This is a genomic window from Nocardia cerradoensis NBRC 101014 (assembly GCF_000308535.1).
GTDB classification, from domain to species: Bacteria; Actinomycetota; Actinomycetes; order Mycobacteriales; family Mycobacteriaceae; genus Nocardia; species Nocardia cerradoensis.
The window spans coordinates 1-53,023 of sequence record NZ_BAFW01000174.1; the positions used below are offsets into that span (position 1 = coordinate 1).

Here is a 53,023-nt window from a genome sequence, read left to right on the forward strand (position 1 = left end):
GTCGTCCATGGCCAATGCCCTTCACACGCAAGGAGTTCGGGCCGGGGACCGGGTCGCCGCGCTGATGGACAACCGCGTGGAGCTCATCGACCTCCTGCTGGGTTGCGCTTGGCTGGGAGCAGCGACGGTCCCGCTGAACGTGGCACTGCGGGGTGACGGTTTGCACCACGCGCTCCGCGAGTCCGAGGCCCGGTGGGTGCTCGTCGCACCCCGCTATGCCGGACACGTCGAAGCGACCGGATACCGCGGCATGTCCTGGATCGTCGGCTCCCCGTCGGCTCCCCACAGCGATCCTGCGACGACAGCGCCACCTCGCGAACCCGCGTCGGTCGGCGATCTCGATCTCGCTGCGGTGCTGTTCACCTCGGGCACCACCGGGCTGCCGAAGGGCGTTCGCTGTCCGCATGCCCAATTCCTCTGGTGGGGTGAGGGCGTCGGGCGCTCGCTCGGTCTGCGAGCCGGCGACGTCCTGTACAACTGTCTGCCACTGTTCCACACCAACGCCCTCGGCACCCTGTTCCAGGCGCTGGTGTGGCGTGGCACTTTCGTTCTCGGCGAACGGTTTTCGGCGAACGACTATTGGGCACAAGTGGAGCGGTCCGGGGCCACCGTCACCTACCTGCTCGGTGCGATGGTGGCCATGCTGATCAACCGGCCGCCGGCTCCGGTCGAACGCGCCCATCGGGTTACCCGCGCGTTGTCGCCCGCTACGCCGGCGCACCTGTACGTCCCGTTCCGCAACCGGTTCGGCATCGACCTCGTCGACGGGTTCGGCACCACCGAGACGAATCTGGTCATCGGCTCCACGCCGGGCCGGCGCCGGGATGGGTTCATCGGCACGGTGATGGAGGGTTACGAGGTCACCGTCACGGAGGACGGACGTCCTGTCGCCGACGACACTCCCGGCGAGCTCGTGGTTCGCAGCCTGCGTCGGGGGGCGTTCGCCCTGGGCTACCTGGGTGACACCGTTCCCGAGCAGGGCGCGTGGATTCACACCGGTGACCGGGTGATACGCGCTCGCGACGGGTGGTTCCGATTCGTCGATCGCCTCAAGGACGTGATCCGCCGGCGCGGCGAGAACATCTCGGCCACCGAAGTGGAGGCCGTACTGTCCCGGCATCCGGACGTCGCGCACATCGCTGTCTTCCCGGTGCCGTCCGACCTCGCCGAGGACGAGGTCATGGCGACGATCGTGCCGCGGGAGGGGGCGGAACTCGACCCGGCCGACCTATTGCGCTTCGGCGAACAGCATCTGGCGCACTTCGCACTCCCTCGCTATGTCGATCTGGTGACGAGGCTGCCGCTCACCGAGACCGGCAAAGTGCGCAAGCAGGACTTGCGCGCTCGCGGCGTCGGCGCGAACACCTGGGACGCGGAGCACCGAGGCTTCCGGCCGACGCGCACGTGAGGCCGCGCGAATCAGCGCCCGCACCCGTTGAACGAACACATCGCGGGACTGCAGGCCCCGGTAGGACGCGACGGCTCGCCCGGTGTATGAGTGCATCGCATCGCCTGCAGCGTCCGGGTGATGCCCACGCCCGCGGTACGCAGGGCGCCGGTGATGCGGCTGACGTTGAGCCGCGCGGTGGGACCGGTGACCGACAACGCGCCCGCCAGAACACCAGGGCCGCTGAATACCGGGACGGCGACGCTCATATATCCGAGGCGGGTCTCCTCCACCTCGACGGCCAGTTGTTCCTTGCGCATCCGCTCCAGCTGCGTGCGCAGGACTGCGACAGACATCGTGGTGCGTCTGGTGAGTGCGGTGAACCCTTGTTCCACGACCGCGTCGAACACCGACTGCGGCGAGAACGCCAGGATCATCTTCCCGGTGGCCGTGCAGTACAGCGGCAGCCGGCCCGCGACGCGCGATTGCTGATTGAGCCCACGATGGCCGATGATCTTCTCGATGTAGAGCACGTCGATACCGTCGCGCACCGAGAAATGAACCGTTTCCTGCGTGGCGAGCAGGAGATCCTCCATATAGGGCAGCGCCGCGTCGCGGAGAATTCGCTGCCGCGGCACCAGCTGACCGAGTTCGAACAACCGCAGACCCAGGCGGTACTTCGTCCCGGCCCGTTCCAGCAGACCCCACTCCACGAGTTCACCCGCGAGGCGGTGCACCGATGCTTTCGCGACACCGCTGCGGCGCGCCAATTCGGTCAACGACAGATCGCTGCACTCGGTATCGAACGCGTCGAGAATCAAGCGAGCTTTGCCCAGGACCGAAGACATTTCCGTGCCTGCCTGCTGGACCGCCGCGTCGAGAGGGCCGACCGGTACGATTCCACCCGGTTCTCGTGCCGCTGTAGTCAAGGATGCCTCCTGATGGGTCCGGCGAGCGGAGTGTCGATACGGCCGTCCGGAGCTGCGGCCCGCTCGCCTGATAGCGCAACGCTACGGGATTGCCGTCGAGAGAGGCACGTCACACGGTCCGGTCAGTGGACCGGTTCCACAGTGTTTACATCCGGCCACGTGATCTCGGCGGAGGCCAAAAAGTCCCGCACCACGGAGGCCACCGCCGATGCCTCGCGCTCGAGCAGGGCGACCGTGCCGTTGTCGACCACAGCACGGCGGACGGAGCGAGCTGCCACCAACCGATCGCTCAGAACGGGAAGGTTGGGCATCGAGAACGGATCCTTTTCCGCACCGATCAACAGCACGGGGGCGGTTACCGCACCGATGCGGTCCTCCATCCGGTACCGGGCACACGCTCGATGTCCCTCGGCCGGATCGACACCGAATGCGAGCGCGTCGCGTATGAACCGGTCCAGCAGACCGGCGACCGGCGCCGGATAGTACGGCCGGCGCAAATCCCAGAGGGTGCGCAGATGAGTGCCGCTCTCGTTCCGCTCCGCGCGATCCACCCCTCCCGCGGCCGCATGATTCCCACGATATCGCTCATCGGTCCATGGACAAGACGACAGTAGCAGTGCGACGACGCGCTCGCCGGCGGTGACGGCCATCTCCAGAGCCACCGCCGCGCCGGTGTGATGTCCCAGAACAGCGGCGTGTTGGACGCCGAGTGCGTCCAGCAACTCACACGCCCCGCGGGCGTACAGTTCGATGGTCTGCGGGGCCGGCAGTTTCGCACTCGCACCGAAACCCACCATATCCATTGCGAGCACGCGATATTCGCCCGCGAGCAGAGGCATCAATTCCCGGAATTCGTCCCAGGAGCGGGGAGTCTGATGGAGCAGCAGAAGGGTGGGGCCCTCCCCCTGCTCGGCATAGTGCAGCTGACCGAACGACGTATCGGCGTAGCCGAAGCGGAGTTCCGTGCCCATCAGTACGCCGCCACCATCGGCGTATCGACGCCGATCGCATCGATCTTCGCGGCGCCACCCGGATTGCCCACCGGCTCGGTACGGGTCGGCAGAATGTCCAGGAAGAACCTCTTGTTGTCCTCCTTGAACTCGGGCGCGGCCTTGCGGTCCACCGTGATCGCCTCGACCGGGCATGCCAATTCGCACGCACCGCAGTCGATGCACTCGTTCGGATTGATGTACAGCTTGCGGTCGCCCTCGTAGATGCAATCGACCGGGCACTCCTCCATGCACGAGCGATCGGTGTAGTCGATACAGGCTTCGCCAATCACGAATGCCATTGTCAGCCCTCCTGTTCGGTTGAATGCCCGGGGAAGATCTCGGCGTCCGGATCGAGGACGGCCGCAGCGTTGTTGACCGCGGTGGCGGCCTCGCCGAACCCAACCGCGATGAGCCGTACTTTCCCCGGATAGTCGGTGATGTCGCCGGCCGCGTAGACGCGGTCGACGTTGGTCTGCATTCGGGTATTCACGACGATGTGCCGGGAATCGATCTCGAGCCCCCATTCGGTCAGCGGCCCCAGGTCCGCGGTGAAACCCAATGCGGCGATGACGGATTGCGCGGGAAGAGTTGTCGTCGACTTGTCCGCTCTGTGCGCGACATCCACTTCGGCAATCCAGCCGTTGCCGCGGACGGACGAGATGTCGGCATTGACCAGCACCCGCACCGAGCTGTCGTACACCTTTGCCACTGTCGATTTGTGCGCCCGGAACTTGTCGCGGCGATGAACCAGCGTCACGGAGTTGGCAATCGGCTCGAGATGCATCGCCCAATCGAACGCGCTGTCACCTCCGCCCACGATGACGACGTCCTTTCCCGCGTGTTCCGACAGGTCGGGAACGAAATAGCTCAGACCCCGGCCGAGAAAATCGAGCCCCTTCGTCAACGGACGTGGCGTGAAGGTCCCGATCCCACCGGTGACGATGACCGCGCCCGCGGTGATTCTGCGGCCCGCATCGGTCGCGACAACCGCGTTACCGAAGGCGTCGTGTGTCAGCCCCAGCGCCTGCTCCCCCATCAGATAGATCGGATCGAACGGCGCAGCCTGCGCGAGCAGTCCGTCGATCAGGTCGCGGCCTTTGATCGCGGGAAATCCCGCGATGTCGAGGATGGCCTTCTCGGGATACATCGCGCTCACCTGGCCGCCCGGTTCGGCGAGCGCATCTATCACAGCGACGCGCAGACCGCGAAAACCCGCGTAGTACGCGCCGTAGAGTCCCGCCGGGCCGGCGCCGACGATGAGAATATCGACGTCGAGTTCGGCGCCGGATGCGATGGACGATGTGTTCACGAGGGAAACGCTAATCCTGCTGTGGCCCTTGATAAATGAACTCGGTCCGGTCAATGGACCGGTTCCGATTCCCCTACGCGCGAAACGGGCCCGGCGGCCACCGGAAGTGGTCGCCGGGCCCGTGGGCCGGTAGTCGCCGATGACATCTCGGCGCGGAAGATCCGCGGTTCTCCGGCCGCAATCCTTTCCGCCTATTTGACGCCGTACCGGGAAAGGAATTTCGCCGACAGCACCCGCAGGACCCGGTCGAAGGCGAAACCCATGATGCCCAGCACGATGATGCCGACGAACGTCCAGTCGATCCGGCCGTAGTTGCGGGCCTGCCAGATCATCGACCCGATACCGCGATCGGCGGCGACGATTTCCGCGGAGACGATGGTCAGAAAGCTGTTGCCCATCGCCAGCCGGGCTCCGGTGACGATGCCGGGAACAGCCGACGGCAGCACGACCGTCTTCATCAACTGCAGCCGGTTCGCGCCCAGGTTGGTTGCGGCTTGCAGTTTGTTCTCGGCAATCGAGACCGTGGCCGCGATCGTGCTCACCGTGACGATGAAGACAGAGGTGTAGAAGATCAGCACGACCTTGGATGTCTCGCCGATACCGAACCAGACCACCGCCAGCGTCACGAAGGCGATGGGCGGGATGAAGCGGAAGAACTCGATGTACGGATCCAGCAACTGTCGCACGAGGTCGACGCGCCCCATGAGAATTCCGATCGGGGCGCCGATCACGACGCCGAGGCTCCAGCCGAGCAGAATTCGTTGCGCCGAAGCGGAAATCGACGTCCACAGCACACCACGCTGCGCGAGTTCGACCGCCGCCGACCACACCTCCACCGGCGACGCGATGGTCGTCGGCCCGTACCACCACGCGAGGAAGGACCAGACGGCCAGCCCCAGCACCCCCGAGGCCACCCACAGCAGCGCGGTGCGCGTCACCCGTCCCGCCGCCGCGAGCGATTTCCCCTGTGTCCGTTTTGAATTCGCGTTTCCGGCCGGTGCGGCCGGACTCTGCACAATGGCGGTCATAGCTCGTCCTCTTCGATACCTTGGTTCCGCAACGACGCCACGACCTCGGCTCGGATGTCGTCGCGCAGCTGTTCGTACAGATCGATCACGTCCGGATGGGCGCGATCGCGGGGACGGGGCGCATCGACCTGGTAGATGCTCTTGATGCGCGCCCTCGGTCCGGCGGACATGACCACCACACGATCGGCCAGCGTCAACGCCTCGTCGATGTCATGGGTGACGAAGACGACGGTGCAGCCGGTGTGCCGCCAGATCTTGTCCAGCTCGACCTGCAGAACCTGCCGGGTCTGCGCGTCGAGTGCGCCGAACGGCTCGTCCATCAGGACCAGCGACGGCTGATTGGCCAGCACACGGGCGATTTGGACGCGCTGTCGCATCCCGCCCGACAACTGGGACGGGTATTTGTCTCCCGAATGGGGAAGGCCGACCATTGCCAGATATTCGGCCGCGATCCGCGTCTGCTCGGCCTTGTTCGCGCCGCGCATACGGGGTCCATAGGAGACGTTCTGACGTACGGTCATCCATTCGAAAAGGGCTTCCGAACTCTGGAAGACCATTCCCGCATGGGCGTTGCTCCCTTTCACCGCCGTACCGTCACAGTAGATGTCACCAGCGGTGGGTTCGACGAACCCCGCCATGGAGGACAACAGCGTCGACTTCCCGCAACCGCTGGGGCCGAGGAGGCAGACGAATTCCCCTTCCGCCACCGTGAGATCGATGTCCGAAACGATATCGGCGGCGCCGAAACTGATTCCTAGACCGTGGATTTCGACGGAGACGCCGTTGATTGCAGTAATACTCATTGCGCACTCTTCTTGTACCAGTCGGCGAGCATCGCCGAACGAAGATCCGGTTGCTCGGTGAGCGCACCGAGCTTCTTGTAGAAGTCGACGACCGACTGTGCCGCGGCGATATCGTCGGTGGTCAGATTCTTCACACCGAAGTCGATGTCGCGAATTGCGGTGATGGTCTGGTCCTCGGCGACGTTCACCGCCGACTTGGTTGCCGCCGCCGCGGCCGCGGGATCCGATTCGACCAGCTGCGTGGCCTTGTCGAGAACCCGGGCCACCGTCAGCGCATCGTTCTCGTGCCCGGCGAGCCACGGCTGTGTCGTGATCGCCCAGTGGTGGTAGAGCCAGTTGTAGTCCCCGGTTCTGGCAACGACGTGCCCGATACCCTGGCGCAGCGCCGCCGTGGGCCACGGCTCCCACAGCACGTAGCCGTCGATGTCGCCCCGGCCGAGTAGCGCGGGCATGTCGGTCGGAGTGGCTTTGATCATCTTCACCGATTCCGGCCGGACGCCGTGCGCTTCGAGATATTTCTCGGTGGAGATCTGCCCCAAACCGGGAACGATGCCGAACTTCTGTCCCGCGGCCGGCGCCTCGAGTCCGTTGCGCAGAACGACTTTGATGTAGTCGCCGGAGGCTTCGTAGGAATACATCGCCCGAAGCGACGGGTTCTGACGCAATTGCGCGATCGTGGTGGTGTCGGAGCTTCCCGCTAGTTGCACCTGTCCGCTCGACAGCGCATCGACAGCCTCCCCCCCACTACCGAATTGGACCAGGTGCACGTCCAGCCCGGCCTCCTTGAAAAGCCCTTTCTGGTCTGCGACGAAGAACGGAGCATAGGACGCATCGATGCCTACCGCGATGCGGAGCTGACCGCCCGCCGAACCTGCGGCGCCATGCGTCGCCGGTCGGCTGCACGCGCCGACTGACATCGTGACGAGTACTGCCGCCAGGAGGGCAGTGCTTCTGATTCGAGATCGCCAGGCCATATAGGGACGCACCTTCGCTGTGTGATCTGGGCCGCATTCCTGCGGAGGGTGTGAGCAACATAGCCATCTCCGAACCGGCCTGAGAATCATCTCGGTCCGCCGAACGGACCCGTTCGGAAGGCGTTTCCCGAGCGCAACAAACGACGGCAGAACCCGGGATCTCGGGACATCTCGGCGCAACATTTTCTCGGCGCCGGCAGTGCGCCGAACGCACGGCGGGCCGGGCACGCACCGAATGCGTGACCGGCCCGCCGTTTACGGGGACTGTCGACTCAGGCCGACGCCTCGGCCTTGACCTTCGCCGACGCCTCGGCCAGGAATTCCAAACTCAGCGGGTTGTACCGCGCGGCCTGTTCGTGCTGCGGCCAGTGCCCGCACTCCGGGTAGAGCTGCAGGCGCGCGCCGGGGATGTCCTCGGCCAGTTTTTTGGCTTCCGGAACGTCTCCGAACGGGTTTTCGTGGCCCCAGACGACCAGGGTGGGCGCCTGGATCCGGGCGAGCCGCTCCGGCCGCAACAGGTTGCGCTGCCGAATCTCCATCTCCTGCAGGGACAACAGATTGTGGATGTTGGCGACGAAATCGGGCTGGTGATAGATCCGGTGACGTACTTCGACGAGTTCCTCGGTGGCGTTGACCGGGTCGTGCATCAACAACCGTAGCCGGGCGCGGGTCAGCTCGATATCGTCGCTGCGCACCGCATCGAGAGTGGACGTCTTGATCCGTTCCATCACCACAGGATTCGCGACCGTGCCGCCTGCGGCGAGCAGCTGCAGCGACAGCACCCGCTCGGGCAGTTCGCTCGCGAGGTGGGCCGCGACCCAGCCACCGAGCGATTCGCCCACCAGATGTGCCCGCTGGATCCCCACGGCGTCGAGGTAGTCGACCAGGTGGGCCACGTAGCGCGGGATCTCGTAGGGGTAGTCCGGCTTGCCGGTGTAGCCGTGCCCGAGCATATCGATGGCGTGGCATTCGTAGTGGGGCGCGTGCGCTGGGATGTTGCGTGCGAACGCCTCGAGGTGGCCGCTGGTGCCGTGCAGGAACACGACCGCTTCCTCCCCCGCGCCGGACCGCAGTGCTCGGGTGGGCACGCCGTTCGCATCGACGGTGGTGAGGCTGAAGTCGAGTCCGGTCAGTTCGTTCCAGATTGTCATGATCGTGTCCTTCGTGACGATGAATCGGCGTGGTCAGGGTCGAGAACCGCGACACCCATTCCGGTGAGCCACTCCGGAATTGCCTCGTAGGCAAGGCGTTCGGCGGGGATGTAGTCCAGGATCGCGGCCATCATGAGCCAGGTGCGCAACTCCTGCGCGCCGTTACCGGCCGCTTCTTCGACGTAGCTCGTGGTGTACTCGGCCAGTTCCGCCGCCTTGCCGGCCGCGAAGAGGTCGAGGAGGCGATCATCGAACTCCGGCGTGATGGCAGCCTCCGCGGCGCGGATGATCTCGCGGCGTCGTACGTCGTAGTCGGACCAGTTTTCCCGCCCGTCCAGCCACGCGCGGACCATGAAGTCCTCGTCCGCGCCGTGCGGGTCGCGCCAGTCCGGCCAGGGCAGGCGATGGGAGAGTCCACCGGAGGCGATGACGACGACTCGCTTGTCGGAGGGAAAGCCCTCGACCGCCGCGCGGATCGCATCGGCCAGTTCGGCGCACCGCCGAAAAGTCGGCAGCGGTGGCGCGAAGACGTTGACCACGAGCGGCACGACGGGGATGTGGATTCCGTCGAGCAGATATTGAATGGCATGGGACTGGCCGTGATCGATCTGCAACCGCGCCGAGTACGCCAGATCGAAACGCCCGCTTTCGATCACCGTATTCGCCATGTGGCGCGCGAACTCGACATCGACCGGCTGCGGCCCCTTCGGCGTACCCGATTCACCGCTCGAAATACATTCCCCCACACCGAGAGTGAAGGCCGGGATCAGATCCAGCCAGAACCCGCGGAAGTGGTTGGAGCCGATGATCAGCGCGACATCGGGCTTCGCGGCCGCGATTCGGTCCCGCGCGGCGAAGAGCGCGTCCCGAAACCGTTCGGCTTCGGCCTTGTGCGTGGTTTGTTCCCAATGGGTGTTCATCAGGGTGCTGTGCGAGGCTCCGATACCCAGCACGATTCTCGCCATCAGGCAATCCCTACTTCCTCGAGGCTGTGGGTGACCGTGTCGAGCGCGACACGAACGAGGTATCTGGTGAGCTTCTCCGCTTCCCGCAGGTCGACGGTGTTCATGCCCATGGCGAAGTCGACGTCGAACGGGGCGTCGGCGACCTTGGGCATGCCGACCCGCACGGTGGGGATCCCGCGACCCCGTAGGATGTTCGCGTCGGTCGCGCCACTCGCGTCGCGAAACTCCCGGTGTGGAGCGGCCTCGGCCGCTTCCCATGCTTCGACAGCCTTGCGGCTCAGCCACATTCGCGGATCCGAGGCCTCTCCGGGGATCGCCAGGATCTGCTCCACATCGACCCGGATTTGCAGGTCGGCGGCAATCCTGCGCACCGCTTGGACGATTTCGCGTTTGGCGGCAGTGGGTGTGGTGCGCGGGCTGAGCCGCAGGTCGGCCATCATGCGGACGCACGCCGGAGTGAACGACGCGGTGCGCTCCCAGCCGCCGCGGATGTTGGCGACCATCCCCTGTGGCCGGACCAGACCATCGTCGTGCGCCTGCGAGTAGTGGGGAAACCACTCCTCGAGCAGGTTGGCGACCTCCCCGGCGAGCGCCACCGGGTTCCGATAGGGCAGCCGATGCCGGGAGCCCACGTAGGTGTGGCTTCCGTGCACCGTGATCTCGAACCACGCGAGCCCGACCTCTTCCCAGGACACCGTCCACCCGGGCTTCGCGATGAGCGCGAAATCCGCCCACACTCCCTGTTCGAGCAGGAAGGAGCAGCCGACTCCCTGTCCGGTGTTGCGGCGCGAATTGCCCACGCCGGGGCGGGCATTGGTCGGCATTCCGCCGGCGCCGAAACCCACCAGCAGGTCCCCGGTGAGCGGTACTCCGGCGGAGCGGATAGCCTCCGCCGCGGCCAGGATGCAGGCGGTGTGCCCCTTGGGGTTGGAGGCGCCGAGCCCGACTACGTAGTCGTCGACGGTCGTGGCGTGGGCGACCATGTCGGCGCGCAGCGATTCTCCTGCCCACGGCAGATCCTCGTCGGGGCTGCCGGTGGTCACCGTATCGATCGGCGCGTACAGCAGCAGGTCCGGTCCGGTGCCGTCACCCCGCAACCGGCCCCACGCATTGGCCTGCCGATCATCGAGGTACATCGTGTGGGACTCGATATCGGCCGCCGCCAACGTCGCGGTGATATGCCGGGCGAGCGGAGCTTCGTCGCCGGTGGGGCTCGGAATGTCGATCAGCCCGGACAGCAACTCGCACAGGCGTTTCCGGTTCACCCGCGCGCAGGCCGCTTCGACCCACCGGCGCCGCTGTGCGTCCAGCCCGGCCAGCGCATCGGCTTCCGCGATCGTCATCGACGGACCTGGTGTACCTGTGTGTTGCTGTGTCGCGCGAGGAACCTCCACGCGGCGGGCGCACCGGCGACGGCCGCGCCGCCCGCGGCGAATGCGATCAGTGTCTTGAACATGTGCCTCTCCTACTCACCGGACGAAACGGTCTGCGCGGACGCCGCCGCGCCGTTGCGGGCCGCCGGCGCCCGGCGCTCCCGCGTCTTGGCAACCGGCTGTTTGACGAAGTCGACTGCTGCCGTGAGCTTTTCGGCATACTCCTCTTCCGCGAGATTGCGCCACGCGGTCAGTGAGACATCGGGCCGGTACAGCTTCTCCGGCGGTGCGTCGGTGACCTCGACCATCCACGCGTCCTGCCCGGAGAACTGGCCGTGGAACAGCCACCGGATCGCGCCGAGATACTTCGCGTAGAAGCCGAGTTTCCGGATTCCGGACACGAAATTCACCATCAAGCCGACGTACTGGTGACGTCCGTCGTCGACCGGTACGTAGAACTCGTAGTGGATGAAGTTGGGGTAGGCGATCCGCAGTACACCGGGCATGGACAGGGATGCGAACCCGGGGAACTTCTGCGCCGCGATGACGGGATTCACTTCCAGACCGGCGCCGACGTTGCCGATCTGCGAGACCTGCGACTCGTCCGGCCGCTTCTTCCACCACCGCTTGTTGGTCCATCTCCCGACTTCGGGAAAATCGGCCTCCCAGTACACCTCGTCCTGGACGCGGTAGATCCACCGCCCGTCGGGCACGATGCGGGTGACGTTCCAGGTGGGCATCGGCTTGAACAATCGCCACAGCGCCGTGCGGTGCAGATACTTCGCGTGCCCCTCGTCGAAACCGTTCTCGCAGGCGAAACGCCAATCGCCCGCACGCGCCTGGATGCGGCCGCCGACGACCCCGTCGTTCTCCACGAGCTCACGCGGCAATTGCTCGTCGAGGGGCGGCGCCGGCTCGCGGGTGACGGGGATGTACACCCAGACCAGGCCCAGCCGTTCCTCGACCGCGTACGTCTGTACTTCGAGTTTCCCGCAGATCTTGGAATCGGGACCGTCGGTGATGACCGCGACGAGCTTGCCGTCGGTCAGGCGATAGGTCCATCCGTGGTACGGGCAGCTGACCGTACCGGGGAATTGCTGATCGCCTTCCGACAGGGGCACTCCCCGGTGGGGGCAGCGGTCGTGCAGTGCGTAGACCTTGCCACCGTCGCGGATGAGGGCGAGCTTCTCGCCGCAGATCGTGTAACTCGCGGGCTTCGCGGTGATGTGGCTGGACCAGGTGACGGGGTACCAGTAGCCGCGGTAGCCGCGTCCGGCCGCGTTGTACTTGGGCCAGGCCGTCCAGTCCTGCCTGCCGGCCGCGCGCGGCCGCTCCGGCACCTCCTGCGTGACCTTCGGCGCCTCGACACCAGTCATGTGAAGTCCTCTCGAGACGAGCTGATTGATACTGCCGATCCTGAGTCAGGAACGGCTGGGCGCCAATGGATTCGGTCTGCTCAGCGAACCGGGTTCACAGTGCCGGGCCACCACGGCCTCACCCTCGGCGCACAGCACGCCGTCGGCGGTGTGCTCCGCCAATTCGAGCGTCACGAATCCGTCGGCGATCTCACGGACCACACCGGTCACGACGAGCTCGGACCCCACGTACGCCGGCGCACGATTGCGCCATCCGACCGAGACCACACCCCCGGGTCCACCCGCGAATTCGGCTGCCGCGCGGTGGAAGAGCGCACCGTGGAGCTGGGCCATCACGACGGGTCCGGCCAGACCCTCGATCTCGGCGTATAGCGGGTCGTAATGGATGCGGTGCGCGTTGTGCGTAGCGGCACCGAAACGCAGCAGTCGCACGGGGTCGGCCCGCAGGACGACCGGACCGATGTCCTGTCCGACTTCGACGTCGCCACTCGGCCCGGCCGTCATCGGACGATGAACCTTTCGGTGACGGTGGCGAGGTCTCCGGCCCGCGCGGCTCGATAGACCTTGGACACCGTGAGCAGCAGGAATTCCTTACCAGGGCGTCCTTTCCGGTCCACGGCATCGAGGGTGCGTCGCAGCTCGATCGGATCGCCGAGCGGCACTTCCCGATGAAAGGCGATGCTCTGCCCACCGGCCATCAGATTCACGGCCAGTCCGTCCGTACCCGGAACCTCGTCGCGGAACATGCCGTCCTCCCGGTAGTCGGCATCGACGCCGCCGTCGGGCCCCCGCAGCAAACTGGGCAGATACAGGGGATGCACGCGGAAGCCGTCGGTATCGGGATCGAGCAGGCGAGGATCGCGTTCACCGCAGGCATGCGCGAACGCGACCGTCTCCGCTGCGCGTAACTGGCCGAGCGCACGATGCTCGGCGGTGCCGACGAGGGCGCGGGCCCGTGCCTCGGCCGTTCGCAAATCTGGTCGCATGTGCGCAAGCTAGCTCCGCGCGCGGGCACCCGACCACAGGCCGGGACCGCCCAACGGACCCGGATCCTTCACACCGCTCGCGAAATGACGTCAGCTGAGCCCATGGCCCAACCACCGAACAGTTTGTACGCCGACGCGGCGGGCGTGAAATTCCACTACCACGACCTCGGCGCCGGCAGTCCCACCGTCTTCCTCCACGGCGGCGGACCCGGATGCACCGCGTGGTCCGACTTCGGTCCCGTCGCACCGCTGTTCGCGCGCGATCGCCGCGCGATACTGGTCGACATCCTCCAGTACGGCCGGTCCGAGAAGTGCACCATCAGCGGCCCGATGTGGGATTTCCACGCGGCGAAGATCGTCGCGCTCATGGACGAGTTGAACGTCGACCGCGCCGACTTCGTCTGCAACTCCTGGGGCGGGACGATCGCCCTGAATCTCGCTGCGAAGTATCCCGACCGGGTGCGCGCGTTGGTGGTCACGGGCAGCATGCCGGTGTTCTACGGACCGCTGGCGCCGCTGCCCGAAAACGGTCATCGTGGCCGGACGGCACGCGACGTCTACTACGGCGGGGAAGGGCCCACCCGGGAGAAGATGCGGCAGCTGATCACCCGTCTGGAGTGGTTCGACGCGGACAAGCTTCCGCAGGAAACCCTCGACATGCGCTACGAGCAGAGTCTCGACCCGGAGGAAATGGCACTCGCGGCAGCGTCGGACAACCCGCGCGGCGACTGGCAGGACCTCACCGCGGAACTGGGGATGATCACAGCGCCGGTGCTGTTCGCGTGGGGCATGCACGACGCGTTTCTCACCCCGGACTACCCGTTGATGCTCGCGAGGATGATCGAGCACGGCCATCTCTACGTGATGGACAAGGCCTCCCACCACCTTCAGGAAGAACGGCCGTACGACTTCTACTCCGTGGTGAGCGGCTTCCTTGACCAGCAGCATTCGTGACGCCGGGCGGGTTTCCCCAGGGGAAGGCGCAGGCCGGACGCGGCTCGTCCTGATCCTGGGGTTGCTCACCGCACTCGGACCGTTCACCGTCGACATGTATCTGCCTGCGCTGCCGACTATCACGAGGCACTTCCATACCACCGATACCGCCGTTCAGCTCACCTTGACGGGTACGTTGACGGGTCTGGCGATCGGCCAACTGGTCGCGGGGCCGTTGTCCGACATCTACGGGCGGCGAAAGCCGCTCGTCGCAGGCACTTTCCTGCACGTCTCGGCATCGGTGGCATGCTTCTTCGCTCCCTCCATCGCGGCGCTCGGAGCCTTCCGAACGCTCCAGGGTCTGGGTGCGGCCGCGACCGGTGTCATCGCGATGGCCGTCGTGCGCGACCTGTTCACCGGTCGTGCCGCGGCGGTCGTGCTGTCCCGGTTGATGCTCGTCATGGGGGTCGCCCCGATTCTGGCCCCGTCGGTCGGCGGCCTCGTTTCCGGCGCGATCTCATGGCAAGGGGTGTTCCTCGTACTCGCCGTCCTCGGCGCGGGAATGATGGCACTGGGCGGGTGCGCGCTGCCGGAGACCCTGCCGCCCGACGCACGCGCCGGACGCGGAATCTCCCAGGTGCTCAACGGATACGGCCGATTGATCCGCGATCCCCAGTTCGTCGTCTTGGTGCTGGTGTGCGGCTTGGGGCGCTCGGTTCTGTGGGCATACATCGCCGGCTCGTCCTTCGTGATGCAGGGCCAGTTCGGGCTCAGCTCGGTGTCCTACGGGTTCGCCTTCGCCGCGGGCGGGGTCGCGTTGATCGGAGCGTCTCAAGTGAACGTCGCCCTGCTGACGCGCTGGTCCCCGCTGCGCATCAGCCTGGTCTCGCTTCTGGTCAGCACGATCGTCGGCGGTGGATTCGTCGTGCTGTCGGCGTTGCGGGCCGGTGGATTTCCCGGCTTCGCCGTCCCGGTCCTGGTTCTGCTCTTCGCCACCGGGTTCGTCATGCCGAACGCGCCCGCGCTGGCGTTGTCCCGCCACGGCGGGGTCGCGGGGACGGCTGCTGCCACGGTCGGTTTCGCGCAGTTCGGTGCGGCGGGCGTGGTCGCACCCATCGTCGGGCTGCTGGGGAACACAAGCCTCGCGGTGGCGATCACCATGACCGCGGCCGCGACGCTCGCGTTCACCGTCCTCGCCCTGATGAGCATCTCGCGGCGCGAGCGCCCGCGAGCCCGCGGTCAGGATGGGCAGAACGTGGTCCGCTCGGGCCCGGTTTGGGCTACCGAACCCGCCCACCCGGTCGCGCGATACCACGCACCGACAGACCGCTGTCGGCGGTGACGAGGGAACCGCCATCGGTGCAGCGAGGTCAGCCGGATCCGCCCCAAGGGCCTCGAGTCGAAAACTCCTGCCAGCGACGATGTTCCCTTCTCGGAGGGCTCTGGACTCCACGAAACCGGGGGAACATCAAGCTCTCCGAAAGCGGGGTAGCCTCGGGCTGCCGAACGAGTGCAACGCCGCTACTCGCCCGACAACCGTTGCAAAGCACGGGATTTCAGCGTCCTGGCTGTTGTGTCTCTGCAGGAACGATCGGAGCGTTCATGGTCTGGAAGTACTGGAACAACGCACCGACCGTGATCGGACCACCGACGAGCAGGGTGCCGCCGATGGCGCCGATCGAACCGAACAGCACAGCACCGCCCACGCAACCCGCAATTGGCCCCGCTCCGAGCAACCAGGCCACGGGCGTCGTTGCGGCGGTCCCGACTACAAGACCCGCGACGCATCCGATGCCGGCGCCGACGATCGTCCCGATCATTCCGCTCAACATTGACGCTACAGTGACTTGCTGGACGAGCGTTCCGAGTGCATCGGCGGAACGCGCATCGGGGCTCGGGTACGTCGCTGCAACGTGCTCCAACGCATCGTCGATGGGTAGCACATCGGCACGCGGAACATCAGGCGACGGCACAGCCGCAGTAGGATCCACGCTCGGGGTCAGCACCACCGTCCGATCGGTGACAACGGCTGAAATACGGTGTTCGAGGTTATTCATTCTGTAGGTGAGCGGTATCGCGGCGACCTCATTACCTTCTGGGTCGAGAACATCGAGTCTTTCACCACGAACTGCGAGACTCCCGACGTCGGTCGAGAAGAACACCGACTGATCACGGATCTGTGCGGTGTAATTGATTTCCGGAGCGACTGGCGAACCGGCAGTTCGGTCCGCGTTCGCGACGTTGGTTGCGCACATCAGCGCTGCCACTGCCAGTGTTGCCGTTCCGATACCCCTCCGCGCGCCGATTCGCAGCGACCTACGGGCGCAGTTGGATGACGCAGAGCCTGAAATGTGAAGCATGTTCCTCATCTGAACTCCTTGAATTTTGAAGGCCCGACTCGTCGAATCGGGTGACTAGAGTGCGACAAAACCAATGCAAAATGGGAGTAAATTGGACGTCAAGGTCACCGATGCCGCCTCGACGACAGCAGAAGACCTGACGAACTACGATATGACTCTTCAAAACAGAAGCCACACGAAGAAGGCATTACTTAAATGAGCTAATCTCGAACAGCTCCGCCGGCACTCGATACTCTCCCGCACGTTTGCAGGCCGAGCGATCCAGGCAACGAATCGCCCTCCAGAAGGAGGGATTACCGGGCTTGCATGACCAATACTCTGATATCTTACGTTAAATCCAGCCCTGGAACGATGAATTCGTCATAATCATGAGATTCGGCGCGACCACCGACCGCGCGTGAGAGAGTTCACGAAATCTCGTCGAAAACCGATAGGGCAGTAGCGGGCCGAATATTTCCTCCCGCAAGATTTGCGAATCGAGTGGCACGTCCAGCAGCACGCCCGGGGCGATGGTCCGGCTCTCTTCGTCGAATTCCGGTCGGCCGATAACGCGTGCGCCGCGTCGTCGAAGAGGCCGCGCAGTCGACGGAAGCCTTTCGGCCAGCGAGGCATCACCCCCGAACGCTGCGACCTCATGAGGTTCGAAGGCTTCACGCAGAATCGCGACGGTGACCGCTGATGTCGCCGGAGCCGGCTCGTTGGGACGAACGATCGCAATGTTGCCGGCTGCGAATATTGCCACCAGCGGCTTCATGACCAGGTTGAACGGAAAGTTCCACGGTCCGAACAGCAGGCATACGCCACGTGCTTCGTACTGGATGCATACCGACGACTGCCCAAGACCGGGCTCGCGCACTGCAGGCTCCATCCAGGACTCGAGATGCTCGAGCGCGTAGTCGATCGCTTTCAACGTTCCGGCGACTTCCGCGTTCATCGGCTGCCCCTCATGCACCATGAACCGCAACGCCTTCTGCTTTCACTGCCTGCCTTTGCTTTCGAGCATGGTCAAACCAGCCGGCGAGCCGATCCCGCGAATTCCGAATCCGCTGTCTGCCCAGAGACACTCGCCGGTCACCACGCGCGCTTCCGCGGAGGCCAGGTACGCGAAACCTGCTGCGTAGTCACTCGGTTCCGGAATGAAACCGAGTGGGATAACGTTTTCGGCGCCGGGGAGAACCGCATCGATCGGCTGCTGCCCGAGCGCGGCGAGGCCTTCCATCCGGGTCCGCGCGACTCCAATCGCCACCCCGTTGACCCGGACCTTGGGTGCGAGTTCCCAGGCGATCCCGCGCACGATCCCGAGGTCGGCATGCTTGGTCGAGACGTACAGCGCCCCGTCGTCCACCGCCCGGTAGCTGGCCAGCGAGCAGGAGAACACCATATTCCCGTTGGTGCGCAGCAACGCCGGGGTCGCCGCGCGTGCCCCGAGCAGGTAGCCCTTGACGTTGATCGCGTAGATCTCGTCGATCGCCGCCTCCAGCTGGTCCGCCGGGATCTCGCTGAGCAGGAGGTTGCCGGCGCCTACGCCGGCGTTGCCGATAAAAATATCGAGCTTGCCGAAGGTTTCGACGGCCTCGGCGACCGCGCGTTGATTGTCCGCGAAGTTCTCGACCGACCCGATCGTCACGTGCACGTCGGCGCCGAGGTCGGCGGCAAGAGCCTTCGCGCGGTCGATATCACGATCGAGCACTGCGACCCGCGCGCCTTCGGTAAGGAATTTTTCGACGACCGCCCGGCCTACACCGTTTGCGCCGCCGGTGACCAGCGCGACTTTATCGTTCAGGATTGCCATTTCGTTCTTCCTTTCGAGCTGTTCTTCCGCGGGGAAATGTGGTCAGGCGTGAATCGCGCCACCATTGATGTCGAGGACCGCCCCGGTGATGAACGCACCCGCGTCGGACACGAGATAGGGGATGACGCCGGCGATCTCGGCCGGGCGGCCGAGCCTGCCGACCGGAATGCGGCCGGCCAGCGACTCCTCGGTCATCTGGTCGGACGCGGCCAGGTAGTCCCGCAGATGTTCGGTGCCGATCGTGCCCGGGTTGACGACGTTGGCGGTCACCCCGGCGTGCGCTACCTCGGCGGCGAGCTGGCTGGTGAAGCCGACCAGCCCCGCTTTCGCCGCCACATACCCGATGGCGTTGCCGAGCTGCGGGGCGGACGCCACGATCGACCCGACGTTGACGATGCGTCCCCAGCCCTGCTCGATCATCGCCGGAAGCGCCGCCTGGCACAGCAGGAACGGCACAGTCAGGTTGACGGCGAGCTGGTCGTTCCACTCGTCGAGCGTCGAGCCGAGGGTGTCCATCACCCGGGTGAATCCTCCGGCGTTGTTGACCAGGATGTCCACTGTGGCCGCGGTCTCGAGCAGGTGCTCACGCCCGGGTGCGGTGGTCAGGTCGGCCGCGCACCCGCGCACCCGTCCCGGCGCTGTGGTGTCGAGCGTCTGAACCAGGTCCGCGACGCCGGCTTCACCCCGCCCGCACACGACGACGGTGGCACCGTGATCCAACAGCTCTCGCACGATCGCCGCGCCGATGCCCCGTCGTGAGCCCGTGACGATGGCGGTCCTGCCGGTGAGATCCGTCCTGCTCATGCGCGATTCACCCGGCCGCCCGGCTTGGCGATGCCGCGGATCGACAGTCCGCTGTCGACGGTGACGAGCGTGCCTGTCATGGCGACCGATTCGGTGCGCGACGCGAGCATCGTGAACACGCCGTCGTAGGCGGAGATGGGCGCGATCTCCTGGGTGGGCAGCGCCCGCTCGGTGCCGTCGAGGACCGAATCGGTCGCGACCTGGCCGAGCGAGGCGGTGGCGCGCAGCCGGGTCGGGGCGACGCCGGGCGCCACCCCGTTCACGCGGACGTCCGGCGCGAGCTCGTACGCGAGCTGGCGGATCAGCCCGTGCACGGCATGTTTCGAAGCGGTGTAGAGGGAGCCTCCCCCGGCCGCGTTCGTACTCGCGAATGATCCGGTCAGGATCACGCTGCCGCGCGTTTCGATGAGCGATTCGAGGCAGGCGCGGACACCGAGCATCGGAGCGAGCACGTTGACCCCGAACAGCTCGCCGAACGCTGCGGGCAGGTCGGCACCCCGGATGTCCTCGAGCGGCTGGGCGTTGTCGGTGATTCCGGCATTGCCGACGAAGACGTCGATCCTGCCGAATCGGTCCAACGCCGCCTGTGCCGCGCCGAGGTTGCCTTCCCACGTAGCCACATCGGCGACCATCGGAACGACGGCCGTGCCCAGCTCGCCTGGGAGGTCCTCGACCCTGTCGGAGATGTCGACGGCGAGGACCCGTGCGCCCTCGGCGACATACCGCGTGACCACCGAGCGGCCGATGCCGGCGCCGGCGCCGGTGAACACTACGACCTGGCCATCCAGTGCACCCATGATTTCTCCTTCTATCCTTGTGTTTTCGTGATCGTCGCCCGGTTCACCGGCTGCCCTCACATCAGCCGTGAGGTGAAGACCGCCGTGTGGATCGCGTCGAATGCTCGGCCCGGTGTCTTCGCCGACCCGATACGACCGGGCGCGAACAGCACTTCGAAATTCACCAGTAACTTCTGTTCTGTCGGAAATGGTTCCGTGGAAGCGACGGGGAGGCCGCTGATGATTCAGTGGACGGCCGAGGGCACTTCGGCGCCGTCGACCCGCGCGGCAGGGCCCGCGTCATCGGCCCGGCGGGTCAGCAGATAGGTCACCGTGTAGAGCGCTACCGAGAGAACAAGGACGATCAACTGTGCCGACTGCCTGGCGGTCGCCGGCACCGATGACACTTCCAGCAGCAGGATGCCGACGATCGAGGGCACGATCCAGGCGATCAGGCCCCAGCCGATGCGCGGCATGCTCTCGTCGACAACCGGGCCGAACCGCCGGTCTCGCCTGCTGACCGCGAAATGCGTCAGAACCACACCGACCCATCCGATGACGAGCACGCCCTGCCAGTTCAGCGCGGTCTGCAGATAACTGAAGACGTCGGTGAGCATCATGAGAAACACGACGACGGCGACGGCGGTCACCCAGACGAAGCGAGGCAGACGGACCGAGGTGACCGTGCTGAGGATCCGCTCGAAATTCGTGCTCGACTGGTAGTAGTTCAGGGTGTTCACCCGCGTCTGCGAGATGACGATGAACAGCAGGCCGATCCATCCCAGGCTGGCCAGAATAGCCTGCACCACACCGGTTTCCGAGGCCGGCTCGGTGGGCAGCACCAGCTGCACCAGATAGATGCCGGCGAAGCCGTTGAGGATGAACAGCAGCAGGTAGAACACCCATCCGAAGGTGACGACCTCGTGGAACCTCTCGTCCTCGCGCCGGGCGAATCGCGCAAAGTCGATCGTCGTCGGCATGGTGATGTAGATGCCCATGTAGAGCACGAAGCAGAGGATCCAGCCGGGAAACGAACGACCTTCGGGGGGAACGACTCCGGAGAAGCTGAGCCAGTGCGAGCCGTGGCCGAACTTCACGCCCGCCGCGATCAGGATGGAGACGAGACCGACGAGGTAGAACGGCAGCAGGACACCGTTGAGCTTGGCCATCCACGACTGGACGCTGCCCAGCATGAGCGGCAGCATCACGACGACGATCACGGCATACCACAGCCGGATGTCACCGTGCTTGACGTAGCTCTGGAAGGCGACCGCCAGGGTGCTCGACTCGAATATCGCGTAGTAGAGCACGGTGGCCGCAACGAGCAGGGCGGTGAACAAAGATCCCCACCGTCCGAACAGGGATTTCGTCAATAGCGTCGAATTGACGCCGTGGCGAATTCCCAGTCGTGTCATCATGATATTCGCCAGCGCGAACACCACGGTTGACAGCGCAATGGCAATCATCGCGTCGCGGGTTCCGTACAAACTGGCGGCGAGGGCGCCGTAGAACAGCCAGACCATCGCCGAGAGCAGGGACCAGTACGACATGGTGACTTGCCAGCGGCCGAGTCGGGCGTTGGGAGGCACCGGGTGCGCGCCATATTCTTTATCGGCAACGGAATGCTGCGCGTGCAGGGCCGGCATAACGCCTCCAGAATTTTCTGAAGTCCGGGTACGGATAGTAAAACCCGAAACTGTGTTCACAACTGTATACAGTGAAGAATAGCGATTGAGATTTCGATGCGGAGGGTTTTGGGCTATCGGTATATTTCTGCCGGGGGTTGCAGGTTTCGCGACATGTGGCGTGTGGATCGCGGAGCGGCTGACGCACAGGCGGGGCCACCCGCTCGGGGATGCGAGGCTGTGATGATCGCCTTGTCGGCCCCGGCCGGCCGCCGATCGGTCCGCTCGATCTGCTCTGGTACCACGTGCGGGTGCGACGCCGACCGAAACTTGGAGCCGATGGCGAGGTGACATCGCCGGTTTGGCGCGGCGTGCCACCACATCGGTGAACTGAACACATAATTGGATACACTTCTACCAGGAGTCCGTCCCTGCTGGTGACCTTTAGGATGATGCTGATGACCACCTCTGCCCGACAGATCCGCACCGGCACCACCGTGGATGCGCTGTACCGAACACTGCGGGATCGCATCATCACCGGTGCATACGCGCCGGGATGGCGGATGTCTCAGGAGCAGTTGGCCACCGAACTCGAGGTGAGCCGCACTCCCCTGCGCGAGGCACTGCAGCGACTGGAAGCCGACGGCCTCGTCGTGGCCCACGCCAACCGCGGCATGCACGTGGCCCCCCTGGTGAACTCCGAGACCGAGCAGAGTTATGCGCTGCGGCTGCTGCTCGAGCCACCGACCGTGGGCGCGATCGTCGAGCTGCTGACCGACGACGATATCGAGCAGATGCGAAACCATCTGGCGGACATGCGCACTCATCGTGCGCACAGCCGTCGCTTCCAGGATGCCCATCAGCTGTTCCACGACGTCGTGCTGGACCGGTACCCGTCGAATTTCGCCGACCTCACCCGGCAGCTGCACAACATGATCTACCGGCATCAGAGCGTCTACCTTTCGCATGCCCGCACCCCGGACGACTTCATCGACAGTGACCAGTTCTTTCTCGATGCCATCAGCAATCGCAATGCGGCCTCGGCTCGCCGGATAATGGAATTCCACCTGATCGACGCGGCACTGGGGCTGGTACTCGATGCCGATCCCGATCACCGTTTCGATTCGCTGCTCCTGGCGATGCGCGGCCGCGACATCGTGATCGAGCACGACGATCACGGCCGTGTCGAACGTCCCGCGCGGATCTACTGGGTCGATTCCGACCCGGTGCTGCCGGATTTCACCACCTCCAACCTGATCCTGATGGCGCCGCCGGAGCCGTCCGCCTGACGTCCGGCCCCAGCGCGAACCACTCAGATGGCACGTGCGGTGAAGAACGCGGAGTGGATCGCGTCGTAGACCCGGCCCGGACGCAACGCCGACCCGATCACGTGCACATCCACTCCGGCACTGCGTAATTCGTCGGCGAGCTCGTTCGACGCCGGGACCCGTCCCAGTGCCGTGACCACCGTGTCGGCAGGCAGTAATTCGTCACCGTCGGCGGCGCGTATCGCGACGCCGTCCGCCCGCACTTCGCTCACCTGCGCCCCGGTGCGGATCCGCACTCCGGCTCGTTCCAGGAACTGCGGCAGTTTCAGCACGTCGTAGATCACCTCGTCCCCGGTGAGCAGTGAATCCTGTTGCTCCACAACGGTGACCTCGGTATCGCTCATCTCCGCGATCCGCAGCGCGGTCTCACACCCCTGCAACCCACCGCCGATCACCACCACCCGTCCGTGCAGCGGCGTCTGCGCGCGCACGTACGCCGCCGGCACGTGCGACACCTCGGCGGCGATCGGAAAGTCCGGTTCACGCAACGGTGCTCCGGTGGCGACGACCACCGCGTCCACGCCACCGGCGACGAGTTCCGCGGCTGTGGCACGGGCCGGAACCACCGCGATGTCGCGGCGCCGGACCTCGTGCACGAGATGAGTCACCAAGGCCGCGATGTCCTGTTTGACCGTGGACCCCAGCGCATGGGTGAGCAAGCCGCCGAGCTCATCGGGTTCGAACAGCCGCACCTCGTGCCCGCGGTCGCTCAGCACCGCCGCACTGCGCAGGCCGGCCGGTCCTCCGCCCACGACGGCGACCGATTTCCTGGTGCCGGACACGGTGATCGGGAACCGGCCCTCCTCGGTCACCGACGGGTTCACGGTGCAGCCGACCGAACGCCCCTTGTCGACGCCGCGATGCAGGCAGCCGTCGTTGCAGCGGATGCAGGGCACGATCTCGAGCGTCCGGCCCGCCTGCGCCTTGCGCGTCCAGTCGGGGTCGGCGAGCATCGCGCGGCCCAGTGACACGAAATCCGCGGAGCCGGAGGCGATGACGTCGTTCGCGACCTCCGGGGAGACCAGCGAACCCGAACCGATCACCGGGATCGACAGCTCGGGCCGGAATTTCTCCCAGCCCCAGCGGTGCGGTGCGCGAGTATTGAACCAGGGACTGACCTCCCATTCCATCGTGGCGTGGTGCCCACCGGAGGCATGGATGACATCTACGCCGTGCGCCTCCAGCAGCCGGCACAGCTCCACGGTCTCCTCGATCGGAATACCGTCGGATTCGTAGTCGGTGACCGAGACGCGCACACTCAGTGGAAAGTCGCGCGGCACCGCGGCGCGGATGGCGTCGATGATCCGGATCAGGATCCGGGAACGATTGGCGAAACTGCCGCCGTAGTCGTCGGTACGTGAATTGGTATGCGGAGAAAGAAAATTCGTGATCAGATACCCGTGTCCGGCATGCACCTCGACCAGATCGAAGCGTGCCTTCCAGGCTCGCAGTGCCGCCTGCGCGAACGCCGTGACGATATCGTCGATCTCGGCGACCGTCACCGGCTGCGGAACGACTCCGGCCACCGCCTCGACGTAGTCCCAGGAACTGTCGGTAGCCGATTTGATCGGTGCCGTGCCGAGAAATTTCTGGCGCCCGCCGTGGGCCAATTGCAGGCCGATCTTGGCGCCGGTGGCATGCACCTCGTCGACGAGCCAACCCCATCCGGCGATGTGCTCGTGCCGGCTCATACCGGGTTGGTTATGGATCGCTTTGCTGGCATCGTCGTCGACGTAGGTGTATTCGGTCATGATCAGCCCGACACCACCCTCACCGAGACGGCGGTAGTGGTCGACCATGCGTTGGCTGATCGTGCCGTCCATATTGGCGGTAGCGCTGCTGTTCGGTGATTTCACTACGCGATTGCGTAGCTCGACCGGGCCGATGCGGCCGGGCCGGAAAAGAGCATCGAAGCTCATGGGAATCTCGATTCGTGAAGGGGCCGAAGGAATTCGAGAGACGGAAGCTCGGGGAATTCGAGATCTACGGGGCGAGCAGCGCCCCCGCGCGCGGGACGATCGGATCGAGGTCGAGGCTGCGCAGCAAGCGCCACGTGGTCGCCGCGGCGGCCGACAGCACCGGGATGTCGAACTGCCGCTGCAGCTCGTCGAGGATCGGCAGCGACGGCATCTGCACACAGGCGCTGATGACCAGGGCTTCCGCGTCGGAGGTGTCGACAGTGCGGGCGTGTTCGAGCAGATTGCGCGGATCGAGGCGACCGACGGCCAGATTGTCGGCGACCTCGAGACTCAGCGAATCCACCACCTCGAAGCCCTCGTGCTCGATGTAGTCGCACACCGTCGCGGTGAGCGGCTTCATGTACGGCGTGACGACGGCGATCTTGCGCACCGTCAGATGTGCCAGCGCCTCGGTCAGCGCCCCCGCGGAGGACAGCACCGGAATGGCTTCGCCGCTTTCCTCTTTCGCGATCTGCGCCAGTTTGGACTCCGAGACCGTGTGGTAGCCGCGGCTCTGCGCCATGATCGCCACCAGGCAGGCGTAGGCCATCGCGTCGACGCGGGCGTCGGCGAGTTCGGCGGCGCAGCGCAGCGAATCGCAGTCCATCTGCGTCAACTGCTCCGGCGTCACGTGCTGCATGCGCATGCGCGAGGAATGGAAGGTGAACTGTTCCTCGGGCCGCACCTCGGCGCGCGCCCGCAGCATGGCCGGAATCTCCGTTTCCATGGTGGTGTTGGAGCTGGGCACGATCATGCCCACTCGTTTCGTCGTCATCGACTGGCTACCTTCGTCATCGAGTGGTGAAAGGGTCATTCGTCGGCCGAGCCCAGTCCCTCGGCGATCAGCCGGGTGAAGAACTCGGGTGCCTGCCCGGCGACGACCTCGAGGGCCATGGCATCGAGCAGGATGTGCGCGCCGGTACGCGGGACGTGGATCTCGAGGCGTTCGCCGTTGCGGGTCCACACCTTCCGGAATCGGACACCGGTGAATTCGTTACCGACTCCGGACCATTCGCCGGCCCGGACCACTCCGGTCGGCAGATCGCGGGCATCCGGCTCGCTCATCGCGCCACCTCCGCGCCGCGGCCCGCGAGAGGCAGGACGCGTGGAGCGGCGTCGTACTCGCCGGCGCCGCGGCGACCGGCGAGTACGGGCAGGCCGGCGCGGGCCCGGGTGACGGCTTCGAGATCGAGTTCGACCACCCGCACCGCCTCCGGATCCTCCCCCAGATCCGCGAGGACCTCGCCCCATGGCGACACCACGAGCGCATGCCCGAAGGTGGCGAACGCGTCCGCGAACTCGGGGTCCGGCGAATGCACGGTCGCCGGCGCGACCACATAGGCCAGATTCTCGATCGCCCGCGCGCGCAGCAGGGTGTGCCAGTGCGCGGCACCGGTCGACTGCACGAACGCCGCCGGCACCAGCAGCACCTCCGCGCCGGCTACGGCCAGTGCCCGCGACAGTTCGGGGAAGCGCACGTCGTAGCAGATGGTCAGGCCGATCCGGATGCCGTCGAACTCCAGCAGGACCGGCCCGGCCCCCGGCCGTTCCACCGTCGATGCCTCGAACGATCGGCCACCGATCCGGGCATCGAACAAGTGCATCTTGTCGTAGCGTCCGACCAGCGCACCGGCCGCGTCGATCACCAGCGCCGAGTTGTAGGTCGCCTCGGCGGTGCGGTTCTTCATTCCGCCCAGCACCACCGCCACCCCGTGGGTGGCGGCGGCCCGGCGCAACCGCCGAACTTCGTCGGAGTCCTCGTGCAGGGCCGCCTCGCGCATCTGCACGTTGGTTCCCAGCATCAGGCCGTTCTCCGGCAGCGTCACCAGTTGTGCACCGGCGGCCGCGGCCCGTTCGATCAGCCGCAGGGCAGTCGCCAGGTTGGCGGCCATATCGGTGGTCGCGTGCCACTGGGTCAGGCCCACCTTCAGCGTCCGCGCGGTCATGACGCCTGCCCCGCCGCGACTGCCGCCGTAGTCTCGGTCCGCGCGCGGGCAAGATCCATGTTCACCACGGTCCAGCCGCCACCGGAGGCCTGCATCGGCTCGTAGGTGTACACGGTGCCGTGCACGCCGGGCCCGATCAGACCGAGCATGATCATCCAGTTCTGGATCTCGTACTGGCCGTGTTCGAGCAGCGGGTAGGGCTCCAGCGAGCACAGGTCCAGACCGCGCCCGGTCTCCAGCAGCTTCAGGATGTAGGTGTCGAATTCGACGTCCACGCCGCCGAAGTGCCCGGGATCCAGCCAGTGCGACAGGCCGCCGGTGGCCAGGAACGCCACCTTCAGGCCCGAGCGCGTCACCACATCCCGCAGCGCCTCACCGAAGCGGCGCGCGTTGAACGGGGAGAAGCTGCGGTGCGGCTGGGTGATGATCGGGATCACCGGCAGATCCGGGCGCGGCAGCACCAGCCGCAGCGGCACGATCAGCCCGTGGTCGAGGTCGACGCGCTCGGCCTCTTCGACCTCCAGGCCCGCTGCGCGCACGGCGCCGGCCAATTCACTTGCGAAATCAGGCATTCCGGTGAGGTTCAGATCCAGATCACCGCGCTTGAAGAACTCCATCGAGCCGGTGTGACCCGAGCCGGTGCCGATCACGTTGTGGCCGGTCTCGAAACTCTGGAAGTGGCAATCGGCCGTCACCAGCACGACGTCGGGGTCGGCGGCGACCAGATCGCGACGCAGACGTTCGTAGCCGTCCAGCAACCGCGCCACCGCATCGTCGGGATCGATCTCCGGACGCGCCAGCAGATCCGGCACGTGGGAGCAGCCGCCGGCGAAGACCACACCGTCGGGAACATCAGGATCGGCGCGTGGCAGGGTGTCGTCGACGATGAATCCGCCCTTGCTGGCAGCATCGCCCAGATCGTCGTTGAACCAGCGGCTCACCAGGATGGTCAGGCCGTCGTTGAGCCCGATGGCGCGCAACCGATCTCGGTTTCCGGCCAGGATGATTTCGGCCCATTCCCGGTCGATGCCCAGCAGTTCCGGCGCCCGCGAGGGCTGTGCCTTCACCTGCTCCAGCAGTTCGTTGTCGCGGGCCATCGCCAGGACGGCCCGTTCGATCGCGTTCTTGTCCACGGTGCTCACTCCTGTTCGACGAGGGCGCCGTCGCGGACCACTGCCACACCGTCGATCTCGACGGTGCAGCCGCGCATCGGCACGTCCAGGTGGGCGGGAGTCTCGCGGTCGGCGAACCGGTTGGATCCGGTCGACCACATGAAATTGCCTGCGGTGGAGCGCAATTCCTGACCGTAGAGGGAGCGCGGGTCGTAGACGTCGAACGCCGACCACCGCGCGTGCGGCAGCACACCCCAGCCCATGTGGCTGGTGGCCCACACCTCGTCGTCGCCCCAGGCTTCGAAGTAGTCGGTGAGGACGTGCGCGTCGGTGCCCGCACCGGAGATCTTCTTGATGTAGCCCTTCTCGACCTCGATGGTGACCGTGTCCTGGACGTAGCGCTGCCAGGGGATCAGCGCATCGCCGGGCTGCAATACGATGCGTCCCTCGGCGGTGCGGTCGTTGGGGAAGCAGGCGACGAAACCCGAGGGCCAGTGATCCCAGCGGCCCGGCTCGTCCACATATCCCCACTGGTGGGTGATGGGCAGGTCGGTCCCGGAGATGTCGGCAGTCAGATCGGTGCCGGCGGCGCTGGTCACATGCAGGGTCGACCCGGCACGCAGCTTCCGGCCACCCGCCTCGACGGTCCTGCGCAGGTTCTCATCGCCCATCAGGCGTTCTAGCACGTCGTTCGGCTCGGCCACGAACAGCATCCGCTTGCCGTTCCCGGTGATCCGGGTGCGCACATCGGAATGGATCAACCCACCGACGGTGACGTCGACGACGAAATCGCACTCCCCCGCCGCGGCCAGCAGCGGCGCGACCTCGCGGCCGTCGGGCCGGTAAGGCGGCAGCATCGGGTTGGACAGGCTGGAGGCATGCAGCACCAGCACCCCGGCGCCCAGCTGTCGCGCCGCCGCCACGGCGGATTCGACGTACTCGGTCTTCTGGCCGAGTTCGGCGATCACCGCCACGGTCTCACCGGCGTTCACCTTGCACAGCCGGAACTGTTCGACGAAGTTCTCGGTCAGGGTTTTCGGCATGACTACTTCCTTCTCGGTTACGAAATGTCTTTTCCGGCAGGGCTTTTCATATGGCCGACGATTCAGTGCGCGGCGCGCACGGCGCCGCCGTCGACCGACAGCGAGGTGCCGGTGATGAACGACGCGCGCGCCGACGCGAGGAATGCGACCGCATCGGCGATCTCGCTCGCCTCCGCCCACCGGCCGGCCGGAATATCGGCGACGACGCGCGCGATCTCCTCCTCCACGGTGGTGCCGTTACGGTCGGACTTCATTTCGACGATTCCCTGCATCCGGTCGGTTCCGGTGGCGCCGGGCATGATCTGGTTCACCCGCACTCCCGCCGGAGCCAGTTCGCTCGCGAGGTTCTTGACGAACGCCGAGGCGGCCGACCGGTACGCGGCGGACAGCACCCCGCCCGCGGCGGGCTGGCGCACCCAAGTCGAGGACAGCAGAATGATCGCGCCGGCGCCCTTGTCGCGCATCACGCGGCCGGCCGCGGTGGCGAGTTGCACCACCGGACGCAGCAAGGTGTCGTGGGCCGCGGTCCAATCGTCCCAGGCGGCCTCCAGCGCCGGCACGATCCGTGGCCCCGGGGTGTTGAGCACCACGACATCCACCGCACCGTAGGCGGACACCACGGTGTCGACGAGCGCGGCGGTGGCCGCAGCATCACCCAGATCATGGGCGAACGGCACGATGGACCCGCTCCCGACGGTTTCGGGTTCGCCGCCGGCGCTGCGGGCGGCCGCGATCACCGTCATCCCTTCGGCGGCCAGCCGTTCGGCCGTTGCCCGGCCGATGCCGCGGGAGGCGGCCGTTACCAGCGCCACGCCGTTTTCCAGACCCAGATACACAATTTCTCCTTCAGCTGATCGATCGTCGTGCCGCCGCGCACGACCAGGTGCCGGATTCAGATCTCGCGGATCGCGTGCTCCGCGCACAGCGAAATCACCCGCCGCACCAGGGTTTCGTCGGATTCCGCGACGCTGCCGTCGCCGACGGCTGCGGCATATCCCCAGTCGTCGGAGCGAAAGACACTGGGGCACATGTCGAAACACGTCCCGTACCCATCACATTTGGTGTTGTCCACGATCACCCGCATACTCACCGCTCCTTCCGTGCATCGCGGCGCGCGAGCTCTTCCACGCCGCTTCGAGCCAGCGCCGCCGCGCCGTCGATGAGGCCGCACACACCGCGGCCGGGGAGGTCGGCACCCCAGCGGGTCAGGTCCGTCATATGCCGAGCGGCATCCTCACCACGCAGAATCTGCCGATACGCCCGCGCGATCGCCTTCGTGCCGGTGAAGCACGAACCGCATTGCAGGGCACTCTCGTTCTGGAACCAGACGGCGAGCTCGGCAGCCAGCGCGACCGGATCGTCGTCGGGCCCCAGTACCGTGATCGCGCCGCAGCCCAGACCGGTACCCGCCGCGCGCATCGCGTCGTAGCAGCAGGACAGCGCACCGACGTCGCCGAGCGAGATTCCGTTGAACCAGCCGCCGAGCAGCGCCCCCGTCATCGGCACTGCCCCGCCACCGGCGGCGGCCACCAGATCCGAAACCGTTGCACCCAGGGGCATTTCGTAGACGCCGGGTGCCGCGACGCGGCCGGTGACGGTGAACAGCGCTGTACCACGCGAAGCCGCGGTACCCGCTCCGGCGAATTCGGCGGCACCGTAACGGCGGATCCACGCCGCATGCGCGAAGGTCTCCACATTGCTCACCAGCGTCGGCAGACCCCGCACCCCCACCTCGAACGGGCGAGGGGGCTTGCTGACCGGTTTCGCCGGGCGGCCGTTGATAGAGGCCACGACCGCCGACTCCTCGCCCGCCACATATCCCGTGGGCGCCTCGTGGACCCGCAGCACCACCCCCGGCGGAACAAGCCCTGCCGCAACGACTTCGGCGACCGCCGCACGGACCGATGCCAGCACCGCCGGTTCGGAGGCGTAGACGACGGCCTCGGCGGATCCGGTGACGACCGCGGCCGTCAACAGCCCGTCGAGCACAAGGTACGGCCGGCGGGTGAGCAGCCATGCGTCCTTACTCGACGCGGATTCCCCCTCGTGGCCGTTGGCGACGACCACACTGTCGGAACTAGCCGCCACCGCCGACCATTTGCGATGGGCGGGAAATCCGGCGCCGCCGCGACCGCGAAGGCCCGAGCGGGCCAACTCGGCCAGGAAGTCCGCGGATTCGACCGGGGCCCCGAAAAATCCGAGTTCTCGCTCGTCGGCGAGCCCCCAGCCGGGAGACTCGACGCCGGGCACGACCAGCCTGCCCGGCAGATCGCCGGCCACGCGGGCCGGAATGTCGAGGGCCGGCGCAAGGTGCAGCGCCGAACGAATAGCGGTGGTCATAGCAGCCCCTTGACGATCGCGTGTGCGGTGGCGAGTGGGATCACGTCGCCGTATTTGGCGTCGATGTCCAGCAATGCGGCCCGGTGCGGCGCCTCCTCGCGGTCGCCCACGCACTCACGGACGACGAAGGCGGGCAGGTCGGCCGCGCAGGCGTCGACCACGGTGGCGCGGACACAGCCGGAGGTCGTCGCACCGGTGACGAGCACCGTGTCGATGCCGGCGGCGGCCATTCGGCGTGCCAGATCGGTGCCGGAGAATGCGGAGGCCGCCTGCTTGACGACCAGCGGATCATCGCCGCGCCGACCGAGCCGGTGATCGATCCGCACACTGCGGTCACCGTTTCTCAGTCCGCGCATCGCGGGCATCTTGCGCAACCAGGTTCCGGCGGTACCGTCGCCGTCCGCCGGGAATGCGATGGTCGTGAAGTAGACCGGTACGTCGTGCTCGTGCGCCGCGTCCACCAGGTCCCGGGTCGCGGCGACAACCGCGTCCATATCGAAGCCCGGACCGTACCGCGCCTCGGTGAATCCGTACTGCAGATCGACCACGACCAGCGCGGGGTGCGTTCCGGGAGTGAGTGTTCCGAGCAGGCCGCCCTTCCGGTACCGAGCCCGGACCTGCTCCTCCACCGTCACGGCGTCCGCGCGGCTCAAAACTCGTGCTCCGGCCACTGCCCCGGCTCGGCGCGCATCAGGTCCGCGTAGTAGGCGTACATATTGCGCTGTACGCCCTCTTCGTAGCGGGTCCAGTAGACCTTTCCGGGCCCGGGCCAGTCCTGCACCGGATGCGCCATGCCGACACCCGGCATTCCCATCTCGTAGTTCAATTCGAAGTCCAGCAACTCCGCCGCGACCGAACGGCCGGTGCGCCCGACCGTGATCCACGGTTCGGTGTCGTCCATCTCGAAGGCGCCGCCGAGCGAGAAGGTGCCGAGTCCGGCACGGTAGGCGCGGTCCTTCTGTTCGGGCGTCATGTTCTTGTAGCCGAGGAACCAGTTCCACATCTCGACCTGACCGGGCCCCTTCGGCTGCCAGCACCGCACGGTCAGCACGCCGGTCGGCGGATGGCTGGCGCCGTCCTCGGTCATCGGCAGGGCCAGAATGGAAAAGTTGGGGAAGACGTTTCCGACGAACACTCGCGAGCGACGAGCCACCTCGAGCTGGTGGGCAGAAATGTTCGCGGTGTCGAAATTCTCGGCCAGACTCTCCGGAAATCCGAAGAACTTCGGCCCGGGTTCATCGGCATCCTCGGCCATCGAGAAGGACAACGAATGTCCGGGCGACGCCTGGATGTGATAGCCCATCATGTTCTCGCTGAACGGCACCGGGAAGGCGCCGATCGCATAGACCGACTTGTGCAACGTGCCGAGGTGGTAATCGTCGCCGGAGAAATTGTCGGCGCCGGATTTCCAGTTGGCGTCGAGGACGAAACGCTGCGGCTTGCCCAGCACCTCGACACCGTCTTTGTCGAGGCCGAACAGCAGATCCATGTACCACGCCATGCCGCCCAGATATTCCCGCAACGGCGGTGCACCAGGGTCGAGCGTCGCGAAGATCAGGCCGTGGAACGATTCCACCTGCGCCGCTTTGGCCAGCCCGTTGTCCGCCTTGCTCATATTGCCGAACGCGTTCTTCCAGAGCGGCGCACCCACCAGACTGCCGTCCGAGGAGTAGGTCCAGCCGTGGTACGGGCAGCGGAAGTGTGAGGTGTTGCCCGAGTCGGCCCGGCAGATCTGGACGCCGCGATGTTTACAGGCGTCGAAGAGGACGTGAATATCGCCCTTCTCGTCGCGGGTCACGACGAACGAATCCTCCCCGATCCGGCGTACGACGTAATCGCCGTTCGCCTCGATCTCGGATTCGTGCGCCATATAGACCCAGGCCCGGCCGAATATCTTGCGCAGCTCCGCTTGATGCACCTCGGCATTTCCGAAGATGGTCGCGGGGATTCGCCCGTCGGGCAGGCCCGATTCGATCCGATCCATCAAGGTCCGGACCTGCGGCGAAAGTGAGGGTTCCCGAATCGCGGTCATAGGTGTGTAACTCCTGGGCTGAAATCGAGACAACGATCTGGCGAACGAGGTCGCTCAGAAGAAAAGAGACAGATTGTGGGTGCCGATGACCGTCAAGTCCAGATGGACCACGCGGTGCAGTAACCTGAGCCGCCCGCCTTCGCGGCGAAGGACATCGCGGCGCTCACCGGAGAGCATCTGGGGAGCGGTCTGATCCTGGCGGGTGCGGTAAACGAGGGTATTGCTGCGCCCGACGATCAGATCGGCATCGCCGCTGTCGTGCTCGAGCACGCGAATGTTGGACACGAAGTGCCGCACCCGCGACGGCGGATCCTCGGCCCATGCGTACGCGGTCTCACCGCGCGCGACTCGCGATTCGAGCGACCCCAGGTTCTCGTTCAGGTGATAGGACATGTCCGAGAAGCCGAAACCGCGTGCGCGCTCTACGGTTTCGCGAATCGGCACCTGGTACAGGATGTCGCGACTGACCAGGTCGGTCAGCCACTGCCGCTCGTTCAGGTCGTCGAGCAGTTCTGCCTCGTAGAAGTAGAAATCGACGACCTCCGCATAGCGCGGGTCGTTCGATGCGAGCCGGCGTTGCGCCACCGTCTGCTGCTGGGTCATTCGATCCCCTCAAAGTGTATACACTTCTGGATGCAGATCAGTGTGACGCAGGATGCACCCCAGCGCAAGGTCGAATTTCAAGTGGTTACGCGCGCGCAACATTCACGGCGCGGCGGCAGCGGCCGCCGCAGAGGCAGACCGAGCCACCGGCAGTTCGTGGTCACCACCGCGCCCGAACTGCGGACTTTCATGGTGATCGATGCTCGCCGACGGGCCGCAGCGTCGGTTTTCGACGTTCGCCGTCAGCCGCGGTGCCCGTCGCCGCCGAGCGGGTACTTACGGACGGAGGGCGTACCTTCACCCCGCCGCAACACCGGACTCCGGTCCCCGGAGACGGGCCTTCACTCGCCCCGGTAGCGCACCTGGAATTCCTTGATGCCGTTCAACCAGCCCGACCGTAACCGCCGCGGATCGCCCAGTTTGGTGATGTCGGGGAGGTGGTCGGCGACGGCGTTGAAGATCAGATCGATCTCCAGTCTGGCCAGGTTGGCGCCGATGCAGAAGTGCGCGCCGGTGCCGCCGAAGGCCAAGTGCGGGTTGGGGTCTCGGGTGATGTCGAAGGTGAACGGGGCGTCGAAGACCTCTTCGTCGAAATTCGCGGATCGGTAGACGATCAGTACCCGCTGCCCCTTCCGGATGCGCACGCCGCCGAGTTCGGTGTCCTCCAGCGCTGTTCGCTGGAACGTACTCACCGGCGTGGCCCAGCGGACGATCTCGTCGACGGCGGTTGTGGGCCGCTGCGATTTGAAAAGCTCCCACTGGCCGGGGTTTTCGAGGAACGCGATCATTCCGTGCGTGATCGCGTTACGGGTGGTCTCGTTGCCGGCCACGGCCAGGAGGATGACGAAGAAGCCGAATTCCTCCGAGGTCAGCGCTTCCCCGTCGACGTCGGCGTGGACCAGTTCGGTGACGATATCGTCGGCGGGCCGCGACTTTCTGTCTTCGGCCATCTGCCAGGCATAGGCCAGGAGTTCGGTCGAGGCGGCCAGCGGGTCCACGCCCGCATACTCCGGGTCGTCGTAGCCGATCATCTCGTTGGACCACCGGAAAATCTTCATCCGGTCCTCCTGCGGCACGCCGATCAATTCCGCGATCGCCTGCAACGGCAGTTCGCATGCCACCTGCGTGACGAAGTCACCCGCGCCCGCCTCGGCGGCCGCGGCCACGATGGCCTCGGCGCGAGCGGACAACTCCGCGCGCAGCCCGTTGACGGCCCGCGGGGTGAATCCCTTCGAGATCAGCTTGCGCATCCTGGTGTGCTGCGGCGCATCCTGATTGAGCAGGACGAGCCGCTGCATGTCCATCCGCTCAGGGGTCAGTTCGACGCCGTACCGCGGCAGCGCGGTGTTCTCGGCATTGGAGAACACATCGCTGCGCCGAGACACCTCTTTGACGTCGGCGTGTTTGGTCACGACCCAGAATCCGTCGTCCGGAAAACCGTCGCTGTGCGGCGGCTTCGAATTCCACCAGATCGGAGCCGCCCGACGCAGTTCCGCCAGCTCGTCGACCGGCACTCGCCGGGCCCACATATCCGGATCCGTGACATCGAAATTCGCCGGGATATCGGGACGTGTCGCACGCATATCAACCACCGGGCCGTCATCGCTGACTGAAACAGGTTCTAGAGGTATTCAAGCACAATCACCGGGCCTCGGGACGCGATCTACGGACCCGGTCCCGCACGAACTCTCGCCCACCGCCCCACCGGTTTCAGGGGCCATTCAATCAGGGAACGTACCGGCGTCACCCCGATCGTCGACCGCTGACCGGGAAATGTCGGTAGTGCCGCCTGGCGGCGATGGCAGGCTCGGGATATGACCTCCGTCGATACCCGCTCGGTACCCGAATTACTGGAACTGCCCACCGAACACGGCGTGCTGCGCTACCGCGACACCGGTGAGGGCCCGCCGCTGCTGATGCTGCACGGGTCCGGGCCCGGTGTCACCGGCTGGCGCAACTTCAGCGGCAACGTGCCGACCTTCGCCCGGCACTACCGCACGCTCGTACTCGAGTTCCCCGGATTCGGGGTCAGCGACGACTTCGGTGCGGCACATCCGATGATGTCGGCGCAGCTGGCGGTCACCGCGTTCCTGGACGGACTCGGACTCGAGACCGTCCGGATCATCGGCAACTCGATGGGCGGTTTCGTGGCAACGGAATTCGCGCTCGCCGCGCCGCAACGAGTCGACCGCCTGGTCACCATCGGCGGCATCGGCACGAACATCTTCAGTCCGCAGCCGGGCGAGGGGATCATCCGGCTCAGCGAGTTCGTCGAGAATCCGACCCGCGACAGTTTGGTCGCCTGGCTGCGCTCGATGGTCTACGACCAGGCCCTGCTGACCGAGGAGCTGATCGAACAGCGGTGGGAGCAGGCCACCGAACCCGGCGTCCTGGAGAATTCACGGCGGATGTACGGGCGCGTGGCGCTGGCACGCATGGCGGAGGCGGCGCGCGCCGCCGATGTCACGCCGGGCTGGGCGAATCTGCGCCGGATCTCCGTTCCGACGCTGATCACGTGGGGGCGCGACGACCGGGTGAGCCCGGTCGACATGTCGCTGATCGCGATGCGGACCCTGCCGCACGGCGAGGTGCACATCTTCCCGAACTGCGGGCACTGGGTGATGATCGAGCAGAAGCAGGCGTGGGAGGCGACCGTCTCGGCGTTCCTCGCCCGCTAGCCACCGCATCGGCGCCGGTTCCGACGCATGCGATTACGGGACCGGCACCGACGGCTGTGCCATCACGGCCCGCAGACCGACGAGCAGCATCTTCATGCCGCGCAGTTGCAGCGCCTCCACCTCGGAGAAATCGCCGCCGACCTCCTCGTCGACCCACTGGATGTAGGCCTGGCGGCTGGTGTGCACGATCAGCTCCGCCGGAAGTCTGCGCAGGAACGGATCGTCACCGAGTTCGACTCTCGCCGAGAGGAATTCGGTGATCGGCTCGCAGAGTTGCTCGCCCCATTCCAGCCAGCGCAGACGGTACTGCGGCGTATGGATCATCAATGTCATGAATTTGCGGTCGGACTCGGGTGTCCGGCGCTTGTACACCTCGGTGGTGAACGCGCGCGCCAGCGTTTCGGCGACGTCGGCGTCGGCCGGCGCGTTCTTCAGGAAGTCGATGATGATGGCCTGGCTGCGCCGGAACAGCGGCCCCATGACATCTTCCTTCACCGGGAAGTGGCGGTGAAAAGTCCTCGGCGCGATGCCGACCGTCTCGCAGATGCGCTCCACGGTGGCGGAGGTGTCACCGTCGGCGACGAACATATCGCGCGCGGTATTCGCGATGGCCAGGCGCAACTCCTCCGCGCGGCGTTCGGTCAGCGTCGGCCTGGACGACTTGCTCACGACCTCTGTCCTCCTTGATCGCAGTCCACAGTAACGCGGCCGGGAAAACGCCTGGAGGGGTTCGCATTCGTCGATCCGTTCGAGCACATCGATGTGATCTGCTTTACATCCATCTGCACCCTCCTTAGACTCAGACCTGTCAGAATCTGACAGGTAGTCATATTCTGCACATGTCTGGCGGTTGGAGGCAACAGGTGGCAACGGTGCAGCTCGAACAAACCCCCAACGCGATGATCGATCGCGTGGCGTCCCTGCTGGAGGCCTTCGTCGGGCAGCGACCCATGACGCTGGCCGATATCGCCCGGCGTTCACATCTCCCGCGCTCGTCGGCGCATCGAATCCTGCAGCGACTCGTGGAACTCGGCTGGGTGGAACGTCACGGCTTCGAATACGCCTTGGGCATAAGGATGTTCGAGCTCGGATCACAGGTGATGCGCCAGCGCAGCGTCAACGACGTGGCGATGGCCGTCATGACCGCACTGCACCGGCGCACGGGCCTGACCGCACATCTGAGCCTGCTCTCCGGCGCCGAGATCCTGCATCTGAACCGGGTGGGCGCCTGGCCGGCGCCGGGCCGCCAATGGGCGGTCGGCGCCCGCCAGCCCGTCGAACTCACCGCGGCCGGGCACGCGCTGCTCGCCGCGATGGAGCCCGATCAGTGGCCCGACCTGCGGTTCGCCGGCGCGCCCACCTGCTACAGCGTGCGAACTCGCCGGCAACTGGAACGCGAGTTGAAGAAGGTTCGCGATCGCAGCGGGGTCGCGGTGGACTCGCAGGGCTGCGCGCTGGGAGTGACGGTGGTGGCCGCCGCGCTCGACATCGACGTCGACCGCGGGCGCGTGGCGGTGTCTCTGTGCGGTCCGACGCGCTCGATCAAAACCAGCGCGGTCGTCTCGGAGGTGCGGCTGGCGGCGAACGAGATCCGGCGCGTGGCGCTGGCGGCGCCACGGACGGGTCCGCAGCCGGTGCGCGTCTGACCGTCACGAGTAACGATGCGACACAGGTGCTTTCGCGGGCGAGAGCGCCGGTGCGCCGCGTCGAGCGCCCCGAAGCGCTCCACCGTGCTGGGTGACCGCCGTGTTCGTGGAGCCCCAGTCGGAGGCGTCGGCCACCAGGCCCAGGACGCGGTCCGCCGCGCTGCCGACGGTCGTGGGCACACAGGCGATGCACACCGAACCGGTCCGATGAACCGACCGAGGAGATACCGCTCGGGCCCCTGCCGTCGGATGACGGCAGGGGCCCGATGTCTGTGTTTCCGCTCAGCGCGCCGCGCTGTCGAGCACGCGCAATTGCCCGGATTCCGCCGCGGACCGGATCGATTCACGCAGCTGTGAGCAGTGCCGCATCGCCGCGTCCGAAAGTGCGCCGGCAGCATGACGTTCCACGCACGCGGCGCTCGACTCCGCATCCCACTGAATGCTCGTCTGCGCCCAGCTGCTCTTACGAGCGAGCACGCGCGCACCGCACTGCCGGCACTCGACCGGCGCCATGGGCACTTCCCGGATACGTTCGTCGATCGGCGTCACGAGGTCGCCTCCGCGGCTTTGCGTGCGACGTTCTCGCGGACCTCCTCCTGCCAGGCGGCCAGCGGACGCGTCGTGTCGAGTTCGAATTCGAACCGGTCGACCATTTCGGGGGCGACAGCGGCGACGTCGACGTAGAACTGCTGATACCAGCGGCGCAGCTGATAGACCGGGCCGTCCTCCTCGCAGAGCAGCGGATTGTCGATGCGCGCCTTGCTCTTCCAGATCGCGACGTCCTGCTCGAAGCCGAGCTTGACCCAGTCGCCGAGCGCGACCGCGGTCGCCATCGCCTGATCCTCGGGCAGCGTGTCGGACTTCTCGACGATGATGCCGTACTGCAGGACGAACGAATTCTCGTCGATCGGATAGTGGCAGTTGAGCAGCACTGTTTTGTAGTCACCGTGCTCGTAGTGATACACGAGGTCGTCGATCATGAACGACGGCCCATAGTAGGAGGCCACCGACGAGGTACCGAGCAACTGCGGCTGCCCCACCGGTCCGGGCAGATCGTCGCGGGCGCCACTTTCGAAGTACTGTGTCGCCACCGGACCCTCGAAAACATTCTTGAAAAAGGTCGGCAGGGAACCGTGGATGTAGAAGAAATGCGCCATGTCCACGACATTGTCGATGATTTCCCGGCAATTCGTGTCGACGACCGTGGTGTACCAATGCCAATCGGTCCAGTTGGGGTGGCCCGCGCCCGCGATCCGCGGGATGGTCACTCCCTCCGGCGGCGGATTGCCCTCCGGATCGTTCCAGACGAACAACATGCCGTCCTGCTCGAGCGTGGTCCACGCCCGGGTCCGTGCCAGTGGCGGCACCCGCCGGGCGTACGGAATCTGCTTGCAGCGCCCGTTGCCGCCCCAGCGCCAATCATGGAAGGGGCAGGCGATCTCGTTGCCCTTGACCTCGCCGTCGGACAGGTCTCCGCCCATATGCCGGCAGAACGCGTCGAGGACGTTGACCCGGCCGTCCGCACCGCGGAAGACCACCAGTTTGGTGCCGAAGGCCTGCACCGAATGCGGCCGGCCGTCGGCGAAATCTCGGATCAGACCCAGACAATGCCAGCCGCGCGCGAATCGCGTCGGCACCGTCCCGGCCTCGATCCGGCGAACCTCGTCATGCGTCGTTGTCATGTCTACCGTCCTTGAAAAGAGAGATGTCCCGCAGCGGTTTTCGCGGCGATGTAGCCGAAGACCAATCCCTGCCCGATGGTCGCGCCCGCACCCGGATAGGTGTTGCCGAAGGCATTGGCCGCCGTATTGCCGATCGCGTACAGACCCTGGATGACGCTGCCGTCCTCGCGCAGCACGCGGGCCGAACCGTCCGCGCGCACACCGCCGCACGTGCCGAGGTCCGACAGCACCAGCTTCACCGCGTACAAGGTTCCCTTGCTGCCCAGTGGCCGCAGATTGGGATTCGGGCCGATCGTAGGATCCCCGTAGTAGCGGTCGTAAGCACTTGCGCCCCTTTCGAATTCGTGATCGACACCCAGTTCCGCGGCGGCGTTGAAGCTGTCGACGGTCGCGGCGAACGCGTCCGCGGGGACACCCATCGCCCGTGCCAGGCTTGCCGGATCGGTGGCCGTCGCCGCGATGCCGTTGTCGTACCAGGGCTGGGGCAACGGCTGCCGGGGGAACAGGCCCGCGGCGAAGATGTAGCTGTTGCGGTAGCGCTGATCGAAGACGAGCCACATCTGCTCCACCGGATCACCCGCGCGCTCACGCTCGAGTACCCGCTGACCGAAGGACATGTAGTCGGTGGCCTCGTTGACAAAGCGCCGCCCGCTCTGGTCGACGATGAACGAACCGGGCAGCGCACGCTCGGCCAGTAGCACCGCCGGCTGCCCGCCGGGCAGCGCGGCCACGGCCGGGAACCACCATGCCTGATCCATCAGTCCGATCGCCGCACCGGCCTCCTGCGCCAGCGTGATGGCATCGCCGGTATTGGTTTCGCAGCCGAGGCTCGCATGCTCGACCAGCCTGTCCGACTGGTACTTTCGGCGCATCTCGGTGTCGTGGTCGAATCCACCGGCGGCCAGTACCACTCCGCGCCGGGCGGTGATCTCGGTGCGGACGCCGTCGCGGTCGACGACTGCTCCGGTGACCGCGCCGTCCTCCCCCACCAGCAGGCGCACCAGCGAGGTGTCGGTCCAGATCGGAATTCCGGCGCGAATGGCGCCCGCGAACAGGCCCGCCGCGAGCGCCTGCCCACCGGCGATGTACTCACGTCCGAGGGCGAGTCCGCCCATGCCGATCGCCATCGCCTTCATGCCGCGCCACAGCGCCTTGCGGGGTGTGCGCGCGATCAGGTTGAGCCACTTGTAATCCGCGCCGGTCACCGGCATCGGCAGCCCGGAGGCCTCCATCACCCCGGGGCGCAGCCGCGACCGGTGCGCACCGAGCCGGGACGCGTCGAACGGCTTGCACTCGCAGGTGCGTCCCGCCGCCGACCCGCCGGGCAGTTCGGGGTGATAGTCGGAGTAGCCGTCGGCCCACATGAAAGTCATCGGAGTGGTCCGTGCGAGCATCTCGACGGCGGCGGGCCCGTGTTCGAGAAAGGCCGCGCCGCGTTCACGCGGTGCCGAATCACCCACTACCGCTTCGACATACGCCGCGGCGGCGCGGGCATCGTCGGCGGGCTGCTGCTCGCGCAGCAGGAAGTTGCCGGGCACCCAGAACGCCCCGCCGGACCGGGCCGTGGAACCGCCGACATATTCCGACTTCTCCACGACCAGGACCGACAATCCCGCCTCGGCGGCGGTGAGCGCGGCGGCCAGACCGGTGCCCGATCCCACGACCAGCAGATCGACTTCCTGTGCGGCTGTGTGGTTCTCGCTGGAATTCATCGCCGATCGGCCTTTCATGCTTGCTTCATCTGCTTGGCCCACAACCATTCATGGCCCCAATAGCTGTCGGCGGTGATCTCCTCGGCGGTGTAGTAGGACTCGTCGACCGGTTCGCCCGCGGTCCCGTATTCGATATCCCAGCCACCGGGCACCCCGACGTAGAAGGAGATCATCTTGTCGTTGGTGTGGCGGCCGAGCGTCGAGGACACCGGGAAATCCCGTGCCATCACCTGATCGAGGGCCTGCCCGACGGCATCGAGCGAATCGACCTCGACCATCACGTGGATCAACCCGGGGTCGCGACCTTCCAGCGCGGGCATGATCGCCAGACTGTGATGGCGCTGATTCACACCGAGGAACCTGATGCGCAACGGCCCGGTCCCCGGAGGCGAGGGCATCCGGAATGCGCCGCGGGACAAGAATCCCAGCGTTTCGGTGTAGAAGGCGTAGGACTCCTCGAAGTTGGCGGTCGGCATCACCACGTGACCGAGTCCCTGTGCGCCGGTGACGAATCGCTGCGCGTATCTGGTGACGACCGGACTGTGCTCGAGCACCGGTCCGTGGAAGAACTCCAGCGGCGTGCCACCGGGATCGGACATGCAGATACCGGCCTCGACCTTGCGGCGGTCGGCCAATTCCTGTGACATGGGCGTGTATTCGTATCCGGCGTCCCGCAATGTCGCCTCCAGCCGGCGCAGCGCCGGCCCGTCGCGCAATTCCCAGCCGACCGCGCTCACCCGGTCGACATCGGCACGTTCGACGGTGATCCGCGACGGCCGCTCGTCCATGCGGAAATGCAGCGCATCCGTCTCGTCCCCGAATCCCGGTGCGAATCCCAGCACATCGAAGCCCAATTCGCGCCAGCGATCCATATCGGTGGCGAGCACCCGGACATAGCCGAGCCCCTTGATTTCGGTCATGAACAACCGCTTTCAGTCGTGAAGTAATGTGCGTTCCGGTCGGGCTCGGTCAGATCATCACGCGCAGGGGACCTTCCGGCACGTCCACACCCAGCGAAGCCATGGCGGCGGCGTGATAGGTCGTGCTGGAGACGTGGATGGCGTGGTGCAGTCCGGCGTGGGCATCGCGCCAGAATCGTTGCAGCGCATTGTCCATGCGCAGCGCGTTGCCGCCGGCGCGGTCGAAGATGTCGTCGGCGGCGCGGACGGCCCGCCACGCCGACCGGATCTGATCCCGGCGCACGCGGGCCCGCATGTCGAAATCGATCTCCTTCCCCGCGTCGACCAGGTCCCAGACGCGGTCGACATTGGCCAGCAACTGCTGCCGGGCGGCATCTATTTCGGACGCGGATTCGCCGAGTGCGTGCAGGACGTAGGGGTCGTCCTTCACCAGAGTTCCCGTGGCCCCCACCCGATTTCGCTGATAGTCGATTCCGGCGGCCAGCACGCCCTCACAGATGCCGATCGTCGCCGAGGTGATACCCAGCGGGAACATGGTCGACCACGGCATCTTGTACAGCGTCTCCGTGACGCCGTATTCCGCGGCCGCGCTCCCGTCGATGACCTTGCCCTGGTCCATCACCCGGTACTCGGGGATGAACGCGTTCTTCACCACGATGTCCTTGCTGCCGGTGCCGCGCAGCCCGACCACATCCCACGAGTCCGCCACGATCTCGTAGTCCGAGCGCGGCAGGATCACATGCAGCGGCTGCGGCGGCATGACCGGCTTGCCGTCCGCATCACCCACCAGAGCACCCAGGAAGATCCAGTCACAGTGATCGGTGCCGGACGAGAACTGCCAGCGCCCGCTCATGACGTATCCGCCGTCGGCCCGCACCGCGACACCGCCCGGCATATACGGCGAGGCCATCCAGGTGTCGGTGTCCTCGCCGAGAACCTCCTCCTGCACCTTCGGATCGGCGAAGGCGAGCTGCCACGGATGCACGCCGACGATTCCGGCCACCCAGCCCGCGGAACCGTAGAGGCTCGCGGTCTTCATCACGGTCTCGGCGAACTCGCGCGGATGCGACTCGTAGCCGTTGTACTTCTTGCGCTGCAGCATCCGGATGACGCCGGCGTCCTTCAGCCCCTTGGCCATGTCGTCGGGCAGCCGGCCCAGCGAATCACCCTCGTCGGCCCCGTTTCGAATCTCCTCGGCGATGCTGTCGATGCTGCCGATCACTGTGTTGGACATACGGCCCAGCTTGGCCGCTCGGCCCGCATTTGTGACCTGAGTCTCCTACTCATCGGAACACGGGATCGCGGTACGGGACCGGCCGGAGACCTCGCCGATCGATTGAGGTAGCGGACTACTCGTGTGGAACACACGCGGGCGAGCCACGCTGAACACATTGCCTTCACGCCGAGGCCAGCCGCCGGCTCGGACGTACCGGTGGCCTTTCCGAACGAGGGAATGGTGTCGTGGGTACCACGTGGGCGCGCCGACTGCCTGTCGCAATCGCCCTGATCGCAGTGACCGGACTGCTGCTGTGGGTCTGGCTCGCATCCGGATGGGAAACCATCGGGAAGGTGGCCGGACTGATCACAGCGGTCATCGGCGTGCTGACCGCGGTGGCGGCACGATGGCCGGGACAGCGGACCACCGTCGATCCCGACGCCGCCTTGGAGGCGCTGGCCGGCGCGGTGCGCGAGCAGTGGCAGGCGGAGGAGAGACTGCGCCGCCTGGCGGACCCCCGTCCGCTGCAACTGCATTGGGGCAACTGCGGCCGAGACGGGGTGATGGATTATTGGGAGGTGATCCGCGGTGTCGAGGGCTGCGATACCCCGATCGAACTCGGCGGACGGCTCGACGAGATCGTCGAGGTCTTCGAGCGGATCCCGTCGCGGCGGCTGGTGGTCCTCGGTGAACCGGGGTCGGGTAAATCCGTGCTCGCGATGCATTTCACCCTCACCGCGGTGCGACGCCGAAGCCGCGGCGATCCCGTCCCGGTATTGATGCCGGTCGCGTCGTGGAATCCGCGCGAAGCGAGTCTGTCGGCATGGATGGAGACGCGGTTGTGCGTGGACTATCCACTTCTCGGTGGCCACGTCGCGTCGGGGGCGACGCTGGCCCACGATCTGATCGCCGGGGGCCGGATCTGGCCGGTTCTCGACGGTCTCGACGAAGCCCCCGAGCAGGTGCGTTCCGAGGTGATCACCGCCTTGAATCGCACCCTCACCGTCGGCGACCGGCTCCTGCTGACCAGCCGATCCGCGGAGTACGAGGCCGCGGTCGACGCTGCCGGCGACGTCGTGACGGCCGCCGCGGTGATCGAATTGATCCCACTGGGATTCGAGGAGATCGCGTCCTATCTGCGGGTCACGTCGGCGCCCCGGCGGGGACTGAACAAGTGGGATCCCGTCCTCGCCCATCTCCACGAGCATCCGCGCGATCGCCTGGCCTCGGTATTGACGACTCCGTTGATGACCTCGCTGGCGCGGGCCGCCTACAGTGACGGACGCGCCGATCCCGGTGAGCTCCTCGACGCCACCGCCTTCGATACCCGGGAGGCCGTCGAGACGCACCTCCTCGACCAGGCGGTTCCCGCCGGTTATGCGGGCGCGAGCTCGCCCGCGGGTCGCAACGGCGCCGCGGTGGCCGACGCCGAACGCCGACTGCGGCTCCTCGCCGGTGACCTCGACCGCTGCGGCGATCGTGAATTGGCTTGGTGGAAGCGGCATCTCGCCATTCCTTCGCCATTGTTCGCGGCGGTGTCGGGAGTCGCGGTCGGGATGCTCGTGGTGGTAGTGACGCTTGCCGCGGCATGGCCGACCGACAGCTTCACATCGACCAGATGGGGGGAGAGTGTCGAGTGGTCGGTTCGGCTGGGATCGCTCGCCGCGGTCGTCATCGGCTTCTTCACCGTGGCAGACCTGGACCGCGAGACACCGACATTCCGCCGCCAGGCTGGGCGCTTCACCATGGTGATGGCACTCGGCTCGATCGCCGCGCTCGCCGTCGGGGGGCTGACCTACCGGGCATGGATCGACACGAGCTATCGGTCCGACATTACCGACAGCGCAGTCGATACGGCGCAATACGTCGCGGAGAGCTTCTTGCTCATCGCCCTCGTCGTCGGGTTTGTGCGCGTACCCCCGACACCGTCGCCCACCGCTGTCCTCCGAGAATCACCTCGAATCGCCGATACGACTGCCGGACGCTTCCGGGCGTGGATCGGGCCGATCGCGGGCACAGCGGCCGTGGTCGGGATCGTTTTCGGGCTGGTCCATGCAATCGGCGTGTCGGCTGCGGGTGTTGTGGTACGGCACGAGTCCGTCCGGGACGTAGTTCTCGACGTGCCGCGCGAGTGGTTGACGGTGGGACCGATCGCCGGGCTCTGCTCGGCACTCGGCGTGCGGCTCGGCCGTCGCATTCTGCGGCCGGTCTTCGCAGCCGGCGCCGAACGGGCGACGACAGGTCAGCCACGGATTCTGGCAGCGGTCACGGTCACCGCGGCCGGGGTAGTCGCCGGCGCGTTCCTGCTACCGATCGTGAGAGAAATGCTCGGTGGTGGAAAGGCAGTGTGGGAACCGGCGCTCCGCGCCGCGAAGGACGGTATCCGGCTCGGCATCGGCCCTGTGGTCATCCTCGCATTCCTGCCATGGGAAACCCGGCCGATGAGCCTGCAACTGCGGCTACGGGGCAGGCTTCTGCGTTTGCTCATCGTTTCCGCGATCGCCGCGACAGTGGGAGCGACAACGCTCTGGTTCGCGGCAGACCTTCCCGACGCCGGACAGAAGGCGCGAGACTGCGTGCTCGTCGGTCCGCCGTTCGGCCTCGCCGTCGGAATACTCGCCGTCGCGCTGGATCGGCCGGTCACGCTGGACCGGCCGATGGGACCACTGGCATCGCTACGCCTCGATCGACGAGCGGCCGTCATGTACAGCCTCGCCTATGCCGTCGCCGCCAGCGCGGCCACCTGGCTCCACGCCGCGATCAACTCGACCGCCGCGCTCGACGCCCAGGACATCGGCGTCTTCGCCGTCGCGTTCTTCGTGATCTCGTATTTCCTGACGGCCTCCGGCCGGCACACGATCACATCCGTCTGGTTGTGGCTGGCCGGGCGAATGCCGTTGCGGGACATGGAATTCTATCGCACCGCCCATCGCCGCGGGGTGCTCCGGCAAGTCGGCAGCGTCTACCAATTCCGGCATGCCCTGTTGCAGGACCGGCTCGCCGCCGGCGCGCGACGGCCATTCCGGCACAGTCGCGCGCGCGCGGCGCTCGTCCTCGCCGCCGCCGCGGCGCTGGCCCTTTCGTCTGTCGCCGGGCTCGTGCACCACGCGTACGAACACCGGGACCGGCTCGCGCGGAGCAATGCGGCCGCACTCCCCTTCGACGACGTTTCCCTACCCCTCGGTGTCGCCGTCGACCACGCCGGAACCATGTACGTGGCCGGCACGAGATTCGGGAGGAGCGCCAACCACGTCGACGACACCTCCGCCCTCGGCCGGTTGTGGCGATGGGAGCAGGGCGCGCCGAGGCCGTCGATGCTCCCTCTCACCAACCTCGGACTGACCTTCGCACTGGCGGTCGACCGAGCGAACAACCTCTACGTCGCCGACCGCGACAACCGTCACGTTCTCGTACTGGGTCCTCGATCGACCGTCCCGGCCACATTGCCGTTCTCCGAACTGGTGGCACCCATCGGCCTGGACGTCAGCGAATCGGGTGATGTGTATGTTTCCGACAACGGCACCGGTGTGGTCTGGAAGCTGCCGGCCGGGTCGACGACCGCAATCGCCCTTCCGTTCCCGAAACTCGACCATGTCACCGCTGTCGCGATCGACTCCGCGGGGACCGTGTACGCCACCGAAGCGGGCCGCAATCGCGTACTGAAACTGACCATCGGATCGACCGTCCCGACGGCGCTGCCGTTCGGCGGCCTCGACAAGCCGACCGGGATCGCCGTCGACTCCGAGGACACCCTCTATGTCTGCGACCGGAACGGCCAAGTGATGCAACTTCGCGCCGGATCGGCCGCGCCCGAGGCGGTGCACATGACCGGACTCAGGTGGCCGCAGTCCATTGCCGTCGACGATGCGCACAACCTGTACGTCACGAACCCCTACGACAACCGCGTGCTCGAACTACCTGCGCCTCGATGAATGAATAGTCGGGGCGGCGCCGGAATTCAATTCGATGAAATGATAGAAGTGCGTTGCGCCGTACATTCGTGGGTCTCGAGCCGGCCACTCGGCGCACCATTTCTATTATGGCGAGCGAAAGCTGTCGCGATCTCGGGTAGCACACTACCCGCTTTCAACTGGGGAAATAAGCCGAAGTCGAGTATGCACGACCCTCCCAGAACAATGCGGCAAACATTAGAATTCAAGGGCACCATACCTTTTGGATCGCCAGGCGATCCGGTTTTCCGGGACTTCCCACCGCGATGAGGGCGGGTTCGGCCGCCTCTGTGGGCCGCTCACCCGGAGTGAACTACGTTTATCCGCTCGCCCTGGTAATCCTTTTCCGAAGGGCGAAAAAACATGTTGGTACGCATTCATCACAACGGCGACGACGCACTGGTCGCATGGAAACCCGACGGGTTCATTCCCGGGTGCCGCGGATTCGCGCTCATGCGGCGACGCAACGGCATCGAAGAGGTCGTCAGCACCTGGGTCGGCTTCACCGACGACCAAGCCACCGCCGGCGAGCGTCGCGCGTCCACGAACTGGCCGATTCAGAAGTACCAATGGACCGACTACATGGCCGATCCCGGCGACAAGGTCGCCTACCGGGTCCTGCCGATGGTCGGGGACGACAAAGCCAACCTGCGCCCCGACCCGGACGCGGCGAGCGACTGGACCGACGAGATCACCCTGACGCACCTGGCATCCCCCGACATCGAGGCGGTATTCAACCGCGGAATCGTTGCCGCACAATGGGTCTCACGCCGATTAGGGGTCACCGGCCACGAACTGCAGAACGCGAAACTGGAAACCGTGCTCGAGACCACCGGCGATCCACTCCGGAACTACCTCGCCGGACCACTGGGCACGCGGCTGTTCACGCTGCTCGACACCGCTGCCCGGAACGGATCCGATGTGTATGCGGCGCTGTACGAACTCGGTGATCCTCAACTGGAAGCCGCCCTGGCCGAGCTGGGCAAGCACGCGCACGTCGTGCTGGCGAACGGGAGCGTGAAGAAGAAGGGCGACGATCAGAACGCCGAGGCGCGCGGCAAACTGCGTGGGCAGATCGACCTGCACGATCGGATGTGTTCGCCACGCGCCTTGGGGCACAACAAGTTCCTGGTCGTCTGCGACCAGGAATCCACCCCGCGATGGGTGTGGACCGGCAGCCAGAATTGGACCATGACCGGGTTGTGCACCCAGGCCAACAATTCGCTGCTGATCGAGGACCCGGACCTCGCCGAGCAGTACCGGCACCAGTGGGACCTGCTCGAGCAGGCGGGCGATGCCACACCGGCGAGCCTGCGCACCGGCAACAGCACACCCCGGGACGAGACGGTGGATCCGGCCCGGGTGCGACTGTGGTTCACCCCGACCGTCGGACAGGTCGACCTCGAGGACGCGCGGACACTCATCACGGGCGCGGAGACCGGCATCCTCTTCCTGATGTTCAATCCGGGACCGAAGGACACCCTGCTCAACACGATTCTCGACACGGCGCGCGCGGGACGACCCGACGAGCGGCGTCTCTACATTCGTGGCGTCCTCAACCAGGACCCGAGCACCACGGCCAACCCGGTGCACCTGTTCGATCAGGACAACACGGAGAAGGCGGACTTCGACGTCGTCCTTCCCGCAGCCATCGACGCGCCGACCATGTTCTTCCGCGAAGAACTGAAGAAGCTGGATCGAGCATTCGCGATGGTGCACAGCAAGGTCATCGTGATCGATCCCTTCGGGGCGAACCCCGTGGTGCTCACCGGGTCGCACAACCTGGGCCCGAAAGCCAGCGGGACCAACGACGAGAACCTGCTCCTCATCCGCGATACGCCGGGCCTGGCCGACGCGTACGCGACGAACATCATGTCCGTCTACAACCAGTACCGGTGGCGCTTCCGCCGGCACCTGCAACCACCGAATCTGCGATGGCAGGGCCTGGTCGACAGCGACTCCTGGCAGAGCTGGTACCTGAAGCCCGACAGCCCTCAGATCCGCGAGATCGACTTCTGGGTCGCATAGCCGGCGCGGAGGAGCGAACCCGAGGTGCGAGCCCGCTCAGAACCGTCCTTCGCGCACGATCATGTCGGCGTACCCGCGACGGCGACGACGACGAACAGGGTCGCCGCCGCGAAAAACGGTTCGGTGGCGAGATGCGTCAGCCAGCGGTCGGCGGCATCTCGGGTCAGATATCCGGCGGCGACGGCGCGATTGCTGACTCGCGCGAAGCCGAGCACCCGGTCGGCGGTGGTGACATCCCGGAAGACCGTGGTGATCGGCAGTACGTCCGCGACGTGTAAACCGCAGCCGACGGCAAGCCGGGGCAACTGCCGGCCGATCCGGCTGTTGCGGACGACCACATCGGTGACGAAACGCTTGTAGGCACAGGCGATGTCGACATCGGGGTGATCGATGACCAGTGTGTCCCAGTCCGGCTCGGCAAGGACGACCATGCCGTCCGGCCGCAGAATCCGGCGGATCTCGTCGAGGACCGTCACGGGATCGGCCACATGTTGCAGCACCCGGTCGGTGTGTGCGCGATCGACGGCAGCCCCGGGAAGGCCGAGACTGTGAATGTCGCCGTGTACGAGCGCGATCGGCTCCCCCGCCCGGATGTCCGAGCGCGCCTCGGTGAGGGCGGCAGCGTCGCTGTCGATGCCGACGACCCGGCCGGCCGGACCGGTCGCCGCGGCGAAACTGCCCAGGTCCGCCCCTGGCCCGCAGCCCAGATCGACAACCGTATGGCCCGGTTGTATGTCCAACTGCTCCAACGCGATCGCCTTGTAGTGCCGGCCTATGTCCGAATCCGCGAGGCGGCGGAGATAGTCGTTCGCGCGATATTTCTCGAAAGCCTCGACATTCACCATGTCGAAGGTACCTCCGCCCGGCGAGCGCATTCGGTCAGTGCGAGCGCAACCAGTCAGGCCACAGAAGTCAGGGCGTAGCGCCGGCCTCGGTCGGTGGAGCGCGAGCACCGGGCGGCTTCGTCGTTCAGCGCAGCAATCGTATCGGCGTGCGGTCGCCGTCCAGGCCGATGCGCCGAGACGGTTTCGACGGCGCTGCCGAGTTGCCGCCGTCCCGTGATCCGACGCGGAACGTGCGGCTCACCGTTTCCGCGTCGGGGTGATCCCGGCCAGGAGGACGTCGGCGACGTGGTCGGCGTAGGTCAGGGGGTCGATGTCCGGGTTCGTGTCGAGGTATTCGAGCATGCTGTCGACCATCCCCTGATAGGTCACCGCCAGCAGGTGCGGATCGAGGTCCGCGCGCAGCTGCCCCTGTTCCTGACCGCGCCGCAGGAGTGTGGCCTGCCGCGCATACAGGGCGCTGTACTCGCGGTCGCGAAGTGCGGCACCGCCGCCGAATGCGCCCAGATTGAGCACGATCTGGCGGATCGTTCGCAGCTCGGCGCCGTGTGTCGCGGGCAGTCGCGCCGCGCGCCGAATCGCCGCTCGCAGTAGATCGTCGACATCGGCGTCGAGGTCGATATCGGCGGCTACGTCCGCCTCGAGCGAGGCGAACGCGCGCCGGGCGGCGTGTGCCATCAAGTCGTCGAAGTCGGTGAAGTAGTGCCAGAGCAAGCCTTTCGACACTCCGGCGGCGCGGGCGATCGCGTCGGCGGTGGCCGCGGCGAGCCCGTCACGTCCGACGATCTCGATCGCGGCGGTCTCCAATTGGCGGCGGCGAGCCTCGGCGCTGAGCCGTTGCCGGGCGCGCTGATTCGCGGCCGTCATATCCGCTCGCGAACGACCAGAAGGATGATCAGCGCCATCAGCGCCGCGATGCCGAACATCTCCACTCGCATCCAGCCAGGGAGGAAATGCGGCAGCAGCGCTTCGATGACGTTGACCAGCAACAGCGCGGCCGCGATCAGACCGACGGCACGCAGCGCCGCGACGCTGCCACGACGTGCCGACCGGAAGCGCAGCGGCAGCAGCACCGCGAACGCCGCCACGATCACCGCGTGCCCCCACGCCTCGCGCGGCGCCTCGTGCGGGGCCGTCACCGACAGAATCGCCAGGGCGGCAACGGTCGCGACAGCAGTCACGAGATAGGCCCACACCAGCATGCCGAGCCGATCGAACTCGATCGACGCGGCGGACGTCTTATTGACCATGCAGTCAACCTTAATGACCGGCCAGTCAATACGTCAATGGGCTCCTCGGCACATCCGCGCTATTCGTCGGCGACCCGAATGATCGTTCTGCCGGGCGTGCGGTGGCGGCGGGCGAACGCCGACGCGGTCTCGGCGAGTGGTCGCACCGAGCCGACGACGGGCTCGAGTCGCCCGTTCCTGACCCGCTCGGCGAGATCGGCGAGGCGCACACGGTCGGGTTCGACGACGAAGAAGACGGCCCGCCCGTCCCTGGGCTGCGTGGTGGGCGGCATGGCGATGGTGACGAGAGTGCCACCGGGACGGACCAATTCGGTCGATCGCTCGAGGATTCGGCCCCCGATGACGTCGAATACCACGTCCACCGCACCGGCGTCGCGCAGGTCGTCGCCGTCCAGATCGAGGAACGCCTGTGCGCCGAGCCCGAGCACGATGTCACGGTCGCCGGCTCGGCCGGTGCCGATCACGTGCGCACCCACCTCGCGCGCGAGCTGCACGGCGATCGAGCCGACACCACCCGCGGCGCCGTGTATCAGGACCGTCCGGCCACACGTCAGGTGCGCGTGGTCGAACAACCCCTGCCATGCGGTCAGGCCGGAAATGGGCAGCGCGGCGGCCACGGTGTAGTCGATATCGGCCGCGAGCGGGGCGAGGTTGCGGGCCTCCACCGCGGTGTATTCGGCCAGCGATCCGTCACGCGCCCAGTCGGTCGGCCCGAAAACCCGCTGGCCGACGGTGAGACCGGTGGTTCCGTAGCCGAGTTCGACCACGACACCGGCCAGTTCGTGGCCGGGGATGGCGGGTGTCCGGTCGCGACCGGCGCGGTCCGACCAGGTCGCCGGCCACCCGAGTTCGCCGGGTGTGAAGCCGGCGGCGTGCACCCGCACCACGACATCGTTCTCCGCGGCGTGCGGGTAGGGCATGTCGGTCACCGTGAGCCCGGCGATACCGGAATCACGGTCGCGCACGATGATCGCTCGCATGCTGGAGTCCTTTCCGGGACGCCATTCGGGCCGGAAGTGTGGCGTAGTAAACAATCGCAGAAAAGACCTGCGTAACAAGGACTTTCGTGCGTTGCCGGCGACCTCCGCCGTGACGGGCAGCCTGTCGACCGACTACATACCTCATCCCCCGCGGTCGGGAGGACCACGAGGGATGAGACCCGAGCGACGACGGC

At 66.3% G+C, this 53,023-nt stretch carries 50 protein-coding genes; 8 read left to right on the forward strand and 42 right to left on the reverse strand.

Annotated features, from left to right (window positions below; translation table 11 throughout):
- The coding region (locus ON23_RS18235) for a crotonobetainyl-CoA--carnitine CoA-transferase (protein WP_039779682.1) at positions 1-1,408 on the forward strand (1,408 nt) is incomplete at its 5' end.
- 11 nt (positions 1,409-1,419) lie between these two features.
- Here ON23_RS18235 and ON23_RS18240 read toward each other — a convergent pair.
- The 13 genes from ON23_RS18240 to ON23_RS18300 form a co-directional block, all read right to left on the reverse strand.
- Positions 1,420-2,235 (reverse strand): IclR family transcriptional regulator, encoded by an 816-nt coding sequence (locus ON23_RS18240; RefSeq protein WP_039779641.1) that lies wholly within the window; start codon positions 2,233-2,235, stop codon positions 1,420-1,422.
- A 203-nt stretch (positions 2,236-2,438) separates the two neighbouring features.
- Positions 2,439-3,287 (reverse strand): alpha/beta fold hydrolase, encoded by an 849-nt coding sequence (locus ON23_RS18245; protein WP_051042839.1) that lies wholly within the window; start codon positions 3,285-3,287, stop codon positions 2,439-2,441.
- The gene (gene fdxA / locus ON23_RS18250; protein ID WP_039779642.1) at positions 3,287-3,607 is read right to left on the reverse strand and encodes a ferredoxin; all 321 of its coding nucleotides are present in this window, start codon (positions 3,605-3,607) and stop codon (positions 3,287-3,289) included. The genes ON23_RS18245 and fdxA overlap by 1 nt, the downstream gene beginning before the upstream one ends.
- Before the next feature lie 2 nt (positions 3,608-3,609).
- Positions 3,610-4,617 (reverse strand): NAD(P)/FAD-dependent oxidoreductase, encoded by a 1,008-nt coding sequence (locus ON23_RS18255; protein WP_039779644.1) that lies wholly within the window; start codon positions 4,615-4,617, stop codon positions 3,610-3,612.
- Between the two features lie 191 nt (positions 4,618-4,808).
- The gene (locus ON23_RS18260; RefSeq protein WP_039779645.1) at positions 4,809-5,645 is read right to left on the reverse strand and encodes an ABC transporter permease; all 837 of its coding nucleotides are present in this window, start codon (positions 5,643-5,645) and stop codon (positions 4,809-4,811) included.
- Positions 5,642-6,448, reverse strand: coding sequence for an ABC transporter ATP-binding protein (locus tag ON23_RS18265; RefSeq protein WP_039779646.1), 807 nt, complete (start codon positions 6,446-6,448; stop codon positions 5,642-5,644). The genes ON23_RS18260 and ON23_RS18265 overlap by 4 nt, the downstream gene beginning before the upstream one ends.
- On the reverse strand, positions 6,445-7,605 hold the full coding sequence (locus ON23_RS18270) for an ABC transporter substrate-binding protein (protein ID WP_306307132.1): 1,161 nt from the start codon (positions 7,603-7,605) through the stop codon (positions 6,445-6,447). The genes ON23_RS18265 and ON23_RS18270 overlap by 4 nt, the downstream gene beginning before the upstream one ends.
- Before the next feature lie 89 nt (positions 7,606-7,694).
- Positions 7,695-8,573 (reverse strand): alpha/beta fold hydrolase, encoded by an 879-nt coding sequence (locus tag ON23_RS18275; protein WP_039779648.1) that lies wholly within the window; start codon positions 8,571-8,573, stop codon positions 7,695-7,697.
- On the reverse strand, positions 8,570-9,538 hold the full coding sequence (locus ON23_RS18280) for a DODA-type extradiol aromatic ring-opening family dioxygenase (protein ID WP_039779649.1): 969 nt from the start codon (positions 9,536-9,538) through the stop codon (positions 8,570-8,572). Before ON23_RS18280 ends, ON23_RS18275 begins: the two co-directional genes overlap by 4 nt.
- Positions 9,538-10,881 (reverse strand): M20 family metallopeptidase, encoded by a 1,344-nt coding sequence (locus tag ON23_RS18285; RefSeq protein WP_039779650.1) that lies wholly within the window; start codon positions 10,879-10,881, stop codon positions 9,538-9,540. Before ON23_RS18285 ends, ON23_RS18280 begins: the two co-directional genes overlap by 1 nt.
- Positions 10,882-11,003: 122 nt before the next feature.
- Positions 11,004-12,287, reverse strand: coding sequence for an aromatic ring-hydroxylating oxygenase subunit alpha (locus ON23_RS18290; protein ID WP_039779651.1), 1,284 nt, complete (start codon positions 12,285-12,287; stop codon positions 11,004-11,006).
- A gap of 45 nt (positions 12,288-12,332) precedes the next feature.
- A complete protein-coding gene (locus ON23_RS18295; RefSeq protein WP_051042840.1) occupies positions 12,333-12,791 on the reverse strand; it encodes a MaoC family dehydratase in 459 nt (152 codons plus the stop codon).
- Entirely contained in the window at positions 12,788-13,273 is a 486-nt protein-coding gene (locus ON23_RS18300) for an FAS1-like dehydratase domain-containing protein (RefSeq protein ID WP_039779652.1), read from the reverse strand. The genes ON23_RS18295 and ON23_RS18300 overlap by 4 nt, the downstream gene beginning before the upstream one ends.
- 102 nt (positions 13,274-13,375) lie before the next feature.
- On the opposite strand from ON23_RS18300, the gene ON23_RS18305 reads away from it, so the two are divergent.
- Both ON23_RS18305 and ON23_RS18310 read left to right on the forward strand, forming a co-directional pair.
- Complete coding sequence (locus tag ON23_RS18305; RefSeq protein ID WP_039779653.1) at positions 13,376-14,227, forward strand: alpha/beta fold hydrolase; 852 nt, start codon at positions 13,376-13,378, stop codon at positions 14,225-14,227.
- Complete coding sequence (locus ON23_RS18310) at positions 14,208-15,548, forward strand: multidrug effflux MFS transporter (protein ID WP_083904063.1); 1,341 nt, start codon at positions 14,208-14,210, stop codon at positions 15,546-15,548. The genes ON23_RS18305 and ON23_RS18310 overlap by 20 nt, the downstream gene beginning before the upstream one ends.
- A 214-nt stretch (positions 15,549-15,762) precedes the next feature.
- Here ON23_RS18310 and ON23_RS37975 read toward each other — a convergent pair whose 3' ends face one another.
- The 6 genes from ON23_RS37975 to ON23_RS18340 all read right to left on the reverse strand — a co-directional run bounded on the left by ON23_RS37975 (position 15,763) and on the right by ON23_RS18340 (position 21,644).
- On the reverse strand, positions 15,763-16,473 hold the full coding sequence (locus tag ON23_RS37975) for a DUF8020 domain-containing protein (protein ID WP_143859900.1): 711 nt from the start codon (positions 16,471-16,473) through the stop codon (positions 15,763-15,765).
- A gap of 424 nt (positions 16,474-16,897) precedes the next feature.
- Entirely contained in the window at positions 16,898-17,500 is a 603-nt protein-coding gene (locus ON23_RS18320) for an aldehyde dehydrogenase family protein (RefSeq protein WP_210743234.1), read from the reverse strand.
- A 42-nt stretch (positions 17,501-17,542) separates the two neighbouring features.
- The gene (locus tag ON23_RS18325; protein WP_039779655.1) at positions 17,543-18,358 is read right to left on the reverse strand and encodes an SDR family oxidoreductase; all 816 of its coding nucleotides are present in this window, start codon (positions 18,356-18,358) and stop codon (positions 17,543-17,545) included.
- Positions 18,359-18,400: 42 nt separating this feature from the next.
- Complete coding sequence (locus ON23_RS18330; RefSeq protein WP_039779656.1) at positions 18,401-19,162, reverse strand: SDR family NAD(P)-dependent oxidoreductase; 762 nt, start codon at positions 19,160-19,162, stop codon at positions 18,401-18,403.
- On the reverse strand, positions 19,159-19,959 hold the full coding sequence (locus ON23_RS18335; RefSeq protein WP_039779657.1) for an SDR family NAD(P)-dependent oxidoreductase: 801 nt from the start codon (positions 19,957-19,959) through the stop codon (positions 19,159-19,161). Before ON23_RS18335 ends, ON23_RS18330 begins: the two co-directional genes overlap by 4 nt.
- Before the next feature lie 224 nt (positions 19,960-20,183).
- Positions 20,184-21,644 carry a purine-cytosine permease family protein gene (locus ON23_RS18340; RefSeq protein WP_174376498.1) on the reverse strand — a complete coding sequence of 487 codons (1,461 nt, stop codon included), beginning with the start codon at positions 21,642-21,644 and terminating at the stop codon, positions 20,184-20,186.
- 377 nt (positions 21,645-22,021) lie between these two features.
- Between ON23_RS18340 and ON23_RS36005 the strand changes: the two genes are divergently transcribed.
- On the forward strand, positions 22,022-22,852 hold the full coding sequence (locus tag ON23_RS36005) for a GntR family transcriptional regulator (RefSeq protein WP_051042849.1): 831 nt from the start codon (positions 22,022-22,024) through the stop codon (positions 22,850-22,852).
- Between the two features lie 23 nt (positions 22,853-22,875).
- Here ON23_RS36005 and ON23_RS18350 read toward each other — a convergent pair whose 3' ends face one another.
- The 13 genes from ON23_RS18350 to ON23_RS18410 all read right to left on the reverse strand — a co-directional run bounded on the left by ON23_RS18350 (position 22,876) and on the right by ON23_RS18410 (position 35,508).
- Positions 22,876-24,810 (reverse strand): oxidoreductase, encoded by a 1,935-nt coding sequence (locus ON23_RS18350; protein WP_039779658.1) that lies wholly within the window; start codon positions 24,808-24,810, stop codon positions 22,876-22,878.
- A 64-nt stretch (positions 24,811-24,874) separates the two neighbouring features.
- Positions 24,875-25,624 carry a maleate cis-trans isomerase family protein gene (locus ON23_RS18355; protein WP_039779659.1) on the reverse strand — a complete coding sequence of 250 codons (750 nt, stop codon included), beginning with the start codon at positions 25,622-25,624 and terminating at the stop codon, positions 24,875-24,877.
- A 35-nt stretch (positions 25,625-25,659) separates the two neighbouring features.
- A complete protein-coding gene (locus tag ON23_RS18360) occupies positions 25,660-25,914 on the reverse strand; it encodes a hypothetical protein (protein WP_051042843.1) in 255 nt (84 codons plus the stop codon).
- A complete protein-coding gene (locus ON23_RS18365; RefSeq protein ID WP_039779660.1) occupies positions 25,911-26,795 on the reverse strand; it encodes a nitrilase-related carbon-nitrogen hydrolase in 885 nt (294 codons plus the stop codon). The genes ON23_RS18360 and ON23_RS18365 overlap by 4 nt, the downstream gene beginning before the upstream one ends.
- Positions 26,792-27,928, reverse strand: a complete 1,137-nt coding sequence (locus ON23_RS18370; RefSeq protein ID WP_039779693.1) for a DODA-type extradiol aromatic ring-opening family dioxygenase — start codon at positions 27,926-27,928, stop codon at positions 26,792-26,794. The genes ON23_RS18365 and ON23_RS18370 overlap by 4 nt, the downstream gene beginning before the upstream one ends.
- 5 nt (positions 27,929-27,933) lie before the next feature.
- Positions 27,934-28,950, reverse strand: a complete 1,017-nt coding sequence (locus ON23_RS18375) for a 2,5-dihydroxypyridine 5,6-dioxygenase NicX family protein (protein WP_039779661.1) — start codon at positions 28,948-28,950, stop codon at positions 27,934-27,936.
- Between the two features lie 62 nt (positions 28,951-29,012).
- Positions 29,013-29,786 (reverse strand): SDR family oxidoreductase, encoded by a 774-nt coding sequence (locus tag ON23_RS18380; protein WP_039779662.1) that lies wholly within the window; start codon positions 29,784-29,786, stop codon positions 29,013-29,015.
- Positions 29,787-29,842: 56 nt separating this feature from the next.
- Positions 29,843-30,034, reverse strand: a complete 192-nt coding sequence (locus ON23_RS18385; RefSeq protein WP_039779664.1) for a ferredoxin — start codon at positions 30,032-30,034, stop codon at positions 29,843-29,845.
- A 2-nt stretch (positions 30,035-30,036) separates the two neighbouring features.
- Positions 30,037-31,290, reverse strand: coding sequence for an NADH-ubiquinone oxidoreductase-F iron-sulfur binding region domain-containing protein (locus ON23_RS18390; RefSeq protein ID WP_039779665.1), 1,254 nt, complete (start codon positions 31,288-31,290; stop codon positions 30,037-30,039).
- A complete protein-coding gene (locus ON23_RS18395; protein WP_223273231.1) occupies positions 31,287-31,943 on the reverse strand; it encodes an isochorismatase family protein in 657 nt (218 codons plus the stop codon). Before ON23_RS18395 ends, ON23_RS18390 begins: the two co-directional genes overlap by 4 nt.
- Positions 31,940-33,322, reverse strand: coding sequence for an aromatic ring-hydroxylating oxygenase subunit alpha (locus ON23_RS18400; RefSeq protein ID WP_051042845.1), 1,383 nt, complete (start codon positions 33,320-33,322; stop codon positions 31,940-31,942). Before ON23_RS18400 ends, ON23_RS18395 begins: the two co-directional genes overlap by 4 nt.
- Positions 33,323-33,376: 54 nt before the next feature.
- Positions 33,377-33,907 carry an aromatic-ring-hydroxylating dioxygenase subunit beta gene (locus ON23_RS18405; protein WP_039779695.1) on the reverse strand — a complete coding sequence of 177 codons (531 nt, stop codon included), beginning with the start codon at positions 33,905-33,907 and terminating at the stop codon, positions 33,377-33,379.
- 359 nt (positions 33,908-34,266) lie between these two features.
- On the reverse strand, positions 34,267-35,508 hold the full coding sequence (locus ON23_RS18410; protein ID WP_039779667.1) for a cytochrome P450: 1,242 nt from the start codon (positions 35,506-35,508) through the stop codon (positions 34,267-34,269).
- Positions 35,509-35,739: 231 nt separating this feature from the next.
- Here ON23_RS18410 and ON23_RS18415 point away from each other — a divergent pair, with 231 nt between their 5' ends.
- Entirely contained in the window at positions 35,740-36,603 is an 864-nt protein-coding gene (locus ON23_RS18415) for an alpha/beta fold hydrolase (protein WP_039779668.1), read from the forward strand.
- A gap of 33 nt (positions 36,604-36,636) precedes the next feature.
- Here the strand turns inward: ON23_RS18415 and ON23_RS18420 are convergent, their stop codons facing one another.
- On the reverse strand, positions 36,637-37,272 hold the full coding sequence (locus tag ON23_RS18420; RefSeq protein WP_039779670.1) for a TetR/AcrR family transcriptional regulator: 636 nt from the start codon (positions 37,270-37,272) through the stop codon (positions 36,637-36,639).
- A gap of 203 nt (positions 37,273-37,475) precedes the next feature.
- Here ON23_RS18420 and ON23_RS18425 point away from each other — a divergent pair, with 203 nt between their 5' ends.
- A complete protein-coding gene (locus ON23_RS18425; RefSeq protein WP_245556004.1) occupies positions 37,476-38,249 on the forward strand; it encodes an IclR family transcriptional regulator in 774 nt (257 codons plus the stop codon).
- Between the two features lie 282 nt (positions 38,250-38,531).
- Here the strand turns inward: ON23_RS18425 and ON23_RS18430 are convergent, their stop codons facing one another.
- Genes ON23_RS18430 through ON23_RS18450 form a run of 5 tightly spaced genes read right to left on the reverse strand, consistent with a single transcriptional unit; the run spans position 38,532 to position 43,797 of the window.
- Positions 38,532-38,762 carry a hypothetical protein gene (locus tag ON23_RS18430; RefSeq protein WP_051042852.1) on the reverse strand — a complete coding sequence of 77 codons (231 nt, stop codon included), beginning with the start codon at positions 38,760-38,762 and terminating at the stop codon, positions 38,532-38,534.
- A 32-nt stretch (positions 38,763-38,794) separates the two neighbouring features.
- Positions 38,795-39,931 (reverse strand): 3-ketosteroid-9-alpha-monooxygenase, oxygenase component, encoded by a 1,137-nt coding sequence (locus tag ON23_RS18435; RefSeq protein WP_039779673.1) that lies wholly within the window; start codon positions 39,929-39,931, stop codon positions 38,795-38,797.
- A gap of 2 nt (positions 39,932-39,933) precedes the next feature.
- A complete protein-coding gene (locus ON23_RS18440) occupies positions 39,934-41,661 on the reverse strand; it encodes a 3-ketosteroid-delta-1-dehydrogenase (RefSeq protein WP_244969582.1) in 1,728 nt (575 codons plus the stop codon).
- Positions 41,658-42,563, reverse strand: a complete 906-nt coding sequence (locus ON23_RS18445; protein WP_039779676.1) for a VOC family protein — start codon at positions 42,561-42,563, stop codon at positions 41,658-41,660. Before ON23_RS18445 ends, ON23_RS18440 begins: the two co-directional genes overlap by 4 nt.
- 49 nt (positions 42,564-42,612) lie before the next feature.
- Positions 42,613-43,797 (reverse strand): acyl-CoA dehydrogenase family protein, encoded by a 1,185-nt coding sequence (locus ON23_RS18450; RefSeq protein WP_039779677.1) that lies wholly within the window; start codon positions 43,795-43,797, stop codon positions 42,613-42,615.
- A 227-nt stretch (positions 43,798-44,024) separates the two neighbouring features.
- Here ON23_RS18450 and ON23_RS36010 point away from each other — a divergent pair, with 227 nt between their 5' ends.
- Positions 44,025-47,711 (forward strand): NACHT domain-containing protein, encoded by a 3,687-nt coding sequence (locus ON23_RS36010; protein WP_051042848.1) that lies wholly within the window; start codon positions 44,025-44,027, stop codon positions 47,709-47,711.
- Positions 47,712-48,092: 381 nt separating this feature from the next.
- Positions 48,093-49,757 (forward strand): phospholipase D-like domain-containing protein, encoded by a 1,665-nt coding sequence (locus ON23_RS18460; RefSeq protein ID WP_039779678.1) that lies wholly within the window; start codon positions 48,093-48,095, stop codon positions 49,755-49,757.
- 59 nt (positions 49,758-49,816) lie between these two features.
- Here ON23_RS18460 and ON23_RS18465 read toward each other — a convergent pair whose 3' ends face one another.
- The 4 genes from ON23_RS18465 to ON23_RS18480 form a co-directional block, all read right to left on the reverse strand.
- Entirely contained in the window at positions 49,817-50,602 is a 786-nt protein-coding gene (locus tag ON23_RS18465) for a methyltransferase domain-containing protein (RefSeq protein ID WP_039779698.1), read from the reverse strand.
- 237 nt (positions 50,603-50,839) lie between these two features.
- Positions 50,840-51,466, reverse strand: a complete 627-nt coding sequence (locus tag ON23_RS18470) for a TetR/AcrR family transcriptional regulator (protein ID WP_039779679.1) — start codon at positions 51,464-51,466, stop codon at positions 50,840-50,842.
- Positions 51,463-51,849, reverse strand: a complete 387-nt coding sequence (locus tag ON23_RS18475) for a hypothetical protein (RefSeq protein ID WP_039779680.1) — start codon at positions 51,847-51,849, stop codon at positions 51,463-51,465. Before ON23_RS18475 ends, ON23_RS18470 begins: the two co-directional genes overlap by 4 nt.
- Before the next feature lie 59 nt (positions 51,850-51,908).
- A complete protein-coding gene (locus ON23_RS18480) occupies positions 51,909-52,829 on the reverse strand; it encodes an NADP-dependent oxidoreductase (protein WP_039779681.1) in 921 nt (306 codons plus the stop codon).
- Positions 52,830-53,023 lie beyond the last annotated feature (194 nt).

Excerpts from the sequence above, each read along its gene's own strand:
- ON23_RS18240 (WP_039779641.1), bottom strand. The coding sequence starts at position 2,235 with ATGTCTTCGGTCCTGGGCAAAGCTCGCTTGATTCTCGACGCGTTCGAT.
- ON23_RS18245 (WP_051042839.1), bottom strand. The coding sequence starts at position 3,287 with ATGGGCACGGAACTCCGCTTCGGCTACGCCGATACGTCGTTCGGTCAG.
- fdxA (WP_039779642.1), bottom strand. The coding sequence starts at position 3,607 with ATGGCATTCGTGATTGGCGAAGCCTGTATCGACTACACCGATCGCTCG.
- ON23_RS18260 (WP_039779645.1), bottom strand. The coding sequence starts at position 5,645 with ATGACCGCCATTGTGCAGAGTCCGGCCGCACCGGCCGGAAACGCGAAT.
- ON23_RS18265 (WP_039779646.1), bottom strand. The coding sequence starts at position 6,448 with ATGAGTATTACTGCAATCAACGGCGTCTCCGTCGAAATCCACGGTCTA.
- ON23_RS18270 (WP_306307132.1), bottom strand. The coding sequence starts at position 7,605 with ATGTTGCGCCGAGATGTCCCGAGATCCCGGGTTCTGCCGTCGTTTGTT.
- ON23_RS18275 (WP_039779648.1), bottom strand. The coding sequence starts at position 8,573 with ATGACAATCTGGAACGAACTGACCGGACTCGACTTCAGCCTCACCACC.
- ON23_RS18280 (WP_039779649.1), bottom strand. The coding sequence starts at position 9,538 with ATGGCGAGAATCGTGCTGGGTATCGGAGCCTCGCACAGCACCCTGATG.
- ON23_RS18285 (WP_039779650.1), bottom strand. The coding sequence starts at position 10,881 with ATGACGATCGCGGAAGCCGATGCGCTGGCCGGGCTGGACGCACAGCGG.
- ON23_RS18290 (WP_039779651.1), bottom strand. The coding sequence starts at position 12,287 with ATGACTGGTGTCGAGGCGCCGAAGGTCACGCAGGAGGTGCCGGAGCGG.
- ON23_RS18295 (WP_051042840.1), bottom strand. The coding sequence starts at position 12,791 with ATGACGGCCGGGCCGAGTGGCGACGTCGAAGTCGGACAGGACATCGGT.
- ON23_RS18300 (WP_039779652.1), bottom strand. The coding sequence starts at position 13,273 with ATGCGACCAGATTTGCGAACGGCCGAGGCACGGGCCCGCGCCCTCGTC.
- ON23_RS18305 (WP_039779653.1), top strand. The coding sequence starts at position 13,376 with ATGGCCCAACCACCGAACAGTTTGTACGCCGACGCGGCGGGCGTGAAA.
- ON23_RS18320 (WP_210743234.1), bottom strand. The coding sequence starts at position 17,500 with ATGAACGCGGAAGTCGCCGGAACGTTGAAAGCGATCGACTACGCGCTC.
- ON23_RS18325 (WP_039779655.1), bottom strand. The coding sequence starts at position 18,358 with ATGGCAATCCTGAACGATAAAGTCGCGCTGGTCACCGGCGGCGCAAAC.
- ON23_RS18330 (WP_039779656.1), bottom strand. The coding sequence starts at position 19,162 with ATGAGCAGGACGGATCTCACCGGCAGGACCGCCATCGTCACGGGCTCA.
- ON23_RS18335 (WP_039779657.1), bottom strand. The coding sequence starts at position 19,959 with ATGGGTGCACTGGATGGCCAGGTCGTAGTGTTCACCGGCGCCGGCGCC.
- ON23_RS36005 (WP_051042849.1), top strand. The coding sequence starts at position 22,022 with ATGACCACCTCTGCCCGACAGATCCGCACCGGCACCACCGTGGATGCG.
- ON23_RS18350 (WP_039779658.1), bottom strand. The coding sequence starts at position 24,810 with ATGAGCTTCGATGCTCTTTTCCGGCCCGGCCGCATCGGCCCGGTCGAG.
- ON23_RS18355 (WP_039779659.1), bottom strand. The coding sequence starts at position 25,624 with ATGACGACGAAACGAGTGGGCATGATCGTGCCCAGCTCCAACACCACC.
- ON23_RS18360 (WP_051042843.1), bottom strand. The coding sequence starts at position 25,914 with ATGAGCGAGCCGGATGCCCGCGATCTGCCGACCGGAGTGGTCCGGGCC.
- ON23_RS18365 (WP_039779660.1), bottom strand. The coding sequence starts at position 26,795 with ATGACCGCGCGGACGCTGAAGGTGGGCCTGACCCAGTGGCACGCGACC.
- ON23_RS18375 (WP_039779661.1), bottom strand. The coding sequence starts at position 28,950 with ATGCCGAAAACCCTGACCGAGAACTTCGTCGAACAGTTCCGGCTGTGC.
- ON23_RS18385 (WP_039779664.1), bottom strand. The coding sequence starts at position 30,034 with ATGCGGGTGATCGTGGACAACACCAAATGTGATGGGTACGGGACGTGT.
- ON23_RS18390 (WP_039779665.1), bottom strand. The coding sequence starts at position 31,290 with ATGACCACCGCTATTCGTTCGGCGCTGCACCTTGCGCCGGCCCTCGAC.
- ON23_RS18400 (WP_051042845.1), bottom strand. The coding sequence starts at position 33,322 with ATGACCGCGATTCGGGAACCCTCACTTTCGCCGCAGGTCCGGACCTTG.
- ON23_RS18410 (WP_039779667.1), bottom strand. The coding sequence starts at position 35,508 with ATGCGTGCGACACGTCCCGATATCCCGGCGAATTTCGATGTCACGGAT.
- ON23_RS18415 (WP_039779668.1), top strand. The coding sequence starts at position 35,740 with ATGACCTCCGTCGATACCCGCTCGGTACCCGAATTACTGGAACTGCCC.
- ON23_RS18430 (WP_051042852.1), bottom strand. The coding sequence starts at position 38,762 with ATGGCGCCGGTCGAGTGCCGGCAGTGCGGTGCGCGCGTGCTCGCTCGT.
- ON23_RS18435 (WP_039779673.1), bottom strand. The coding sequence starts at position 39,931 with ATGACAACGACGCATGACGAGGTTCGCCGGATCGAGGCCGGGACGGTG.
- ON23_RS18440 (WP_244969582.1), bottom strand. The coding sequence starts at position 41,661 with ATGAAAGGCCGATCGGCGATGAATTCCAGCGAGAACCACACAGCCGCA.
- ON23_RS18445 (WP_039779676.1), bottom strand. The coding sequence starts at position 42,563 with ATGACCGAAATCAAGGGGCTCGGCTATGTCCGGGTGCTCGCCACCGAT.
- ON23_RS18450 (WP_039779677.1), bottom strand. The coding sequence starts at position 43,797 with ATGTCCAACACAGTGATCGGCAGCATCGACAGCATCGCCGAGGAGATT.
- ON23_RS18460 (WP_039779678.1), top strand. The coding sequence starts at position 48,093 with ATGTTGGTACGCATTCATCACAACGGCGACGACGCACTGGTCGCATGG.
- ON23_RS18465 (WP_039779698.1), bottom strand. The coding sequence starts at position 50,602 with ATGGTGAATGTCGAGGCTTTCGAGAAATATCGCGCGAACGACTATCTC.
- ON23_RS18470 (WP_039779679.1), bottom strand. The coding sequence starts at position 51,466 with ATGACGGCCGCGAATCAGCGCGCCCGGCAACGGCTCAGCGCCGAGGCT.
- ON23_RS18475 (WP_039779680.1), bottom strand. The coding sequence starts at position 51,849 with ATGGTCAATAAGACGTCCGCCGCGTCGATCGAGTTCGATCGGCTCGGC.
- ON23_RS18480 (WP_039779681.1), bottom strand. The coding sequence starts at position 52,829 with ATGCGAGCGATCATCGTGCGCGACCGTGATTCCGGTATCGCCGGGCTC.